43 protein-coding genes (1 of these 43 running past the window's edge) are annotated in these 57,671 nt (G+C 65.4%); 29 read left to right on the top strand and 14 right to left on the bottom strand.

The features are described 5' to 3' along the window. Positions 1–400, bottom strand: the 5' portion of a protein-coding gene (locus tag LGN10_RS01880; RefSeq protein ID WP_059580281.1) for a LysE family translocator. Its footprint begins 227 nt before the window's first position; the window shows 400 of its 627 coding nt (coding positions 1–400); its start codon is at positions 398–400; its stop codon lies beyond the left edge, outside the window. Positions 401–564: 164 nt separating this feature from the next. Between LGN10_RS01880 and LGN10_RS01875 the strand changes: the two genes are divergently transcribed. From LGN10_RS01875 to LGN10_RS01865, 3 genes are all read left to right on the top strand, one after another. Beyond that, positions 565–1,365 (top strand): AraC family transcriptional regulator, encoded by an 801-nt coding sequence (locus LGN10_RS01875; protein WP_060311554.1) that lies wholly within the window; start codon positions 565–567, stop codon positions 1,363–1,365. Between the two features lie 116 nt (positions 1,366–1,481). Next, positions 1,482–1,901, top strand: coding sequence for an ATP--cob(I)alamin adenosyltransferase (locus LGN10_RS01870; protein WP_226221434.1), 420 nt, complete (start codon positions 1,482–1,484; stop codon positions 1,899–1,901). A gap of 101 nt (positions 1,902–2,002) precedes the next feature. Beyond that, positions 2,003–3,004 carry a LysR family transcriptional regulator gene (locus LGN10_RS01865; protein ID WP_226221432.1) on the top strand — a complete coding sequence of 334 codons (1,002 nt, stop codon included), beginning with the start codon at positions 2,003–2,005 and terminating at the stop codon, positions 3,002–3,004. 24 nt (positions 3,005–3,028) lie between these two features. Here the strand turns inward: LGN10_RS01865 and LGN10_RS01860 are convergent, their stop codons facing one another. The 3 genes from LGN10_RS01860 to LGN10_RS01850 form a co-directional block, all read right to left on the bottom strand. After that, complete coding sequence (locus LGN10_RS01860; protein WP_226221430.1) at positions 3,029–4,300, bottom strand: type II toxin-antitoxin system HipA family toxin; 1,272 nt, start codon at positions 4,298–4,300, stop codon at positions 3,029–3,031. Then, positions 4,297–4,818 (bottom strand): helix-turn-helix domain-containing protein, encoded by a 522-nt coding sequence (locus LGN10_RS01855; protein WP_059580292.1) that lies wholly within the window; start codon positions 4,816–4,818, stop codon positions 4,297–4,299. Before LGN10_RS01855 ends, LGN10_RS01860 begins: the two co-directional genes overlap by 4 nt. A gap of 257 nt (positions 4,819–5,075) precedes the next feature. After that, positions 5,076–5,996 (bottom strand): LysR substrate-binding domain-containing protein, encoded by a 921-nt coding sequence (locus tag LGN10_RS01850; RefSeq protein ID WP_104012975.1) that lies wholly within the window; start codon positions 5,994–5,996, stop codon positions 5,076–5,078. A 108-nt stretch (positions 5,997–6,104) separates the two neighbouring features. Here LGN10_RS01850 and LGN10_RS01845 point away from each other — a divergent pair, with 108 nt between their 5' ends. Both LGN10_RS01845 and LGN10_RS01840 read left to right on the top strand, forming a co-directional pair. Further along, positions 6,105–7,187: a tartrate dehydrogenase gene (locus LGN10_RS01845; protein ID WP_226221428.1), complete on the top strand. Its 1,083-nt coding sequence runs from the start codon at positions 6,105–6,107 to the stop codon at positions 7,185–7,187. Between the two features lie 176 nt (positions 7,188–7,363). Next, positions 7,364–8,674: an MFS transporter gene (locus LGN10_RS01840; RefSeq protein ID WP_089465431.1), complete on the top strand. Its 1,311-nt coding sequence runs from the start codon at positions 7,364–7,366 to the stop codon at positions 8,672–8,674. On the opposite strand, the gene LGN10_RS01835 is transcribed toward LGN10_RS01840, so the two are convergent. After that, a complete protein-coding gene (locus tag LGN10_RS01835; protein ID WP_089465432.1) occupies positions 8,668–9,171 on the bottom strand; it encodes a shikimate kinase in 504 nt (167 codons plus the stop codon). The genes LGN10_RS01840 and LGN10_RS01835 overlap by 7 nt on opposite strands. A gap of 244 nt (positions 9,172–9,415) precedes the next feature. On the opposite strand from LGN10_RS01835, the gene LGN10_RS01830 reads away from it, so the two are divergent. The 9 genes from LGN10_RS01830 (at position 9,416) to LGN10_RS01790 (ending at position 31,057) form a co-directional block, all read left to right on the top strand. Next, entirely contained in the window at positions 9,416–11,554 is a 2,139-nt protein-coding gene (locus LGN10_RS01830; RefSeq protein ID WP_226221425.1) for a filamentous hemagglutinin N-terminal domain-containing protein, read from the top strand. Next, on the top strand, positions 11,554–13,380 hold the full coding sequence (locus tag LGN10_RS01825) for a ShlB/FhaC/HecB family hemolysin secretion/activation protein (protein ID WP_226221424.1): 1,827 nt from the start codon (positions 11,554–11,556) through the stop codon (positions 13,378–13,380). Before LGN10_RS01830 ends, LGN10_RS01825 begins: the two co-directional genes overlap by 1 nt. A gap of 11 nt (positions 13,381–13,391) precedes the next feature. After that, positions 13,392–14,312: a peptidyl-prolyl cis-trans isomerase gene (locus LGN10_RS01820; RefSeq protein WP_124860827.1), complete on the top strand. Its 921-nt coding sequence runs from the start codon at positions 13,392–13,394 to the stop codon at positions 14,310–14,312. 163 nt (positions 14,313–14,475) lie between these two features. Beyond that, complete coding sequence (locus tag LGN10_RS01815) at positions 14,476–26,145, top strand: filamentous hemagglutinin N-terminal domain-containing protein (protein ID WP_226221423.1); 11,670 nt, start codon at positions 14,476–14,478, stop codon at positions 26,143–26,145. A 12-nt stretch (positions 26,146–26,157) separates the two neighbouring features. Further along, the gene (locus LGN10_RS01810; protein WP_226221422.1) at positions 26,158–26,667 is read left to right on the top strand and encodes a hypothetical protein; all 510 of its coding nucleotides are present in this window, start codon (positions 26,158–26,160) and stop codon (positions 26,665–26,667) included. Between the two features lie 640 nt (positions 26,668–27,307). Then, the gene (locus LGN10_RS01805) at positions 27,308–27,697 is read left to right on the top strand and encodes a hypothetical protein (RefSeq protein ID WP_226221421.1); all 390 of its coding nucleotides are present in this window, start codon (positions 27,308–27,310) and stop codon (positions 27,695–27,697) included. A 328-nt stretch (positions 27,698–28,025) separates the two neighbouring features. Further along, a complete protein-coding gene (locus LGN10_RS01800) occupies positions 28,026–28,646 on the top strand; it encodes an Imm5 family immunity protein (protein ID WP_226221420.1) in 621 nt (206 codons plus the stop codon). Between the two features lie 575 nt (positions 28,647–29,221). After that, entirely contained in the window at positions 29,222–30,154 is a 933-nt protein-coding gene (locus tag LGN10_RS01795; protein WP_226221419.1) for a hypothetical protein, read from the top strand. Positions 30,155–30,244: 90 nt separating this feature from the next. Further along, on the top strand, positions 30,245–31,057 hold the full coding sequence (locus LGN10_RS01790; RefSeq protein WP_226221417.1) for a hypothetical protein: 813 nt from the start codon (positions 30,245–30,247) through the stop codon (positions 31,055–31,057). A gap of 127 nt (positions 31,058–31,184) precedes the next feature. Here the strand turns inward: LGN10_RS01790 and argG are convergent, their stop codons facing one another. The 3 genes from argG to LGN10_RS01775 all read right to left on the bottom strand — a co-directional run bounded on the left by argG (position 31,185) and on the right by LGN10_RS01775 (position 35,630). Continuing rightward, entirely contained in the window at positions 31,185–32,522 is a 1,338-nt protein-coding gene (argG, locus tag LGN10_RS01785) for an argininosuccinate synthase (protein WP_050018060.1), read from the bottom strand. A gap of 329 nt (positions 32,523–32,851) precedes the next feature. Further along, entirely contained in the window at positions 32,852–33,922 is a 1,071-nt protein-coding gene (locus LGN10_RS01780; protein ID WP_226221415.1) for an FUSC family protein, read from the bottom strand. Positions 33,923–34,097: 175 nt separating this feature from the next. Next, positions 34,098–35,630, bottom strand: a complete 1,533-nt coding sequence (locus LGN10_RS01775) for a sensor domain-containing diguanylate cyclase (RefSeq protein WP_104012965.1) — start codon at positions 35,628–35,630, stop codon at positions 34,098–34,100. 585 nt (positions 35,631–36,215) lie between these two features. Between LGN10_RS01775 and LGN10_RS01770 the strand changes: the two genes are divergently transcribed. From LGN10_RS01770 to LGN10_RS01755, 4 genes are all read left to right on the top strand, one after another. After that, positions 36,216–37,751, top strand: a complete 1,536-nt coding sequence (locus tag LGN10_RS01770; RefSeq protein ID WP_124860813.1) for an amino acid permease — start codon at positions 36,216–36,218, stop codon at positions 37,749–37,751. Positions 37,752–38,013: 262 nt separating this feature from the next. Then, the gene (locus LGN10_RS01765) at positions 38,014–38,259 is read left to right on the top strand and encodes a DUF3717 domain-containing protein (RefSeq protein WP_059575255.1); all 246 of its coding nucleotides are present in this window, start codon (positions 38,014–38,016) and stop codon (positions 38,257–38,259) included. 265 nt (positions 38,260–38,524) lie between these two features. Continuing rightward, positions 38,525–39,442 (top strand): LysR family transcriptional regulator, encoded by a 918-nt coding sequence (locus tag LGN10_RS01760; RefSeq protein WP_059237452.1) that lies wholly within the window; start codon positions 38,525–38,527, stop codon positions 39,440–39,442. Between the two features lie 115 nt (positions 39,443–39,557). After that, positions 39,558–40,400 (top strand): alpha/beta fold hydrolase, encoded by an 843-nt coding sequence (locus LGN10_RS01755; RefSeq protein WP_226221413.1) that lies wholly within the window; start codon positions 39,558–39,560, stop codon positions 40,398–40,400. Positions 40,401–40,440: 40 nt separating this feature from the next. Here the strand turns inward: LGN10_RS01755 and LGN10_RS01750 are convergent, their stop codons facing one another. Next, a complete protein-coding gene (locus tag LGN10_RS01750) occupies positions 40,441–40,794 on the bottom strand; it encodes a hypothetical protein (RefSeq protein WP_060311510.1) in 354 nt (117 codons plus the stop codon). Positions 40,795–41,001: 207 nt separating this feature from the next. Continuing rightward, positions 41,002–41,622, bottom strand: a complete 621-nt coding sequence (locus tag LGN10_RS01745) for a TetR/AcrR family transcriptional regulator (protein WP_060967847.1) — start codon at positions 41,620–41,622, stop codon at positions 41,002–41,004. A gap of 102 nt (positions 41,623–41,724) precedes the next feature. Between LGN10_RS01745 and LGN10_RS01740 the strand changes: the two genes are divergently transcribed. Continuing rightward, a complete protein-coding gene (locus LGN10_RS01740; RefSeq protein WP_226221411.1) occupies positions 41,725–42,966 on the top strand; it encodes a glycosyltransferase in 1,242 nt (413 codons plus the stop codon). Positions 42,967–42,981: 15 nt separating this feature from the next. On the opposite strand, the gene hutC is transcribed toward LGN10_RS01740, so the two are convergent. From hutC to LGN10_RS01725, 3 genes are all read right to left on the bottom strand, one after another. Beyond that, positions 42,982–43,677: a histidine utilization repressor gene (gene hutC / locus LGN10_RS01735; protein ID WP_059575266.1), complete on the bottom strand. Its 696-nt coding sequence runs from the start codon at positions 43,675–43,677 to the stop codon at positions 42,982–42,984. A 181-nt stretch (positions 43,678–43,858) separates the two neighbouring features. Then, positions 43,859–44,986, bottom strand: coding sequence for a porin (locus tag LGN10_RS01730; RefSeq protein WP_226221409.1), 1,128 nt, complete (start codon positions 44,984–44,986; stop codon positions 43,859–43,861). A gap of 132 nt (positions 44,987–45,118) precedes the next feature. Next, entirely contained in the window at positions 45,119–45,349 is a 231-nt protein-coding gene (locus LGN10_RS01725; protein WP_226221407.1) for a hypothetical protein, read from the bottom strand. Between the two features lie 742 nt (positions 45,350–46,091). Between LGN10_RS01725 and LGN10_RS01720 the strand changes: the two genes are divergently transcribed. From LGN10_RS01720 to LGN10_RS01690, 7 genes are all read left to right on the top strand, one after another. Next, a complete protein-coding gene (locus LGN10_RS01720; protein ID WP_226094222.1) occupies positions 46,092–46,238 on the top strand; it encodes a hypothetical protein in 147 nt (48 codons plus the stop codon). A 91-nt stretch (positions 46,239–46,329) separates the two neighbouring features. After that, a complete protein-coding gene (locus tag LGN10_RS01715) occupies positions 46,330–47,019 on the top strand; it encodes an ABC transporter permease (protein ID WP_059575273.1) in 690 nt (229 codons plus the stop codon). Continuing rightward, on the top strand, positions 47,016–47,729 hold the full coding sequence (locus LGN10_RS01710; RefSeq protein ID WP_059575275.1) for an ABC transporter permease: 714 nt from the start codon (positions 47,016–47,018) through the stop codon (positions 47,727–47,729). Before LGN10_RS01715 ends, LGN10_RS01710 begins: the two co-directional genes overlap by 4 nt. A 33-nt stretch (positions 47,730–47,762) precedes the next feature. Next, the gene (locus LGN10_RS01705; RefSeq protein ID WP_226221405.1) at positions 47,763–48,530 is read left to right on the top strand and encodes an ABC transporter ATP-binding protein; all 768 of its coding nucleotides are present in this window, start codon (positions 47,763–47,765) and stop codon (positions 48,528–48,530) included. Between the two features lie 67 nt (positions 48,531–48,597). Then, positions 48,598–49,032 carry a cupin domain-containing protein gene (locus LGN10_RS01700; protein WP_027813051.1) on the top strand — a complete coding sequence of 145 codons (435 nt, stop codon included), beginning with the start codon at positions 48,598–48,600 and terminating at the stop codon, positions 49,030–49,032. 290 nt (positions 49,033–49,322) lie between these two features. Further along, positions 49,323–49,460 carry an HHHH-motif protein gene (locus LGN10_RS01695; protein ID WP_164728222.1) on the top strand — a complete coding sequence of 46 codons (138 nt, stop codon included), beginning with the start codon at positions 49,323–49,325 and terminating at the stop codon, positions 49,458–49,460. Positions 49,461–49,522: 62 nt separating this feature from the next. Continuing rightward, on the top strand, positions 49,523–49,990 hold the full coding sequence (locus LGN10_RS01690; RefSeq protein WP_060311496.1) for a DUF3761 domain-containing protein: 468 nt from the start codon (positions 49,523–49,525) through the stop codon (positions 49,988–49,990). 106 nt (positions 49,991–50,096) lie between these two features. On the opposite strand, the gene LGN10_RS01685 is transcribed toward LGN10_RS01690, so the two are convergent. Continuing rightward, entirely contained in the window at positions 50,097–51,452 is a 1,356-nt protein-coding gene (locus LGN10_RS01685; protein WP_124860799.1) for a polyhydroxyalkanoate depolymerase, read from the bottom strand. Between the two features lie 288 nt (positions 51,453–51,740). Between LGN10_RS01685 and LGN10_RS01680 the strand changes: the two genes are divergently transcribed. From LGN10_RS01680 to LGN10_RS01670, 3 genes are all read left to right on the top strand, one after another. Further along, a complete protein-coding gene (locus LGN10_RS01680) occupies positions 51,741–52,403 on the top strand; it encodes a glutathione S-transferase family protein (protein ID WP_226221404.1) in 663 nt (220 codons plus the stop codon). 272 nt (positions 52,404–52,675) lie between these two features. Further along, a complete protein-coding gene (locus tag LGN10_RS01675) occupies positions 52,676–54,538 on the top strand; it encodes a methyl-accepting chemotaxis protein (RefSeq protein WP_226221403.1) in 1,863 nt (620 codons plus the stop codon). Positions 54,539–55,017: 479 nt separating this feature from the next. Beyond that, positions 55,018–57,525: a type VI secretion system Vgr family protein gene (locus tag LGN10_RS01670; RefSeq protein WP_226221402.1), complete on the top strand. Its 2,508-nt coding sequence runs from the start codon at positions 55,018–55,020 to the stop codon at positions 57,523–57,525. Positions 57,526–57,671 lie beyond the last annotated feature (146 nt).

Below are 57,671 nucleotides of genomic sequence, written 5' to 3'. Positions count from 1 at the left end.
TGAACGCGAGAAAGAACAGCGCGGTTTTCGGATTCAGCACTTCGGCGGGAATCGCCTGCAAGTACGCGTTGAGCGGCGTGACGGCCGCCACCCGCGGCAGCGACGGATCGGACGGCTTCTCCAGCAGCGCGCGCACGCCGAGATAGATCAGGTACGCGGCGCCGATCAGCTTCACGATGTTGAACGCGAGCGCCGACGTCATCAGCAGCGCGGACAGCCCGACGGCCGCGAACAGCGTATGCACGAAGTCGCCGCTCGCGACGCCGAGGCCGGTCAGGATGCCGGTCGTGCGCCCGCCCTGCACGGTGCGGCTCAGCACGAGCAGCACGGCGGGGCCGGGGATCAGGAACAGGCCCAGAACGACGGCCGTGAAGGTGGTCAGCGTGGTCAGGTCGAACATGGCGGCTCCGGCGGGTTGGCGCGGCGGCAAGGGGATCGGCGCATTGTATTCGGTTCGGCGCGCGGCCGCTGACGCCCCCGAACGGCGCGGCTGCGCCGGCGCCTTTCTGGTATAAGCACGACAGGACGCACCGGCGTCCGGCCTTTTTCACAGCCTATCGTTTCATGCGCGACCTTCCATCGATCACCGATCCCGCCGCGGACACCGACGTCGATCACGTGCCGCGTCCGCTCGTCGTGTTCGGCGGCTCCGTCGTCGAGCCCGAATGGCGGCTGGAGCGGCACAGCCATCGCCAGGCGCAACTGCTCTACACGCTGACCGGCGTCGTCTATTGCGAGATCGACGGCGGCGTGTGGACCGCGCCGCCGCAATGCACGGTCTGGATTCCCGGCGATGTCGCGCATGCGGCGCGCGGCTCGGCCGGCGCGACCTTCTACGCGGTGCTGGTCGAACCCGACGCGGCGCTCGACTTGCCCAAGCGCTGCTGCACGCTGGGCATGTCGCCGCTGTTGCGCGAGCTGCTGCTGAAGGCGGCCAGTTTTCCGAACCTGTACGACGTCGACGGGCCGCAAGGGCGGCTGGTCGCGACGCTGCTCGACGAGCTCGTCGCGGCGCCGGTCGAGGACCTGTACCTGCCGATGCCGGCCGACCGCCGGCTGCGCAAGCTGATCGACCATCTGCTCGACGATCCGGCCGACAAGTCGCCGCTGCCCGAGCTCGCGCGGCGTGCGGGCATCAGCGAGCGCAGCCTGACGCGGCTCGCGACGAAGGAGCTCGGAATGAGCCTCGGCGACTGGCGCCGTCGGCTGCACGTCGCGCTGTCGCTGCGGATGCTGACGACCGGCCGCCGCGTGCACCAGATCGCGATCGATCTCGGCTACGAGAGCGCAAGCAGCTTCGTCACGATGTTCCGCAAGGCGACCGGCAAGCCGCCGACGCAATTCCTCACCGATCGGCAGCGCTGAACCGCCGGGCCGCACCCGCCCGTTTGGCCGGATTGAAAAAGCAGTTGGCCGGGACGAGAAATGACGCACGCGGTCTCGATCCATAAAATGAGAATCGTTCTCATCTGGAGGTCGACATGCAAATCGTCACGACTGAATTCCCGTTTGTCTGGCTGCGTTACAGCGGCTCGACCCACACCGATCCCGCCCGCCTGATTGCCGAACTCGACGCACTGCTCGCGCGCCGCGAACGCTTCGTTCTTCTGACCGACGATGCGCCGTCCGGCGACGATCGCGCCGATAACGATCACGAGATGCGCAAGCAGCTCGCGAAGTGGAGCAAGGCCAACCGTGCGCTGTCGCGCGAACGGATCCCCGGGATGATCGCGATCGAGCCCGATGCGGCGCGGCGCGTGGCGCTCAATGCCTTTTCGGGCGCCTTCGAGAAGGTCTGGGGTTATCCGCTGAACGCGGCGGCGAGCCGCGACGACGCGCTGGCGCTCGCGCAACGGCTGCTCGCCGAACCGGCGCCCGGCGTCGAGGCGGCGAACGCCTGACCCGGCGGCCGCGCCGCTCGCGCGGCTTGCGTCGACATCGACACGTGCGCGCGGTGCGCGAACGCGCGCCGCGGCCTGTCGCAACCCCGTAGAGGTGTCCGGTGGACAATCCGATCCGCGCGATGCGCATCTTCACGCGCATCGTCGAAATGAACAGCTTTACCCGCGCCGCGCAGGCGCTCGGCATCTCGCGCGCCACCGCGACGCGCACCGTGCAGGAGCTCGAAGCGGCGCTCGGCATGCCGCTGCTGGTGCGCACGACGCGCGCGTTGCGGGCCACGCCCGAAGGCGACGCGTATTACCGGCGCTGCGTCAGCATCACCGCGGACGTCGACGAGCTCGAAGCCAGCATTCGCGGCGCCGCGGTGCATCCGAGCGGGCCGCTGCGCGTGGAATTGCCGGCGTCGGTGGCGGGCGCGATCGTGCTGCCGGCGCTCGGCGAATTCCATGTGCGGCATCCCGATCTCGAACTGATGCTCGCCGTGGCCGGGCGTGCGGGCGATCGCATCGGCGACGCGATCGACTGCAGTATCCGGCTCGGAGCGCTGCCCGATTCGTCGCTCGTCGCGCGCCGGCTCGGCTCGCTCGAGCGCGTGACGTGCGCGAGCCCCGCGTATCTCGACCGCTTCGGCGTGCCGCGCACGCCCGACGATCTGGGCGGGCATCGCGCGGTAGGCGGGTCGCACGTCTTCGGCCAGCGTCCGGCCGAGCTCGAGTTCGCGGTGGACGACGCGGTGCGCAAGGTGCGGCTCGACGGTATCGTCGGCGTGGATGACGAGCAGGCGTATCTCGCCTGCGGCGTGCACGGCCTCGGGCTGATCCAGCCGACGCGCGTCGCCGCGCAGGCGCTGATCGACGCGGGGCGGTTGCGGGAAGTGCTGGCGCGCTGGCAGCCCGATGCGCTGGCCGTGTCGGTCGTCTACGTGAAGCGCCCGCATGTGTCGCCCGGCGTGCGCGCGTTCGTCGACTGGATCGCCGAGCGTTTCGTGCAGGCCGGACACGAGCAGGCAGGGCTGGCGGCGGCGGGGGTGGTGGGGTGGCGGCCGGCGCCGGGTGCAGTCGTTACCCCCGATCGCTACGGCGGGCTGGTGGCGGTGGCGTGACGGCGGGATGCGGACGGAAAATCCTCAAGCGGTTGCGAGGCGGAACGCGCTGGCCATCCGATCCTGTTCCCGAGCCGGCAGCGCGAGTCGCGTCGCGAGCGTTCTCCATTGACTGACGACACCACGGAAGTCGTCGATGATCTCGTCGGCATCGCTCAGACCGAGCCGAAAGAATTCGCAGACTTCACGGGCAAGCTCGAGGTTCAGCGCGTTGTCGGCTTCCGTGATATTGAGCTTGAGGCCGTCGGCGATCGCGACCGGATTCATGTCATAAGCCGCGGAGAGCCGCCAGCCCTTACCCGGTGCCAGAATGAATCCGTGATTGCGAAGATGGTCGTCGGTATTCGATACGAGAAGATTGAAGACGATCCGCGCCCAAAGTTCTCGCAGGTCGACATTCGGTTGCGCACCATGTTGTATGACGACTTCCGCCAGTTCGAGATAGCTGACGTCGGTGGAGGCATCGTCGCCGTCGACGTGACCGGTCATGGTCATCGCCGAGGCAAAATGCAGGCGCCGTCCATCGGCCGTCCGGTCGAAGCGACGGACAAGGAAGCAATGATGGTCGCTGGCGAACTTTCGTGCCTCGGCTTGGGCGACATTCAGGCCGCAGCCGACCGCGAGCGCATTGACGACCATTTCCCAACCGCCTACGTCGTAATCGTCTCTTGCGCTGGGGAACTTCGCGATATACAGACGCCCCTGATCGTCGGCCACGCTTGCTTTCGGTCGTGCACCGCCGAGCGAGCCGCCAGGTGCGATGAGCATCGAGAGCCAGTCGCGGCCGTCCGGGGCAATGTTGTCGACATCCTCTTCCAGCGCCCGACTGACGCGTTCCAGTTCACGGATTTCCGCGAATGGCGGCGCGGCGAGATCAACGCGGTCGTCGAGAAACTCTCCTTCGTCGTCGAGCTTGTAACGCAGGGCGCCGACGCGGTAGAGATCGTGGACGCCCAGCAGGTAATCCGATTCACGGAGCCGAGTGCCCTTCGGTCGAAGGCCTGCACGAATGTCTCGCTCCAGCCGACGGTCCATCAGCATGCGCCCCCACCGATCGGGGCTGGAATCGGCGAACGCACCGAACGAGTCTCGCGGCGGAGGTGGATATTGCGGTCCTGCGAAGAGGCCGATGCCGGGATCGAGCTGAACCCGGGCGAGTTCGGGAGCGCTCAAGGCGGTTGCGTCGTACTGGAATTCGAAACGTTCGCTTGCCCGCGTCTGTCGGCTGTGCAGAAGGCCGAGTTTCCGGGGAGCGGGCAGGCTGCTCCAGTCTGCGTAAACAGAGATGGTCGTCATTTCTCGCGAGATTTCCCCAGGTGTTTGCTCGCTGGCTTCAACAGCGCGGCCAGTTCCGCGGCCGTCGTACCGCGATGGTGGTCGGGCGCCGGGATGCTGGACGCCGATCCCGGTGCTTTCCTGGCGGGGGCCGGGGCCGGGGGCGTGGTCGTGGTGGCACGATCGCGCCGATCAGGTATGCGTGGCGACTCGGCGGACGACCGCAGGGCAACTCGTTTCACGGATCGCGGTTTGACGAGGCGAGCGTCTTGAAGCTGGCGGCCGAACGAGTCCGCTGCGGCCAGCTTCTCCAGATCGCCCTGGAGGCCCAGTACTTGCATGACGGCAAGATAGGCGCCGATCGTGACCCCCGAACCGCCTCCCTCCAGCGAGCGAAGTGTCATCGGCGACATTCCCGCGCGTTCAGCGACCTGCTTGGCCGTCAGTTTCCGGCGCAGACGCGCGAGCTTGAGCCGCTCGCCGAATTCGACGAGCAACCGACTGGATGCGGGCAAGAGAGGGGCGGTTTTCTTTGCCATGATGGCGCTAATATTTCAGTTTTTTCGGTGCAATAGAGCTAAAATAATAGCACTTTAGCGCAGCGTGTCAGTGACTTTCGTCGAGGCGCTGCGCTGGTTTATGTAAATATTTTGGCTCTACGATGCGAGATTTGCCAGAATATTGACTCCATCGCTTGGCGGCCATACGCTCGGACGCGTGTCGTGAGCCGAAAAGCCGTGTACTCGCCCCGGCATCGCTTACCGATGCCTGGCCCGCAGCGGGCGTAACCGACGCCCTACGTCGCCTTCGGCCGCCCCAATTCTTCCGCCAGGAAATCGACGAACGCGCGAATCCGCGTGGACATCTGGTGACGCTGCGCATACACCGCGTAGATGTCGGCACCCGGCGTTTCATGGTCGGGCAGCACGACGACCAGCCGCCCGTCGGCGAGATAGTCGCGCAGGTCCCATTCCGCGCGCATCAGGATCCCGTGCCCGTCGAGCGCCCACTTCACCGCGATCTCGCCGTCGTTCGTCGTCAGGTTGCCGTTGATCCGCACGGCCTCCGTGTGGCGGGCCGCGCCGCGCCCGGTCGTCAGGCGCCACACGCCGTAACCTTCGTCGCCCTGCCGGATGCCGATGCAGTTGTGTCTCGTCAGGTCGTGCGGCGTGCCGGGTGTCCCATGCCGCGCCAGATAGGCGGGCGCCGCGCACAGCAGCCGACGGTTCGGTGCGAGCCGCCGCGCGACGACGCGCGTGTCGGGCGGCTCGCCGAAGCGGATGCACACGTCGAACGTGTCGTCGGTGAGCGGCGGCGGCATCACCGACAACTGCAACTGCACCGACACCTCCGGATAGCGCGCGACGAAGCGCGAGATCGCCGGGCCGACGTGGCTGCGCCCGAACCCGAGCGTCGCGTTCACGCGCAGCAGGCCTTTCGGCCGCTGCTTCGCGCTGCCGAGCAGTTCGCCGAGTTCATCCATCTGGTCGAGGATTCGCCGTGCGTATTCGAGATACACGTCGCCTTCGGGCGTCAGCATCATCCGCCGCGTCGTGCGATTGACGAGCGTCACGCCCGCGCGCCGCTCCATCTGCGTGAGCCGCTTGCTGACGGCCGCCGCGGTCAGCCCGAGCTCGCGCGCGGCCGCGCTCAGGCTGCCCGACGCGGCCAGCGTCGAGAAGAAGCCGAGATCGGCCGGCTGAACGGTATCCGCCATGACGAGATTCGTGAATTGAAGTTAAAGATGCTTTGAGTATAGCCACGGTTTCTGCACTGCCGGTTCGGTAAAGTGCGTTCACGCTCACGACCAATCGAGGATGTCCGCATGAAGACCTACCGTATCGCAACGATTCCCGGCGACGGCATCGGCAAGGAGGTGGTGCCTGCGGCCAAGCAGGTGCTGGAAGCGCTGGCCCGCGGCAGCGACCGCTTTGCGTTCGAGTTCGAGGATTTCGACTGGGGCGCCGATTACTACCGTCGGCACGGCGCGATGATGCCGGCCGACGGCCTCGACGCGCTGCGCGGCAAGGACGCGATCCTGTTCGGTTCCGCGGGCGACCCGGACGTGCCCGATCACGTGACGCTGTGGGGCCTGCGCCTGAAGATCTGCCAGGGCTTAGACCAGTACGCGAACGTGCGCCCGACGCGCATCCTGCCGGGCATCGATGCACCGCTGAAGCGCTGCGGGCCGGACGACCTGAACTGGGTGATCGTGCGCGAGAACTCGGAAGGCGAATACGCGGGCGTCGGCGGTCGCGTGCACCAGGGCCATCCGATCGAGGCCGCGACCGACGTGTCGATCCTCACGCGCGCCGGCGTCGAACGCATCATGCGCTTCGCGTTCCGGCTCGCGCAGTCGCGGCCGCGCAAGCTGCTGACCGTGATCACGAAGAGCAACGCGCAGCGGCACGCGATGGTGATGTGGGACGAGATTGCGAAACAGATTGCGCAGGAATTTCCCGACGTGGCGTGGGACAAGGAACTCGTCGATGCGGCGACCGCGCGCATGGTCAACCGCCCGGCGTCGCTCGACACGATCGTCGCGACCAACCTGCACGCGGACATCCTCAGCGATCTCGCCGCCGCGCTCGCGGGCAGCCTCGGCATCGCGCCGACCGGCAACATCGATCCGGAGCGCCGCTATCCGTCGATGTTCGAGCCGATCCACGGCTCCGCGTTCGACATCATGGGCAAGGGGCTCGCGAATCCGGTCGGCGCGTTCTGGTCGGTCGTGATGCTGCTCGAGCATCTCGGCGAGACGGCAGCCGCCGCGCGCGTGATGCACGCGATCGAGGCCGTGACGGCCAACCCGTCGCTGCATACGCGCGACCTCGGCGGCAGCGCGACGACCGCGCAGGTGACGTTGGCCGTCTGCGAGCGCGTCGCGCACGCGGCCGCCGCGGCCTGACGGCGGCGAGGCGGTGTGGCGCTGACGGCCGCGCCTGCGCGCAGCCGAGCGTCGCGCGTTCGCTTCACTCAGGCATTTTCTGCCCGCGACTCGCGCATCCGACGCGAGCCGGGCGCCGGCCGGCGCCGCGGTCCACCGACCGACGGCGCACGGCCCGACCTCGAAGGAGGAGACACATGCAAGCAGATCTGGAAACCCGCGTCGCGCGGAAGCTGATGTGGCGCATCATTCCGTTCGTGATGCTGCTTTACTTCGTCAGCTTTCTCGATCGCGTCAACGTGGGCTTTGCCGCGATGACGATGAACAAGGCGATCGGCCTGTCGCCCACCGCGTTCGGATTCGGCGGCGGCCTGTTCTTCATCGGCTATTTTCTGTTCGAAGTGCCAAGCAACCTGATTCTCCATCGCGTCGGCGCGCGCATCTGGATCGCGCGCGTGATGATCACGTGGGGGATCGTGTCGGCCGTATCCGCGTTCGTGACCGGGCCGACGAGCTTCTACGTGCTGCGCTTTCTGCTGGGCATGGCCGAAGCCGGCTTTTTCCCCGGCATCATCCTGTACCTGAGCCTGTGGTTTCCCGCGAAGCAGCGCGCGGTGGCCGCCGCGTGGTTCATGGCGGCCGCGCCGATCTCGACCGCGATCGGTTCGCCGCTGTCGGGCGCGATCATGCAGATGCCGCCGATGTTCGGGCTTGCCGACTGGCAGATGCTGTACATCGTCGAAGCGCTGCCGGCGGTCGCGCTCGGCTTCGTCGTGCTGAAGTACCTGACCGATGCGCCGTCGCAGGCCGCGTGGCTGCGGTCCGACGAGCGCGACTGGCTGATCGCGAAGCTGAAGGCGGAGGCGGACGCGCGCCACACGCACGCCGGGCATACGGCCGGCGCGTGGCAGGCGCTGCGCGATCCGCGCGTGCTGGCGCTCGCGCTGATCTACTTCGGCACGTCGGCCGGACTGTACACGCTCGGGTTGTGGGCGCCGCTGATGATCAGGCAGTTCGGCTTCAGCGCGGTGCAAACGGGCCTGCTGACCGGCATTCCGAGCATGGCCGCCGTGGTCGCGATGATCGTGTGGGCGCGGCATTCGGATCGCACCGGCGAGCGCACATGGCACGTCGCGATTCCGTGCGTGCTCGCGTGCATCGGCTTCGTGTTCGCGGGGCAGGCGAGCACCGCGCTGCCGACCGTGCTCGCGCTGGTCGTCGTCAACGTCGGGATCAGCGCCGCGAAGGCGCCGCTGTGGGCGATGCCGAGCGCGTTCCTGTCGGGGGCCGGCGCGGCGGCGGGCATCGCGATGATCAACTCGATCGGCAATCTCGGCGGCTTCGTCGGGCCGTTCGCGATCGGCTGGCTCAAGCATGCGACGGGCGGGTATGCGGCGGGGCTGTATGTGGTTGCGGGGACGCTCGCGGTATCGGCGGTGGTCACGCTGATGCTGAGCCGCAAGGGGGCGCGCGAGCAGATCGTGTCCGGCATACAGCGGCATCACTGAGCGCGGCGAGCGATCTCCGTCGCGCACACGTCGGGCGATGCGTTCGACGTATCGATCACGCAATCGCTGAACCTGCGCGACGCATACCCTTCCCGATACATCTCGGCGATCCGTTGCCGCTCCCAGTCCGTCAGCGCACGCGTGCCGCGATTCGATGCCGCGACCGCTTCGGGCGGCGCGAGCGTGACGACGAACAATCGCGCATCGCGCGCAGCGCACGCCGTGCGCAGCCGCTCGAATTCCGCTTCGCCGATCGGATAGGCGATCACGAGGTGGCGTTCGCGCGCTTGCGCGATCTGCGCGACGAGCCGCTCCAGCGCGATGGCCCATTGCACGTCGAACGGCGCGGATTCGGGCGCGTCGTGATCGTCGCCGTCGATGAAGCGCGCATCGGGCAGCACGCGTGCGAGTGCGCGACCGATCGTCGTCTTGCCGCTGTTGATCGGGCCGTTCAGATGGATGACGGTGAGCGGCGTGTTCGTCGATGTAGAGAGCATGAGGCGCGAGATTGACTGAATGCTTTCATTGTGCCTCGATGCGAAATGAATTTGTAATATCCAGTCCGAACGAATTAGAAAAATTATTCGATAAAGCGCCCTAAAGAAAGTCGTGGCCCCGCCGTTACTCTTCCTCGGTATCTCAAAAAAGTATGACGAAAGCAGTACGACCACACGACCAAAAAACCGAGGGCGCACGGCCGGCGAAGCCGTGCGCGGGATCAGAATGGGATGCACCGATTCAATGGGGCGCGCAGGCACCGGGGGCTGGCGCGCGCTGTGCCTTTGCCTTGCCGTAACCGGACTGCTGCCGCATTGCGCCGCCGCCGCGGGGATCGTCCCGGACGGCGGCACGCCCACGAGCGTGTCGGTCGGGCCGAATGGCCGGCAGTTCGTCAATCTTGCGCCGGCGGTCGCCGGCGTATCGAGCAACACGTATTCGTCGTTCAACGTGACGACCGCCGGCGCGACGCTGAACAACGCCGGCATCAACGCGCGCACGATCGTCAACCAGGTGACGAGCACCAACCGCAGCCTGATCGAAGGCGAGATCGCGGTGGCGGGGCCGCGCGCGAACGTCGTGCTCGCGAACCCGAACGGCATCACGGTCAACGGCGGATCGTTCGTCAATACAGGGCACGTCGCGCTGTCCACCGGCAACGTGAGCTTCAACGACCTGCAGATCGCCCCCGGCGTGATCCAGCGCAACATCGTGCTCGATACGTCGACCGGCACGATCGTCGTCGGTCCGGGCGGCCTGGCCGGCGCGCTGATCGGGCTCGATCTGATCGCGAAGAACATCGTCGTCGACGGCGCGATCGACAACACGTTTTCGTCGGCGACGGCCGGTGTGCGCCTGCTGGCCGGCCGCAGCCGTGTCGAGCTGAACACGGGGCTGTCGCCGAACGACAACGCGAACGACTGGCTCTCGCGTACCGCGACGACCCAGCCGGACACCGCGTCGTCCTACGCGATCGACATCACTGCCGCAGGCAGCGTGACGAGCGGGCGCGTGCAGTTGATCGTCACGGACCGTGGCCCCGGCGTGCGCAGCGCCGGCGCGATGAATGCGTCGCTCGGGGATTTCACGCTGGCGTCGAACGGCAACGTCGAGATGTCCCATGCGAAGGTCGACGTCGCGCGAGATCTCGACGTTGCCGTGCAGGGCGGCATCACGCTGACCGGTACCGACATGAAGGCGAAGGGCGGCCACGCGAACGTGTCGGCAGCCGATGCGATCGCGTTGACGGGCAGCAGCCTGATGGCGTCGGGCAGCGTGAAGCTGAACGGCGCGGGCATCGCGCTGAATCCCGACGATGCGATGAAGGGCGCGACCGTGGCATCGTCGCAAAGCGGCGTGGTGCTCAAGAGCGCGGCGGACATCGTGAATGTCGGGTCGCTCGTGCAAGGGCAGACCGCGATCGACGCTGACCCGGATTCGATGGGCGCGGTGACGCTGAACGCGGCGGGCCGCATCCGGAACGAGTCGTTGCCGCAGACGCGGCTCGGCATCCTGTTCGGCGTTCAGGGCGACGTGTCGCTGACCGCGGGCGCCGATGTCGTCAACCGGAATGCACGGATCCTGTCGAACCAGAGCATTTCGATCGCTGCGGGCGGAGACCTGCAGAACATCGTCGACCACAGCACCGGCGTGCAGAACGGCGCGGTGGTCGGCTTCTCCGAGCAGGGCGGCCGCTTCCTGTTCTTCAAGCATCGTAGCGACGGCTTCACCGTCGACTATGGCGCGCTGGCCGATGCATCGAAACTCGCGTACATCACGGCCGACGCGGGCAACGTGACCGTGCGCGCCGCGAACGTGACGAATATCGGCGGATCGATCCTGTCGAATGGCGGCGCGATCGATATCGCCGCGCGCGAAAACATTCTCACGCAAGCCGTTTTCACCGGGCAGGCAGCGTACCGGCGCTCGTGCTTCGTGTTCTGCCGCGCGAGCGCATCGTCGAACGTGCAGGCGTTCGGCGGCGTGATCGAGGCCAAGGCCGACATCCAGCTGAAAGCCGGTACGCAGATCACGAACACGGGCGGAACCGTGCTCGCGCTCGGCGCATTGACGCTCGACGCACCGAAAACGCTCGCGCAGGGCGTACCGGGCTACACGGTGGTCAATCGCGACCACGACCTGAAAGCGTGGTTCGGCAATCGCTGGGCGGCAATCTATGCAGCCGACACGGGCGGCGTGTTCACCGGAGGAACCGGCAAGGTGCGCCTGACCGGCGAGGCCGACATCGACGGCGGCGCGTACAGCGCGCCCGAAGGTGTGCTCGCGGCGCGCGGCATCGTGACGATCCGGCCGCCTCATCGCGATCTCGTGACGATCGGCAACCGCAATCACATGGGCCTCGTGTCGTGGTTCGGCCTGTGATGTCGCAGACGGACCACCGCATCGCCGCCGCGCTCGCGTTGACGCTCGGCGCGATGTCGCCGTGCGCGCACGCACAGCTCGCGGGCGCACCGCCGGCCGGCGCACCGCCGGGCCTCGGCGCGCTTCCGGCCGGGTTCGCGGTGCCGCGTGCGGAGCAGGATCCCGCGCAGCGCCTGCTGCAGGAGCAGCGCGACCGGCAGCGCCGCGACGAGCTCGCGCAACCGCCGGCGCAGATCGCGGTGCCCGAGCAGCCGGCGATGCCCGACCTGCCGCCGGGCGCCGACGTCGACACGTTGCCGGACGTCGCGCCGACGTTCCCGATCGAGCGGATCGAATTCACCGGCGACGCGATCCTCGGGCAGCCCGAACTGGACCGTATCGCGGCGCCGTTCATCGGCAAGCAACTCGGGCGCAACCGGATCAATCTGCTGCTGCGCCGGCTGACCGAAGCGTTCATTTCGCGGGGCTACATCACGACGCGTGCGTACCTCGGGCCGCAGAATCTTGCGTCCGGCACGCTGAAGATCAACCTCGTCCCCGGTCGCGTGGCCGCGTTGACGTTGAACGGCAAGCCGCTGAGGCCGCGCGATCCCGACGAGAAGTGGTACGACGTGCGCGGCGGCGGGCTGCTGACCGAAGCCGGCACCGCCTGGGCGTTCGCGAGCACGCCGGGCGACGTGCTGCGCCTGCCCGATCTGGAGCAGGGCGTCGATCAGATCAACCGGTTGCGGCGCAATCAAGCCGAAATCCGGATTCTCCCCGGCGAAGCGCCGGGCGATTCGATCGTTGCGATCTCGAACCGCTATGGCGATCGTCTTCATTACGATTTCGGCATCGACAACTACGGCAGCTCGCAGACCGGCAGGACGCGCTATCGCGCCGGTGTCGAAGCCGACAACGTGATCGGACTGCAGGAATCGCTGTCGTTCAGCTACGTCGGGACGACCGACACGAACGCGGTCGTGTTGTCGGCGGCGGTGCCGTACGGGTATCAAACTTTTAGCTACACGGCGTCGATGTCCGAGTACCAGCAGGCGATCGGCGACGTCGCGCTGCTCGCGGGGCGCACGTTCAGCCAGATGCTCGGCTGGAACGACGTGCTGGTGCGGTCGCCGCGCGGGCGCATGAGCGTCGACGTCACGCTCAACAAGCTGCGCACCGAGCGCGACCTCAACGGCATTCCGTTGTCGCCGCAGAACCTGACGGTGCTGCGGGTCGCGCTGAACGGGCTGTCCCGCTTCGTCATGCGCGATCAGGGCGCGGCCGCGACCTGGGATGTCGGCGTGTCGCGGGGGCTGCCCTGGCTGGCGGCCAACCACGATGCGTCGGACATCGGCATCGACGACGCGCACAGCCAGTTCACCAAGCTCGATGCCACCGGCACGCTGCAGTTCACGCTCGGCAATCTCGCCGGTTCCCTGTGGGCGTATCGCGGCACGCTGCGCGCGCAGTACAGCCGCGTCGCGCTGTTCGGCAACGAGCAGATCTTTCTGGGCGGCATGGGTTCGGTCCGCGGGTTTACCGAAGGCGGGATCGCGGGCGACAGCGGCGCATTCGTGCGCAACGAGCTGGCCTGGCAGAACGTGCCGGCGTGGCACGACGCGCGCATCGAACCCTACGTGTTTCTGGACGGCGGCAAGACGCACCTGAACGCACAGGGCGGCTGGCCGTCGCTCGTCGGCACGGGTGTCGGCACGCGCGCGCAATGGCGTTTGAAAGGCGGAACCCTGTCGGCCGAAGTGCTGGTCGGGCAGGCGCTCGCGCAACCGGCCGCACTCGGCAAGAAGGCCAGCGTGTTGCTGGCCACACTCAACTGGACGGACTGATGGAGAACTTCATGAATCGCCTGTCGAACGGTCGCGAGATCGCGATGCAATCCAACCTGTCGGCGCGTATTCGCAAGATCGGCGTCACGCTCGTCGCGGCGACGCTGTGCGCCGCTGTCGCTTCGCCCGCGTATGCGGTTCCCAAGGCGTCGAAGAAACCCGCCGATGCAGCCGCCGCGATGCCGGCCGATGCGATCGCGAGCGTGAACGGCGTGCCGATTCCGCAAGCGCAGGTCGACGAAGCCGTGCGCGCGTCGAAGGCGCCCGATACGCCGGCGCTTCGCGCGGCGCTGAAGAACCAGCTGATCGCGCGCGAGTTGTTTCGACAGGCGGCGCTCAAGCAGCACTACGACACGAAGCCGCAGGTCGTGGCCGCCGTCGAGCAGGCGAAGGCGCTCGCGATGACGCAGGCGTACCTGCGCGATCAGATCAAGCCGGCACCCGTCACGGACGCGGACGTCAAGGCGCGCTACGACGCGGTCGTCGCGACGCTCGGCGAGAACGAATACAAGCCGAGCGTGATTGCCGTCAACGACGCGGACACCGCCAGGCAGATCCTCGCGCGGCTCAAGAAAGGCGAGGACTTCGGCGGCCTCGCGCGACAGTTCAGCAAGGGGCCGGCCGCGGCGCAGGGTGGCGCGCTGAACTGGATCTCGTTCAAGACGCCGATCGAGGCAGGCCACACGCAGAACTGGCCGCAGCCGCTTGCCGAAGCGCTCGTGAAACTGCCGCAGGGCGGCATGACGCGCGAGCCCGTGCAGGTCGGCGATGCGTACTGGATCGTGCGGGCCGACGACAAGCGGCCGACGCAGGTGCCGCCGTTCGACCAGGCGAAGGACACGCTGCGCCAGCAACTCGAGCAGGTCGCGATGGAGAAGGCGACCGCGCAGGTCGTTGCGGATCTGATCCGCAACGCGCGGATCCAGCAGTAGGCGGCAAGCAGCAGGTAGCAAGCAGCACGTAGCAGCGTCGGGCAGCCACCCGGCGAACACGCAAGCGATGCCGGGCGGGGAAACCCGGCATCGCGCGGCGCCACGGTCGGAGATCGGCTGACGGCGTCGTCGCGGGGCCATCGAACGAAGCGAACAACAGAAGATGAACACGTCCAAGCGTAAGACCTTGCAGCAGCTTGCCGCCGCCGGCGCGGCGCGAATCGGCGCACGTGCGCAGTCGGCGGCAGGTGCGCCGCGATGCTTCGCGGTCGAGCCGGCCGCGCGATCGTACCGCTGGTGGCAGCGTGCGACGAGCGCGCTCGTCGCATTGACGATGTTCATCGGGCCGATCACGGTCACCGTCGAGCAGTGCCGCGATGCGGCCGGCGTGCTCGGCGCGGGCAATCGCCGTGTCGACGACGACGCATGGCAGCGGTTGCTCGATCTCGCGTCGCTGCGCGTGCGATTCTCGATGCAGCTCGCGGCTGCCGCGCCGATCACGGACCCCACGGCGCCGATCTCGTTTCAGCCGGCCATCACGCAGTCGACCGGCGCGGGCGGCGGCGTGCCCGTCGTCAATATCACCGCGCCGAACGCGGCCGGCATTTCGCTGAACCAGTATCAGCAATTCAACATCGATCCGGTCGGGCTGATCCTGAACAACAGCCTGATGTCGGGCACGTCGCTGACGGGCGGCAACGTACAGGCCAACCCGAACCTGAACGGCCGCACGGCGAGCGTGATCGTCAACCAGGTCACGTCGACCGGCAATGCCTACGCGAGCTTGCTGAACGGTCCGCTCGAAGTGTTCGGTGCACCCGCGGCCGTCGTGATCGCGAACCCGAACGGAATCACGACGCGCGGCACCGGCTTTACCAACACGATCGGCGTGACGTTGTCGACCGGCGCGCCGCAGTTCCTCAGTGGCGTCGGCGGCAGCGCGACCGACTTCGCGAACGCGAAGGCGCTCGGCTACAACGTGACCGGCGGTCACCTGCAGATCGAAGGCAATGCCGGCGTCAACGGGCCCGGCGCGGGGATCGAGGGGACCGTGGGCACGATCGACCTGATCGGCGAGACGATCGGTATCAACGCGCCGCTCTATGCGGGCACGCGCATCAACGTGATCGCCGGGCGTCAGTTCGTGACGCCGGCCGCCGTCGATGCGTACGGCACCACGTACGGCACGGCGTCGAACGGCTCGGACAACTCCGCCGCGGCGATCAATGCCGCGAACGGCGGCGCGAATCGTTCGCTCGCGATCGACGCGACCGCGTTCGGCGCGATGACGGCGGGGCAGATCCAGGTCGTCAGCACCGCGGCGGGGATGGGCGTAAGGGCCGACGCGCAGCTCGCCGCGAATGCGGGCGACTTGCTGCTATCGGCGAACGGCGACGTGTCGGTCGCGGGTTCGGCCGCGCAGCAGCAGGCGACGGTTCATAGCGCCGGCAACGTGTCGATGACCGGTGCGCACATCGGGGTCGGCGGTTACGCGATCGATGCGAACGGCGACGTGACGTCGACCGGATCGATCCAGTCCGGCGGCAAGCTGGCGGTGGCGGCAGGCGGCAACGTGAACGTCGCGAATGCACAGGCGCACGGCGACATGACGGTCGCCGGCGGCACGAACGTAACGCTCGGCGACGTACAGGGCGGCGGTGCGTTGGCCGTTACCGCACGCGGCACCGACGGCACGGGCGACGTGAACCTGAACGGCACGTCGGTCGTGACCGGCGCAACGACCGTGCTGGCGGCCCGCGACGTCAACGTGAACGGGCAGACGAACAGCGGCACGCTGCGCGCGACCGCGCAACGTGATGCGACGGTCAACGCGGCGCTGCAGACGTCCGGTGCGCTGGCGTTGACGGCGACGCAGGGCAACGTCGCCACGCATGCGACGGTGAAGAGCGGTGGCGATCTGGCGCTGACGTCCGGACAGGACACCGTCGTCGCGTCGCAGGCGACCGCGCAGAACGCCGTCAGCGTGCAGGCGGGGCGCGACCTGAGCGTAAGCGGTTCACTCGCGAGCGGAACGACGTTTGCCGCCGATATCGCGCGCGACGCGTCGGTCGGCGGCTCGCTGATGGTCGGGACCGACGCGCGCGTGGATGCAGGGCGCAACGTCGATACGTCCGGCGTCGTGATCGTCCAGCGCAATGGATCACTGAGCGCACGCAACGACATCACGGGAAGCGGCTCGATCGCGTTCGGCCAGAACGGCGCGCTGAATGCCGCGCACGACGTCGCGCTGACCGGCAAGCTGCTCGCCAATGGCCTGCAGGTCGACGCAGGCAACAGCGCGAGCCTCGCGACGGTCCAGGCGGGCGGCGCATTCGGTGTGACGGCGAACGGCAGCGCCGGCGGCGGCGACGTCGTATTCAACGGCAACGCGGCCGCGCTCGGCGCCGCCGACGTGCACGCGTCGCGCGACGTCGTCGTGAACGGCACGCTCGCCGGCGGCGCGCAGGTCGCGCTTGCCGCGCAGCGCAACGTGATCGTCGGCGGCAGCGGCACCGTGCAGGCGGTCGGCGATCTGGCGATGACGGCGGCCAGCGGCAGCGTCGCGTCGGCCGGCACGTTGAACGGCGCGGGCGCGCTGACGGTGCAGGGCGCGCAGGATGTGTCGCTGACCGGCGCGACCACTGTAACCGGCGACGTGACCGCGACGGCCGGCCGGGATCTCACGATCGGCGGCGCGTTGGCGGGGCAGGGCGTCGCGACGCTCACGGCCGCGCGCGACATCGTCGCCGGCGGCACCAGCGGCTTCGCGCAGGACGCGACGTTGAGCGCCGGGCGCGATATCGGCGTGACCGGTGCGTTCCAGGGGCGCGCCGTCTCGATGACGGCAGCCGGTTCGATCGCGCTGAACGACGTGCAGGCCAACGCGGGGCTTCAGCTCGCGACCCGCACGGGCGACGTTTCGATCGGCGGCAACGTGAATTCGCTGACGAACGGGGTGATCGACGCGGCGCGCGACGTGATCGTCAACGGCACGCTGCGCACGGCGAGCGGCCTCGTCATCGGCGGCGGCCGCAATACGTCGATCGGCGGGACGGTCCAGTCGAACGGCGACGTCGCGCTGACGAATGCGGTCGGCTCGCTGACCAGCACCGGCAATATCCAGTCGGGCGGCAACCTGTCGGTGACGGCCGCGCAGTCCGTGGATCTGGGTGCGCAATCGACGTCGTCGCTCGGCAACCTGACCGTGGACGCGGGCCGCGACCTGACGATGAACGGCTCCGTCGTCGCACAGGGCAACGGCACGCTGAACGCCGGCGGCGCGATAGGCGGCGCGGCCGCCATTGCGTTCGGGCTCGCGGCGAACGTCGGTTCCGGCGGCGATACGACTCTCACCGGTTCGCTGCGCGGCGGCAACGTGCGGACGACGGCGGGCGGTTCGGCCACGCTGCACGACGTGCAGGCGGCGTCGACGCTCGCGCTCGATGCGGCGACCGACCTGAGCGTGACCGGTGCGGTGACGGGCGGCGCGGACGTGGCGCTGGCCGCGGCGCGCAATATCGACATCGGCGGTTCGTTGCAGTCGGCCGGCAACACGTCGCTGCTCGCGACCGGCGGCAGCATCGGATCGACGGGGGCGATCGCGAGCAATGGCGCGTTCGATGCGCAGGCAGGCAGTGACATCAACCTCGGCGGCAAGACGACCGTGTCGCGCGACACGACGCTCGCGGCCGGACGCGACGTCAACGTCAGCGGGTTGCTGGCCGGGCAGGGACAAGGCGTCGTCAATGCGGCGCGCGACATCGTCGGCGCAGGCACGTTGACGTTCGGTCAGCAGGCGACGCTCGACGCCGGGCGCGACGTCGCGCAGCGCGGCCTGATCCAGGGACAGTCGGTCAGCGTGACGGCGGCCGGCAACGCGGCCGTGAACAACGTCGAGTCGACCGGCACGATCGCGCTGCGCGCGAACGGTACGAACACCGCAACGGGCGCAGGCGATCTGCGCATCGACGGTTCGGTCGCCGCCGCGGGCGCGATCACGGCGTTCGCGCAGAACGATGTCGCGATCGGCGGCAAGGCCGCGAGCGGTTCGACGGTTGGCGTGACCGCGCAGCGGGACATCGCCGTGAGCGGCGCGATCGAGTCGGTCGGCGATACGGCGCTGGCCGCGCGGCAAGGCAGCCTCAACGCAACCGGCGGCATCAACAGCGGCGGCAAGCTCGCCATCGCGACCGGCCTCGACCTGTCGCTCGGCGCGAGCACCAGCGCGATCGGCGACGCGACGCTGACGGCCGGCCGCGACGCCACGCTGAACGGCACGATGGTCGGACAGGCCAACGGCACGGTGACGGCCGCGCGCGACATCGACGGCGGCGGCAAGCAGGCGTTTGCCGCGACCGCGAACTATGCGGCGCAGCATGACGTCGCGCTGACCGGCGGCATGCAGGCGGCGGCGATCACGGTGACGGGCGGGAACAACGCGACGTTGCACGATGTGTCGTCGTCGACCACGTTGACGCTGACGGCGAACGGCAACGCCGGCGAAGGCGATGCGGGCGTCACGGGGGCGGCGTCCGCGCAGGGAGCGGCGAACGTGACGGGCGCGCGGGATGTGTCGATCAGCGGCACGCTCGGCAGCGGCGGAGCGCTTGCATTGGCAGCGCAACGCAACGTGGCGGCGAGCGGCGGCGTGGAGTCGAACGGCGATCTGACGGCAACCGCCGCGAACGGCAGCGTCGTGCTCACTGGGGCGACCACGGCCGCGGGCGCGTTCAACGTCATGTCCGCGCTCGATACGCAGCTCGGCGGCCAGATCGCGGTGGCGAAGTCGACGAACGTGCAGGCCGGTCGCGATATCGCGTTGACGGGGGCACTCGCGGGTCAACGCGACGGCACGCTGAGCGCGGGGCACGACATCAACGGTGCAGGCTCCGCGGCATTCGCCCAGGCGACGACGCTCGATGCCGCGCACGACGTCGCGCTGACGGGCGCGCTGCAAGCGGCGGCCATCAACGTGACGGGCGGCAACAATGCGGGACTCGGCACGATCCAGGCCGTCAGCGGCAATCTCGACGTCATCGCCAAGGGCGCTGCCGGCGGCGGCGATGTGACGATCGGCGGGGCGGCCACCGCGTTCGGCGCGATGCAGTTGCAAGCCGCACGGGACACTTCCGTTGCGGGCGCAATCAACACCGGCGGCACGACGACGATCAATGCGGCGCGCAGTGTCGCGCTTTCGGCCGTCAATTCGGCCGGCGATCTCGCCGTAACCGCTTCGGGCGGCAACGCGAGCGCGACGAGCCTGACGACGCAGGGCAACCTGAACGTCGTTGCGGCACAGGACATCGCGGTGACCGGGCAGAGTGTCGCGGGCGGCAATGCTTCGCTGAACGCGGGCCGCGACATGACGCTCGCAGGCGTTGGCGCGCAGCAAAGCGGCACGTTGACGGCGGGCGGCTCGGTGAATGCCGGCGCGATCGCGTTCGCGCACCAGGCGAACGTCAACGCGGGCGGCAATATTGCGGTAACGGGCAACGTCGCGACCAACGGCGATCTCGCGATGACCGCCGGCAACGACTTGTCGGTCGGCTCGGTCCAGGCGGGCGGCGCAATCGGATTGCAGGCGCAGGGCCGCAACGGCGCCGGCGACGTGATGGTGAACGGCGCGGTGACGTCGGGCACCGCGACGACGATTACGGCCGCGCGCGATGCGGGTATCGGTGCGGCATCCAGCGGCGGTGCGCTGAACGTGACGGCCGGGCGCACCCTCGGTGTCGCGGGCGGGATCAATTCGACCGGCGACGCGACGCTGACCGCGACGGCGGGCAATCTCGGCGTCGGCGGCGCGGTCGTGTCGACCGGCAATCTCCGGGCCAATGCGGGCGGCGGCCTCGCGCTGCTTTCCGGCGGGCTCGTGAACGGCGATACGGCGTTGACGTCGGGCGGCGCGATGACGCTCGGCGGCGCGCTGTTCGGTCTCGGGGCCGCGACTATCGACGCGGGCGGTGCGCTCGGCGGCGGCGCGGCACTGACGTACGGCAAGGACATCACCGTCAATGCCAGAAACAGCATCACGCTCGGCGCGATTCAGGGCGCCGGCAAGTTGACGGCGGTGTCCGGCGGCGATATGTCGCTCGGTGCGACCACCGCGGTCGGCGACGTGTCGGCAAAGTCGACCGCCGGCAGCGTGTCCTTCGGCGGGTTGTTGCAGTCGGGCGGCAACGTCGTGGTACAGGCCGCGAACAACGTGTCGCTCGCGGGCGGCGTGGGTTCGATGGGCACGGTCGACATCAACGGCATCGGCGGCAACGTGTCGGTCGCGGGCGTGTCGGCGAACGGCGACGCGACGCTGCATGCGGGGCAAACCGTCGCGTTGACCGGCAACAGCATCGTGGCCGGGCAACTGGGTGTGTCGGGCGGCAACGTCACGCTGAGCGGTTCGGCCGTCGGATCGAAGAACGTGACCGTTTCCGCGCAGGGAACGGTCGATGCCGGCAATGCATCGCTCGTGGCATCGCAGAACCTGCAAGTGAACGGCTCGAACGTGACGCTCGGCAACGCGACGGTCGGCGGCGCGCTTACCGCGCAGGCGTCGAACCAGCTCACGCTGGCGGGCGGCAAGGCGGTGAACGTCGTCGGCAACGCGACGCTGACTTCGCAGAACGGGCTGTACAACGCCGCGAACGTGCTGGCCGGATCGCTCAACGTGTCGGCGCCGAGCCTGACGAACGCGGCCGGTGCGTCGCTCGCGTCGATCGGCACGACGACGATCAATGCATCGAGCTTCGCGAACGCCGGACTGGTGAACGGGACGACGACGAACGTCACCGTCGGGGGCGCGCTGACGAACGTGGGCGGCTCGCTGATGGCGGTGAACGCGCTCAACGTCAATACCGGTACGCTGAACAACCAGAACGGGATCGTTTTTGCCGGCAACCCGAAGGCCGCGACCGGTGCGACCGGCGACGTGTCGCTGACGATCAATGGCGGCAATGGCGCGTTCTACAACGCGGGCGGACAGTTGCTCGCGCAACGGAACATGGGGATCAGCGCGGTCAACATGGCGTTCGATCCGTCGCAGGGGACGATCAGCCAGGGCGGCAATCTGTCCATCACGGCCGGGTACGTGAGTGTCGGCGGCACGTGGAATTACGGCGGGCAGAGCGTTTCGCTGACGGGGCTGAACGGGATCACGAACGACGGCACGATCACCGGGACGTCGCCGTTGACGCTGACGGCCGGTGGCAGCTTCGAGAATCACGGGCAGGTTACCGGGTCGGATGTGACGTTCAACGGCACGCTGAATAATGCGGCCGGGGCGGTGATGCATGCAGATAACGCGTTGACGCTGAACGGCGATACGACGAACCGCGGGACGGTTGAGGCGGGGAACGTTCTCAACGTCAATGGTGGCAACTACGACAACCAGGGCGCGACGACGCAGTCGAAGGGGGATGCGGTGTTTCGCTTGGGTGGGACGCTGCAGAACACGGGTGGATCGATCTTTGCGCAGCGGAATGTCGATATTTCGGCGGCATCGGTCGTGAACGATCAGACGGCCCCGGGTGTCGCTACTACGACGACGCGGGACGTTGTCGATCCCGAGTTGCTATGGTCGGGGGCGGTAGGGACGAAGACCGAGTGGCAGTTGCAGCGTGTTCCGGCGCCGGGCGACAGCGGTGGATATTATGTGCCCAGCCCGCATACCGTCAGCGCGACCCTGGGAGATCTTCTTTCGCCATCCGGGTTGTCGACGGACTCTGCCAATCGGCAGTGTGCCGGTTTGGACCGGTGCTTTATCGTGGGTACACAGCCCGCGGCTGGTTCTGGAGCTATCACGTTTGGCCAGTACAACGCGTACCTGGGAACAGGGAACGCCATTGATAGCGCTGCTCCCAGATGGGCGATCGAAACGGGCGCGACGGCGCCTTCTTCCACTACGCAGACCTTCACGCTGCCGACTGTTCACGAAACGGTCACAAGCCAGCAGGCTGGTACTTCGGGCGTCATTTCCGCAGGAAATTCGATTTCGCTCACGGCATCGTCTCTCTCGAACCGAGGCGGTCAGATTGCGGCGCAGGGCGATATACGGCTGAATGTCCAATGGCTGGACAACAGTGCAGTAGCGCCTACACTCGTCAATCAAACGGTTCGGCAAGTCGATCAAGCACAGTACACGGCGTTCCTGACGCAGCTCAATGACACACTGGCGAAAACGGGATCGCAGAGTGCATGGCTCGGCGGGATGTACAGCACTTTTGGCCCGGTATTCGTGAAGGGGTCGGGCAGCCCGTCGGATGGTTTGCCGGTAACGACTTTTAAAATTGCGGTCAACAGTATTGCCCCAACGTCCACTGGGACCCTGAGCTCGTCTACACCGACCGGCATGATTGCGGCCGGAAATGACCTGTCAGTGGGCGGCGGAAATCTCGTCAACTCGGGCCTGCTTTACGCAGGCAACAATGTCGCGATTACATCGGGTACCCTGACCAACCAGGGGGGCAACCAGCAGAACTATTCGAGCCAGGTCGGCTGCGCCTCCGGCGTGCCGAACTCCGCCTGCGGCAACGCAGGCCAACCGCGCGGCAACAACCCGACCACGACGACGTTCGGCTACAGCCAGAACGATGCTACGATCTATGCCGGCCACGATCTCGTGATCGCGGCCGGCCAGATCAACAATACGTACGGCAACCTGCTCGCGGGCCACGACATCGTCATCGGCGGTGTCGGCACGACCGCGAGCTCGACCACGCCCGCACAGAGCCTGAACAACACCTCCGGCAACATCGTCGCGGGCAACGACATCAAGCTCAACGTATCGGGCGCGATCACCAACAATCTGCCGCCGCCCGTGCCGGTACACGAGAACTACGGCAAGCACGAGCAATACTCGGGCTGCATGACAGCCGGCGGCTACAAGGAAAGCTACTGCGAGGGTTATGTCGACCAGCAGTCGGGCAGCTCGTCGGTGATCAGCGCGGGCAACAACCTGCAGATCAACGCGGGCAGCCTGACGAACATCGGCAGCCTGATCGCCGCGGGTAACAACGCGACGATCGCCGTCGCAGGCCCCGTCGTGAACGAGGCGCAGGTGCTGAACGCCTACTGGCACTCGCATTGGGTGCAGGAAACCGGCATGTTCAGCAGCGACAAGCGTCACGACATCTGGGCGTGCGGCACGCCTGAGCAGTGCAAGGCGCTGTACGGGAGCGCATACACGAGCACGGGCGGCACCATCGATCCGCCGACGCCGGTCGGCAACATCGCGGCGACCATTCAGGCGCCGAACCTGTCGATCTCGTCGAACGGACAGATTCAGAACGTCGGCAACGTGATCGGCACGTACGTGTCGCTGACGGGCCAGAAGCTGATCAACGGGATCACGACCGCCAATACCTACACGCCGCGTGTCAATGCGCCGTCGCAGGTCATTTCGCTGAGCCCGGTGGACTTGCCGGGGCTGAATCTGTCGGTGCCGCGCGCGGTCGGTACTGGCAAGCTGCCGACACCGGTCGCGGGCGCTGCGTCTTACGTCGACGCGTCGCTCGGCGGTTCCGTGCTCGGCTCGCTCGGGCCGCAGGACTTGCTGAACAACTTGCCGTCGGCGCTGCAGCCATCGTCGACGCTGTTCTATTACAACCCGCAGGAAGAGGACCTGCTGTTGCAGCAGGCGGCGCTGAAGCAGACCGGCAAGTCGAGCTTCGTCGATGGCCTGACGTACGACAACAAGAAAAACCTGTCGGTGACGGCGCAGGAAAAGATGTACCTGTACCAGAACGCGGTCGATTACTCGAAGGCGCACGACCTGCAACTGGGCGCGGCGCTGACGCAGGAGCAGATCAACACGCTCGACAAGCCGATGCTGTGGTACGTCGAGCAGACGGTGCCGGACCCGTCGTGTCATGCGACGGGAGTGGCAACGTGCCCGACGATTACTGCGCTGATGCCGCAGGTGTATCTGCCGCAGGACACGCAGGCGCTGTCGGCGGGCGGCAACATCTCCGGACAGGATGTCACGCTCAAGTTCGATCAGGACGGTAACGGCAGCATTCTCAATACGGGGAGCATCACCGCGTCGGGGACGCTGAGCGTCGACACGCACACGCTGACGAACCAGGCGAATCAGGTCAACGTCGGCGAGATCTGGCAGAAGGTCGATGGCGGGTATCTGAACACGACCGGGACGGTGGTGCAGCCGGGCGGGTTCATGAGCGCGGCGAACATGGAGTTGAATGTTCAGGCGCTCAATCAGATCGGTGGAGCGCTGCAGAAGCTCAACGCGGATGGCACGGTGGACGCGGCGGCGACACAGGCCATGCTCGCGTCGCTGCAACAGCAGCTCGGCGGGGACTTCGCGCAGCAGACGCTGAGCGACCATCTGCATTCGGAGTTCGTGAAGCAGGGCGGATTTGGCCCGGATCAGCTTTTCTCGATGGCGGCGGCGGTGGCGCTGTCCGCGATGGGGATGCCTGTCGTGGCAGCCATGGTGTCGTCCGCTATGAACCAGGCGTTCAGCGACCAAGGTTTCAGCCTCGGGGAGGTTCTCAAGGCCGGTGCGGTTGCTTATGTGACGCAGGGATTGATGGAAGGATTGGACCTCAACAAGTTGCCGATGCAGGCGATCGGAAACAAAATCGCCGCGAATACGATCACCTCGCAGGAGTTTCTTCAGGGAGCGTTTGAAATCGCAGGACGGGGGTTGGTATCGGCCACCGTTGATACCGTCGCGTATGGGGGCAGCTTCGGGGCCGCGGTGAAAGGAAGCGTCATTAGCGATCTGGCAGCGATTGCGGCGAGTACTGTCGGCCAATTGGATTTTGACAAATTCTTTGGCGAAGGTGGGCTGGGCAAGATCGGATATGTGACTGCGCATGCTGCACTCGGATGTGCTGCGAGTGCAGCTAGCGGCACCGGCTGCGCGGGTGGGGCGATTGGTGGGGCCACGAGTGCGTTGATTGCGCCTTTGGTGCGGGACGGCCTGTACGACGGTTCGGAAACGGTCACGACGACGGATAACGGCAATGGCACGTTCACGCAGACGACGAGCTACAACAACAAGGCGTTTAATGCGATCACTGACGGGATTTCGGCTGTCAGTGGCGGCCTGACGGCAGCACTAGCAGGCGCGAATGCTGGCGCGGGTGCGACATGGGCTGCGAATGAAGCCGTGAACAACGCGACTTCGCAAAAATCTGTCGTTCAGACGTTCCTCCAGACCAGTGCGATTACTCTGTACGGACTGATGCCGTGGCTGCCGGGAAATCCAGTCACCGAGGCAGCAGGGAACGGCATTCTCTCGAGAGCGAAAGATCTGGTCAATCAGGGGTCATCGTCCAATGGACCTAATACTCCACCAACGGGAGCCGTGGCAGTATGTGAGTTTCCGATCTGCACCATGTCGCCAGCACCTGGTGGACCTAGCGGTCCTCCGAACGTGTCATTGTCGAAAGGCAGTGATAATGGGGAAAGCGAGTTGCAGGGCGGTACCAGTGGTTCCGGATCAGGATCCGCTAGCAATGGTAGTTCAACAAGCAATGCGTTTGGACGATCTGCTGCAAGTGAGCAAATCGTGAGCGAAATAGGTGCGCAAAATGTCGATGTGTCATACCCCGCTCCGCTTACTAAGCGCAGTGCGATTCAGATAGAGGTGAATATGCCCCAGAGTGAAGCGATTGCAAATCTCCAGGCAAGCGGATATACCTTATCTACTAGTAAGGATGGCACGGTAAGTATGCTTTCAAAAGGGAATGTAAAGTACACCTTTTATCCTGCCAGTACTGGAAACGGTATTGTTGGTGCCAATAGTGGTGTCCCGTCGGCGTCTGTTACAGTGGGCGGCCAAGCAACAAAGATCAGATTTAGCGCAAAATGATTGGGGATGTCAATGAAGAAAATTACTGAAATCATTGTCGCGCCTCCAATTCTTCCGGCGCGATTTGTATCGAATGAGTATGATAGGTTCCTGTTTTTCGATTTTTCCCTGAGAACTGAGTTTTCTATTTTCGATGAGATTAAGGATATTGCAGGAGGGTTGGGTGGAATTAACGTGTTCTATGCTCGATCATTGAGTTTTTTGTGCTTTTGTGGCGATAATGAAAATTGGTCGGAGCGAATAGCCTGCGTTGACCAGGAGTTGAATCGGCAAAGTGAGCCATATGGTCTGGTTGTTACAGATTTTAATGCAAATTGGGTGTTGGCGCAGCACTCCCCGGTTGAGTGGGGGCTTTTTGCATTCAAATCAATATCGCCATTGTCTCTACTTATTTTCAACTCATTGAGTGGTGATGATTTTCTGTCGGTCAATGACTTCCGGTCTGCGATTGTTGATGGAGGGGCAAGATTACATGGAAATTTTGATAGAAAATTTATAGAATGCTTGATAAGTAATTATTGACAAAAAATTAATTTTTCTTTGATATTCATGGTGGGCCAAGAAAAATATAATGATAAAGGTCGGGCACGGAGATGGTAGGCCAGTAGTGGTCAATTAGAGGGCGATTGGTGCGGTTCGGCGATAACCGCGAACAGCATCGCGACTGCCGTGACAAGTGGGCAGGACATCACTGATCAGGGACAACTCGCGACGATTGTAGCGGCAACGTTACTCGGTGGCGCAGCAGCGGGTACGCTGCTCGCGTACCAGGCGCACTGCGCGCTCTCGCACTTTCGGGGAAAACTTGCTTGGCTTCTTGTTCATGGCTCCATTCTCCCAAGAGTTGGAGCCTCCACAAAACTCGGGGCGGTTCACTCTGCCTAATGGATAGAGCGTTTGGGTCCATGGGAACGCGACAGAGCATATGGCCGAGTATGCTCAGATGGTCGCGAACCAGAGTCCTCCTAGTGTAGTTCAGCTAGCGACGCAGCAACAGTTGTCAAGCCTGCAGAGCGCAGTGAATGCTGCGACTCAAGGTGGCGCGCCCTACAATCAGTTGATTAATGTTGGCGGCTGGGAACTGAAATTTTCACCGCCGCGGCAGCCTGGGCAGCTTCCTGCTCTGATCCAGGCTTTACACACCGGAAAGTAATATCGGAACATGGAAATCAAGATCGAAAAGCCGTTCCGTTTGCACCTCGATGTTGTTGAGGCAGACGAACATGTACCGTCGATGCGAATGCAGGTGGTGATCGACGTGCAGCAGTTTGGGCACAGACTGGAATATCGAGGAAGCGCGTGGTTTGATTGCTCTGTTTGGGACACGTTTGTCTCTGATGTCGGGGGCGGGGAGGCTGAACTTGTAGATATGGGTGGCCACTTTACTTTGCGGCTTGGAGAGGTTTCTGAAAAGCCGGAGATTTCGTGGGAAATGAAGAAAGCGGACGTAACGGGGGCAATTGCCACAGCCGCCTTTCGAGCACCAATCGACGAAGATGCCTTGGCGCATGTTAAAGACCAGTTCATGCAGTTTGATCGTTGGTGTAAATGACACGAGCCCGGCCATGTGCCGGATTCGTGCTTGATTTCGTCGGCGCGCGCGATGGCACTGTTGTTGAATTGCTCGATTCGTCGTCGCCGCGTGCCGGTGCCGGGCCACTAGAAAACCCTCGCCGCGACTTCGAGGCATGCCCCTCGTTGGGATGCATTTGCCGATTTTCGTTGATCGCGCACCGCAGCCAGATGTCTGCAATGACGCGATGATCGTCACGAATCCGGTATGCCAGCGAGGCGATAGCGATCGAATAGATCGCTCATCGCGCCGCCACGGTGCTCGAATCATCATGTCCATCGGACATTACGGAGAATCAGCATAAGCGATGCGCATTCCACAACGTTTGTCGAACGCATTATCGACAGCTGCGACGTCGATTACGACAGAGGGTGAACTCCCGGCTGCCGTCCGAAAGGACCTTCTTCAGTTGATCGAAGCCCTGTCGGCGGCCGAGCACGCCGATGCGGGGTATTTGCGCCGTGCGCGATTGGCGGTGATCTGTGCAAGAGAGGTGCTTGGCCGGCTGAGTCCGTATGCGAACGTGTTGACGGCAGCCGAAGCGATCCTGGCGAGCGGCATCGACACGTTATCGGGAAAATGCGATCTGGCCACACTCGAAAGGACCAACGGCGAGTACCACTCGAAGGTTATCGATCTCTTCCAACATGGCGAACCGGCCTTTGTCTCCGTTTATGCGGGCATGGCCGTTTTCTCGGCGATGAATACGATTTTGTACGACACGAACTTCGATTTGCTCGGCGAAAGCGAACAGCGTGTACCTCCGGACGATTGGGATGCCGGCTATTACGCAGCGCTCGCGGTGTCGGGCAGTGCGATCTGGGAGGCCAAGGGAGGTGCCGAACGCCGTCGATCATACTGGCTCTGGTACTTGCAAAACGCTGTTCCCGTAGCCTGGGATGTTCTTGTGCCGCTGCGTCGCGACTGAAGTGTTTTCCCGATCGACAGATTGAATTCAAACGTGGGTTCGACTTCATCGCTCGAGCCAACGGCCGAGCAAGGGGTCTTACGGAGCCCCGGAACAAATCCCCTAGAAAATTCCCTCGATAAAACCCCTAAAGAAATCCCCACCACCGCCGTTACCCTTCCTCGGTATCTCAAAAAAGTACTACCAGAGCCGTAGAACCAAACCACACGACCAGATAACCGAGGGGGCGCCCGGCCGGCGAGGCCGTGCGCATGACCAGAAGATGGAATGCACCGATTCGATAGGGCGCGCAGGCACCGGGGGCTGGCGCGCGCTGTGCCTTTGCCTTGCCGCGACATGCCTGCTGCTGCATGCGGTTCTCACCGCTGCGTGCGCGTTCCCGCACGACCACACCTCCACGCTCGTATCCGTCGTGCCGAATATCCGGCAACCGACGCCCCCCGCATCGTCCTTCCCCAACACATCACACCACGCACCCAACGTCACTCGAGGAGGCCCACACACCACACCCGAAAAGTAACCCGATTCGAATCTGAACCACTAAAAAAAACGCATCAAAAAAATCGAGGATTGAATTGAACAAGCATTCCCTTTGTCTGCTGGCCGCAGCCGCAATCTCGGTATTCGTCGTCGCTGGTTGCGGCGGCGGCGACGGCTCGTCGAACGCAAGCAGCGGCACGCCCGCCAACACCGGCGGCGCCAACAACGCAGCCAGCGCACCGTCCGTCGCGTCCACGCCGCTCGCGGCTCCCCCCGCAAGCGCGCCCGTCGCATCGTCGCAGCCGGTGACGGTTGGCGAGGCACTGCCCAGCCTGACGACCCCGCAAGACGGTTCGACGGCCGCAACGGCAACCGGCCCGGTCGGGATCTGGTCGGCATCCGGCAACCTCGGCTACTCGACCATCGCCCTGGTCGACCCGCACAACAACCTGAGCACGCTCAATCTGCTCGGATCGTTCGTGATGTCCGACGATTTCACGAATCTGACCGTCAACGGTTCGACGTGGTCGCTTGCCCCGGGTATCAACTTCGCAGGAACGAGCGGCATCGTCACGAAGATCGATTCGGGCTCGGGCGCATACAGCCCGAAGCAGACGTTGTCCGGCACGATCACCCGCAACGGTACGGCCTCGAATTTCACGTGGACCTACAACGCCGCGAACGCACTTGCCGTCACGCAGGACAGCGTGGTGGGCAACTGGGCGACGACCAACGCATCGTTCGCGATTGCATCGGGCGGTACGCTGACCGGCACGCTGAGCGGTTGCAACCTGAGCGGCACGCTGCTGCTTTCCACGCCCGGCTCGAGCCAGAACATGTACGACATGACGGTGACGGCCTCCGCATCGACGGGCTGCAAGCTGCCGGCCGGCGTTCCGCTGTCGGGCAATGCCGCGATCATGTTCGTGCCGATCACGGGAACCAACGGTTTCAAGCGCTCGATCCTCTATGTGCTGCGCGCGGCTGATTACAGCTTCATCGCGTACGGTCAGGTGATCAAACAGTAAACGCACGGTCGCACCGCACACGGCGCGTCGACGCGCCGCGTGCGGCGGCCCGATGAACACGTTCCGTCAACAACGAAAGCCACCCATCCAATGAAGAACTCTTCCAAAGCTACCCTGGTCGGTTGCGGCCTGCTCGTGACGCTGCTGTCCGCCTGCACCACGGTGCCGAACACGGACATGAAGCCCGAGGCGCGTCAGAAGCTGCATTCGATCGCGATGCTCGACGTCACCGAGCCGAAGCGTGTCTCGGTCGTCAATTTCGGCGGCGCGGCGGCCGGGTTCGGGTTGATCGGCGCGCTCGCGCAAGGCGCCGTCAACGCAAGCCATACGAGCACCTACACGGACCACGTGGCCGCCGGCAAGATCCTCTTCGCACCGGACATCGCGGACGGCGTGGCGGGCCGCCTCACCGGCAACGGCTATCAGGTCGTGAAGCTGGACGGGCAGAAGGTGAAGCTCGCCGATGACGGCAAGTCGGACGACTACTCGGCGATCCAGACCGACGCGGATGCGATCATGAACGTGTGGTTCACGTCGTTCGGCTATATCTCGCCGCCTCAGCAGCTCGACTACATCCCGTGGGTCGTCATCCGCGCGCGCATTCTCGACGCGAAGACGAAGCAGGACCTCTATTACAAGACGTTCGCGTGCGGCTACGACATCAAGGCGAACAGCGTCCACATCGACAGCGATTTCGCGTACACGTACGGCAGCTTCAGCGATCTCGAGAAGAATTTCGACAAGTCGGTGGAAGGGATCAAGTCGTGCGAGAAGTCGGTCGCGGACATGATCGGTCAGGATCTGGCGCGCACGCCCGCGTCGGCGCCGGCCAATGCCACCGCTTCCACGACGATGACGAGGCCCGCAGCCACTGCGACGGCCACGGTGTCGAAAAAACTTTGACGCGCCTGCAGGATCGTCGCGATACGCGTTCCGAATCGGGCAGTGCTTGAAGAAAAAGCAGGAAGGGAAGGACTGCACGCAGCCGGGCGGTTGTCACGCCGCCCGGCCGCTCGCGAAAGCGACTGACTTACTTGTCGCTGTCGCCCTTGATCTGCGGCAGCGCCGACGCTTCACCCGGCGTCAGCAGCCCGACTTGCGAATACACGCGCAGCTTGTCGCGCGTATCGGTGATGTCGAGGTTGCGCATCGTCAGTTGGCCGATCCGGTCGCGCGGCGAGAACGTCGACGCCACCTTCTCCATCGACAGGCGTTCCGGCTGATACGTGAGGTTCGGCGACTTCGTGCTCAGGATCGAGTAGTCGTTGCCGCGGCGCAGTTCGATCTTCACTTCGCCGGTGATCGCGCGCGCGACCCAGCGCTGGGCGGTTTCGCGCAGCATGATCGCCTGCGGGTCGAACCAGCGGCCCTGGTACAGCAGGCGGCCGAGGCGGCGGCCGTTCTCGCGGTACTGCTCGATCGTGTCTTCGTTGTGGATGCCGGTGACGAGACGCTCGTACGCGATGTACAGCAGCGCGAGGCCCGGGGCTTCGTAGATGCCGCGGCTCTTCGCCTCGATGATGCGGTTCTCGATCTGGTCGCTCATGCCGAGGCCGTGGCGGCCGCCGATGCGGTTCGCTTCCAGCAGCAGCTCGACCTGATCCTTGAACTCGACGCCGTTCAGCGCGACCGGCTGGCCGGCTTCGAAGCGCACCGTCACTTCCTCGGCGGCGATCTTCACGTCGTCGCGCCAGAACGCGACGCCCATGATCGGGTTCACGATCTTGATGCCGCTTTCGAGGCTTTCCAGATCCTTCGCTTCGTGCGTCGCGCCGAGCAGGTTCGAGTCGGTCGAATACGCCTTCTCGGCCGACATCTTGTACGCGAAGCCGGCCTGGTTCATGAATTCGGACATTTCGGCGCGGCCGCCGAGCTCGTCGATGAACGTCTGGTCGAGCCACGGCTTGTAGATCTTCAGATCCGGGTTCACGAGCAGGCCGTAGCGGTAGAAGCGCTCGATGTCGTTGCCCTTGTACGTGCTGCCGTCGCCCCAGATGTTGACGCCGTCTTCCTTCATCGCGGCGACGAGCATCGTGCCCGTCACGGCGCGGCCGATCGGCGTCGTGTTGAAGTACGTGACGCCGGCGGTCGTGATGTGGAACGCGCCGCTTTGCAGCGCCGCGATGCCTTCGGCGACGAGCTGCGCGCGGCAGTCGATCAGGCGGGCGCCGGCTGCACCGTATTCGATCGCGCGTTTCGGGATCGCGTCGTAATCGTCTTCGTCGGGCTGGCCGAGGTTCGCCGTGTATGCGTACGGGACGGCGCCCTTCAGTTTCATCCAGTGCAGCGCGGCGCTGGTGTCCAGGCCGCCGGAGAAGGCGATACCGACCTTCTGGCCGGTCGGGAGGCTTTCGAGAATCGTGCTCATAGGAATTACCGTGGATTGAAGCCGGTGGGATCGTATTTCGCGGAATATGCGAGTATCGGCTGTCCGGGAAGTTGGAGCAAGGGTTGATTTTGGTGCGGAACCGGCGTCGAGCCTGTCGCGGCGGGCCTGACGGGTGGTTAACCGGGTGGAGAACGCCGTGCTGGATGGCGTTGCATCGCCGCCGAAACACGCACGCCCGAGCCGACGCCCCGGCCGGATTTCCGGGGCCGGATCGGGCGAGAGCCCCCGATCATCGCCGCCGGCGTGTCGTCGTGTCGCATAGAAAGGAAAATGAAAGGCCGACGCGTGAACCCCGGATTCCCGGAACGTCAGATATTCCACGACCGCGCGGTATCGAGCAGCCGCTCGCGCAGCTGGTCCACTTCGCCGGCCAGCTTGGCGGTGATCGACACGTAGCCGGACAACTGCGGCGGCGGCGCGTCGTGCAGCGGGTCGACCGGCCGGCGGCGCGGGGCGAGCCGGCTCGGCGTGCCGAACTTGAGCGCGCGGCTCGCGCCGACCAGCGTGTCGCGAATGCGCCGGTTCAACGGCTTCATCTCGACGCGCACGTATTCGCGGGCCGCCGCGTCGTCGCGGGCCGGCAGCGCGCTCGACAGGATCTCCAGATAACCGATGCACAGGCGCAGGCTGCGCTGGATCGCCTCGAGCTGCGTCATCGACGTCTCGCATTCCTTCGACACCGACGGCATCAGCGAGCGCAACTGCACGAGCAGCGCGCTCAGCGCGGCCATTTCCTTCAGGTGCGCGTCGTCGCCGACCTGGCGGTCGCCCGCGAGCCGCGCATGCACGGCCGCGCACGCGCGCAGCGCGTCGGCGAGCTTGTAGCGCCACGAGTAGGTCGCATAGAGCGGCAGCGCGAACGAGAACGCCAGCGCGATCGCGATGCCGACCAGCACGTTCACCGCGCGCCACAGGCCGTCGACGATCTCGTTGTCGCCGTGCCCGGCGACGATCACCATCGTGATCGCCGACAGCAGCGCGATGTAGCCGGCCTTGCCGATCGCGTGATACGCGCAGACGCCGCACCCGACGGCCATCAGCAGGTAGATGACGAACGGCGCATGCAAAGCGGAATAGAGAAGGATCAGCGCGAGGCCCGCGAGCGCGCCGATCGACGTGCCGAGCGCGCGTTCGGCCGCCTTCTTGCGGATGTTGCCGTGGTGCTGCAGCCCGCCGACGACGATCAGCACGGTGATCGTCGACCATTCGCCGTGCGGTACGTTCAGCCCCGTGGACAGCGCGATCGACACCAGAATCGCGAGCGCGACGCGCGCCGCATGGATCAGCTTCGCGTGGCGGTAGCGGCGGTACGGGTCGAGCAGCGGGCGAAGCGCGTGGCGCACGAGCGGCGGCAATCGGGTCGGGAGCGGGGCATTCATGACGGAGCAGGAGTGGCCGGAACGCCGCGCACGGCGGCCCGCGCGGGCCGGCGCCGCGCCGCATGCGCAGCAGACGTAACGCTAGCCGAACGCGCGCGGGCTGTCCACGGCGCGGCCGCGGGGCCGGGCGGCAGGCGGCCGCATCAGATCACGCGCCACGTTGCATCATCGCGCGTCAAGCATCGGCCGCGCTCGACTGCGCGTCCAGCACGCGGTTGCGGCCGCCGGACTTCGCGCGGTACAGCGCTTCGTCGGCGCGCCGCAGCAGCGTCGCGGCGTTCATCCGGCCGTCGGCGGCGGTGGCCGTGCCGATGCTGGCCGTGACGCGCCCGTACGGGCTCTTCACGTGTTCGATCTCGAGCCCCGCGATCGTACGCCGGATGCTTTCGGCGACGGTCGCCGCGCCTTGCGCGTCGGTGTCGGGGAGCGTGACGACGAATTCCTCGCCGCCGTAGCGCGCGACGTGATCGCTGTCGCGGCGCAGGCAGCGCGACAGCGATTGCGCGACCTGGCGTAGCACGTCGTCGCCGGCCGGGTGGCCGTAGTAGTCGTTGAACGCCTTGAAGTGATCGACGTCGACGAACAGCACGGACAACGGGCGCCCGCTGCGCGACGCGCGCTGGGCCTCCTTCGCGAGCACCGCGTCGAACGTGCCGCGGTTGTCGAGGCCCGTCAGCGAATCGGTGTGCGCGAGCCGGTACAGCTTGGATTCGGCGACCTGCCGGCGCTTCAGCTCGCGCGACAGCGCGAGCGAGCCCCACGCGATGAACGCCGTGAAAAGGCTCATCAGCACGACGGTCCAGACCGCGCGGTGGCGCCATGACGCGTAGATGTCGATTTCGGCGGGCGCGACGTCGACGATCAGCGGCAGCCCGGCGAGATGCTTGTAAACATAGACGCGCCGCACGCCGTCGATGGCGCCGACGCCCGTCAGCTCGCCGGCGCGTCCGCGCTGCGCGTCGATGAACAGCGGCGAGTCGTGCAGGTCGAGGCCGACCACCCGCGTGTCGTACGGCAGGCGCGACACGAGCGTGCCGTTGTCCTCGACGATCGCCGCGCTGCCGTGCCGGCCGACCGCGATGCCGTCGAGCAGCGCGCGGAAGTAGTCGATGCTGAGCGTGCCGACGACGATTCCGCCGAACGTGCCGTCGGGCCGGTTGATCCGGCGGCTCAGCGCGATCGTCAGCGCGCCGCCGCGCAGCCGCGACGCGTACGGCCGGCTGATGTAGAGGCCGGGGGCAAGCCGGTCGCGGTGCACGGCGAAATAGTCGCGGTCGGCGAAATTGCCTTGCCGCGCGGGCGACGCGCTGGAGTCGATCGCGATATTGCCGTGCGCATCCATCACGAAAATCGAGCCGAGATAGGCGCCGGTCGCCGCGCGGTCGAACAGCAGCCGGTGGCGCTGGCGCGGCGGCAATGTCATCAGTTCCGGATCGGCCACGCCGTCGACGACGTTTTGCAGCGACAAATCGTAGAGTTCGATATTGCGCGCGATGTCGCGTTCGATCAGCAGCATCAGGTTGCGCGCATTTTCGACCGCATGGTCATACGCGTCGCGTCGCGCCTCGATTAATAGCGACGTGGAAAGTCCCCAACTGAACATCAGCAGGACGATGCCCGCCACGAGTACGCCGCGGGGCGACAGAATGCGTGCCACGATCGACGCGGTTTGGCGGCGCAGCGTGGCGGGCAGCGGGAATGACTTCATCCTCGGGGGCTGGGGCGGTGGCGGCTCGCATCGTTGGCGGTTCCGCGCGCGGATTATTTCGAATTAAACGTCATTATCCCGCGAATTCCCGAATTTCGCGCGTACATGCAAAACATGCATGTAGACAGCGTGACGCGCGACGGTTACGCATCATTACCGCATGGCGTACGGGCAACTTGATTTGAATCAATTAACAGTGTCGGTCTTTTTGTCTGATTAATCGCATAATCATCAGTCGATTTTGCCTATTGCCGCGGTATTTGGCGGATCGGGACAGGAGTACCTGCCGACCGCGACAAACGAAAATCGAATGACCCGGTCGCAATCGTGGTTTTTACAACGTATGAGGAAATCGCGGCGGCCGACGCGGCCAACCCGTTGATTCCGCGAAATCTCCGGCGCGGCAGCGGGCGCGCCGACCTCGGCTGTCCCCCTGTCGAATCAGGTAGAATCCGCGCTTCGCCGCAGGCGCCCGCCGCGCAACGCGTATCGGGGCCGCATCGAATGCATCGCAGGACGCGCGCCGCGCTCCGATTCCGCATGCGCCGGCTACGGATGCCGGCTCGCTCAACGTTCGTCTCGTTTATGTCCGCAATTCCGAATTCCGACCCACCCGGTTCGCCCGCGAACCCACCCAAGCTTCATCGCGCGCTGAAGGCGCGCCACCTGACGATGATCGCCATCGGCGGCTCGATCGGCACGGGCCTGTTCGTCGCGTCCGGCGCGTCGATCTCGCAGGCCGGCCCCGGCGGCGCGATGGTCGCGTACATGCTGATCGGCCTGATGGTCTACTTCCTGATGACGAGCCTCGGCGAGATGGCCGCGTTCATGCCGGTGTCGGGCTCGTTCGCGACCTACGGCGCGAAATACGTCGACGAAGGCTTCGGCTTCGCGCTCGGCTGGAACTACTGGTACAACTGGGCGGTGACGATCGCGGTGGAGCTCGTCGCCGCGCAGCTCGTGATGCACTACTGGTTTCCGGACGTGCCGGGCGTGTGGTGGAGCGCGGCGTTCCTCGCCGTGATGTTCCTGCTCAACGCGCTCACCGTGCGCGGTTTCGGCGAGGCCGAATACTGGTTCGCGCTGATCAAGGTCGTCACCGTGGTCGCGTTCATCGGCGTCGGCCTGTTGATGATCTTCGGCATTCTGAAGGGCGCACCGGCCAACGGCTGGGGCAACCTGACGATCGGCGACGCACCGTTCGCGGGCGGCCTGCCGGCGCTGATGGGCGTCGCGATGATCGCGGGCTTCTCTTTCCAGGGAACCGAGCTGATCGGCGTCGCGGCCGGCGAATCGGAGCACCCGCGCACGACGATTCCGCGTGCGGTGCGCCAGGTGTTCTGGCGCATCCTGCTGTTCTACGTGTTCGCGATCTTCGTGATCGGCGTGCTGATTCCGTATACCGACCCGAACCTGCTGAAGACGGACGTGACCGACATCGGCGTGAGCCCGTTCACGCTCGTGTTCCGCCACGCGGGCCTGGCCTTCGCGGCCGGCGTGATGAACGCGGTGATCCTGACGGCCGTGCTGTCGGCCGGCAATTCGGGCATGTATGCATCCACGCGGATGCTGTACAACCTCGCCACCGAAGGCCGCGCGCCGAAGGTATTCGCGAAGCTGTCGCCGGGCGGCGTGCCGCGCAACGCGCTGTACGCGACCACCGCCGTCGGCGCGCTGTGCTTCTTCACGTCGCTGTACGGCGACAAGACCGTGTACCTGTGGCTGCTGAACACGTCGGGGATGACGGGCTTCATCGCGTGGCTCGGCATCGCCATCAGCCATTACCGGTTCCGCAAGGGTTACGTGAAGCAGGGTTACGCGCTCGATCAACTGCCGTACCAGTCGAAGTGGTTCCCGTTCGGCCCGCTGTTCGCGTTCGTGCTGTGCCTCGTGATCGCGCTCGGCCAGGACTATCAGGCGTTCCTCGCGAACCGGATCGACTGGGCCGGCGTGGCCGCCACCTATGTCGGCATTCCGCTGTTCATCGTCGTGTGGCTCGGCTTCCGGTTCCTGAAGAAGAGCCGGTTCGTGCGCTACGAGGACATGGAGATCGCGCCGTGGGTCGCCGCCAATCGCGGCACGCAGCGGCCGCCGGTGGCGAACCGCGAAACCGCTGGCTGACGCTGGCACGGCAGGCGGCCGCGCGACGGGACGAAACGGGAAGCCGCGCGCTTCCCGTTTTTTTTGCCCGGCTTTTGCCTGCACGGGGTCAAAGCCGGTTATATTGCCCGACCCTACCGGGCCACGGCCCGGCCGGCGCGACAGGCGCGGCGCGGATCGGCATCCGGCGCGCGCCGCGTGCGGCGGCCGGCGAGCGGCCTGGCGTTTTCATCGTTCCGTCCGGGCCGGCACGGCCCGCGGAGCGCGCAACTTAGAGGAATCCATGAGCGCATCACCCGCCGAGCGGAAGGCCGGACCCGTTTCCATCGTGCGAATCGAAGCCGCGATCAACGCGTGGCGCGAAGTCTACCCGCCGGCGCCGAACGGCGAAGACGGCTACGCGCTCGACGCGGGCAGCAACTGCCTCGCCGAGCTGTACGGCAAGATGATCTGCTACCAGTTGCCGGACGTGCCGCTCGACTCGTTGAGCCACGAGCAGCGCGACGCGCTGTACGCGACCGAGGTGTGATGCGCGGTCGCGCCGCCGCGGCCGCCGCGGCGATGAAACGACGGGAAGCTTGCGGGCTTCCCGTTTTGCTTGGGGCGGCCCCCGGACGTCGCCGCGAGCACGACGCTGCTTGCGGCGGGATCGGCGCCGGCTGAGGTATCGTGACGGGATCGGGAAGCAGGCGATCGAGGACGCCGGTACGGATGGCCGGCGACGGTGACCGGTGCGGGCGCTGTCCGCGCGGTGCCGAAGGAGCGTCCGGCGCCTGTCCCGGGAGGATTCGAACATGGAGTTGAGACACCTCCGCTACTTCGTCGCGGTGGCCGAAGAGCGGAATTTCACACGGGCGGCGGAACGGCTGCATATCGCGCAGCCGCCGCTGAGCCGGCAAATTCAGCAGCTCGAGGAAGCGCTCGGCGTGCCGCTGTTCGAGCGCAACGCGCGGCCGCTGAAGCTGACCGACGCGGGGCGCTTCTTCTATTCGCACGCGGTGCAGTTGCTCGCGCAGACGACCGAGCTCGAATCGATGACGAAGCGGGTCGGCAAGATCGAGCGCAGCATGTCGGTCGGTTTCGTCGGCTCGACGCTGTACGGGATGCTGCCGAAGATCATCCGGCGCTTTCGCAGCGAATATCCGGCCGTCGAGCTGAGCCTGCACGAGATGTCGACGATGGATCAGATCAAGGCGCTGAAGGAAGGGCGTATCGACGTCGGGTTCGGCCGCATCCGCCACGAGGACCCGAGCGTGCGGCGCGTCGTGCTGCGCGAGGAGCGGATGATCGTCGCGCTGCCGGTCGGTCACGTGCTCGACAGCGCGAAGCCCGTGCTGTCGCTGCACGATCTCGTGAACGACACGCTGATCATCTTTCCGAAGGCGCCGCGTCCGAGCTACGCGGACCAGGTGCTCGCGGCCTTCCACGATCGCGCGCTGCAACCGCGCCGGATCTACGAGACGCGCGAATTGCAGATCGCGCTCGGCCTCGTCGCGATGGGCGAGGGCGTGTCGGTCGTGCCGCATAGCGTGTACGGGCTGAAGCGCGACGACATCAGCTACAAGCCGCTCGACGATCCGAACCTCGTATCGCCGATCATCATGAGCATGCGCATGCTCGACGAATCGGAGGACATCCGCGCGATGCAGGCGCTGATCTACCGGCTGTACGACGAAGCCCAGATGGAGTATTTGCCGCCGCAGCCCGAATGAGTGCGTAGGCAAAAGAGGCTTGGGCTTGCTTGACGCCGCGCGCGCCGGCAGGCCACCATGTTCCGATTCGATGCGGCCGCCGACCGGCGGCCGCTTTCATGCGGACGACCGACACATGACCGATATCGTGACCGAGGAGATGACAGTCGAGACGCCGCAAGGGCGTCTCTTTGCGAAACGCTGGCGTGCGGAGCCGGCGCACCACGCGGCCGCGCCTGGGCCGGCCGCGCCTGAGCCGGCCGCGCCTAAGCCGGCCGCGCCGATCGTGCTGCTGCACGATTCGCTCGGCTGCGTCGACCTGTGGCGCGACTTTCCCGCGCAGCTTGCACGCGCCACGCAACGCGACGTGATCGCATACGACCGCCTCGGTTTCGGCCGTTCGGATCGTCATCCGGGCCAGCTCGGCACGACATTCGTGCGCGACGAGGCCGATCATGCGTTCGTCGCGGTACTGGAACAGCTCGGCGTCGATGCGTTCGTCGCGTTCGGGCACAGCGTCGGCGGCGGGATGGCGGTCGGCTGTGCGGCCGCGCATCCGGCGCGTTGCCGCGCCCTCGTGACGGTCGCCGCGCAGGCGTTCGTCGAGGATCGCACGCTGGCCGGCATTCGCGACGCGGGGCGGCAGTTCGACGAGCCGGGGCAGCTTGACCGGCTCGCGCGCTATCACGGCGACAAGGCCGAATGGGTGCTGCGCGCGTGGGTCGACACGTGGCTGTCGCCGGCGTTCCGCGACTGGAATCTCGACGGCGACCTGCCGCACGTGCAGTGCGCGACGCTCGCGATTCACGGCGAGGACGACGAATACGGGTCCGACGTGCATCCGAAGCGGATCGCCGCGCGCGTCGCGGGGCCGTCGTCGTTTCTGTTGCTCGCCCGCTGCGGGCACATGCCGCACCGCGAGCGAACGGACGACGTGCTGGCCGCCGTCGCGACGTTGCTGCGCGACGCGGGCGCCTGAGCGCGTTCGCCATCGCGGGCGGGCAGTCGCCCGCCGGTCGTCAGAACGAAAGCTGGATCGCGAGATCGATCGCCAGCAACGCGATCGACAGACCGATGCCGAGAACCACGTTCGGCAACCGGTGCTCGAAATCGCGATGATCCTTGCGCATCGCGGCGCCGAGCAGGAAGATCGCCTCGACGACGATCTGCAGCCCGACGAACAGCAGCATCAGCAGATACTCGTAGCCCATCTGCTTGAACGCGACGAATTGCATCCCGTGATCGCGGATCCACTGGCCGACGCGCAGCAGTTCGTACACGAACAGCAACGCGGGGAACAGGTAACTGATGAAGTAGGTCGGCGCGGTGGCGTGCCGTAGTTCGAGGTGGAAGTGCTGATGCGTGGTAGCCATCACAACCCTCCTTGCAACGCATGATTGCGGTCGCGACGGCGGCGCGATTGCGTGCGAACCAGGGGATTGCCCGATGCACAGTGCGCAGCCGTACGTCATCAGCATACTGCCGCGCGCGGAATTTGGCATGCAATGCGTGTGTTCGTTGTAACAGTGTGTATGCGCCGCGCGACGCGTTGGCCGCGTCCCGCTGCCGGTCGCGCTGCGTCACCGTTTCGCTTCCGCGCCTTCGATGAACAACTTCGCGACCGCCTGAAACTCCCGTTTCAGCGACAGTCCCGGCACGGTCAGCCAGCGCAGCATCGCCGCGAGATACAGGTGATGGAACCACGTTGCGAGCTGGTCGGCCCGCAGCGTGCGGTTCAGTTCGCCGGCCTGCTGACCGGCTGCGATCAGTTGCCGCCACACCGGCGCGATATCGCCGCCGTTCTCTCCCGCACGCTCCGGTTCGGCCGCGCCGATGCCGAGGAAGCGATGCCGCAGGTACGCGAGCAGGTACGCCGGATGTTGCTCGCACCAGGCGGCCGACGCGTCGAGCACGCAGCCGATGCGCGACGCAAAGGTCTTGCGCCGCGCGACGTCGTGCTGCAGATGCGCGAGATCGCGCGCGAGTTCGCCTTCGAGCCAGTGCGCGAGCACGGCTTCCTTCGTCGGAAAGTGGTTGTACAGCGTGCGCTTCGCGACGTCTGCCTCGGCGGCGATCTGCTCCATCGTGACGGCCTCGTAGCCGTGCGCGTCGAACAGGCGCGCGGCGGTGGCGGCAAGATGCGCGAGCATCTGAATGCGTTTGCGTGCGCGGCGGCCCGGATCGTCGGTCGGAATCGTCATGGCAGGGGTTGACTGAAAGTGTACGGATTGCATTAGTATACGACGTGCACTTTTTTTGAATCCAACCTTTTCGGCTTTTCCGCCGTGTACGAGGCGCCCCGCATGAAACTCGTCATCGCCACCTACGGCACCGAAGGCGACACGCGTCCGCTCGCGGCGCTCGGCCGCGCGCTGATGGATGCCGGTCACGACGTCCGCCTGCTGGCCGATGCCGCGACGCTCGGGTCCGCCGCCGCGCTCGGCGTGCCGTCGGCGCCGCTGTCCGGCGACATCCGTCGCGCGATTGCGCCGGAAGGCGTGTTGGCCGATGCGGTGCGCGGGCGCGGCGGCTTCCACGATACGTCGAAGGCGCTTGCCGCGATCGCGAATGCGAACACGGCCGCGTGGATGCGCGAAGTGGCGGACGCGTCGGCCGGCTGCGACGCGCTTCTCGTGTCGGGGCTTGCATCGTTCGTCGGGTTGTCGGTCGCCGAGTATCACCGCATACCGGCGATCGGCACGGGCATGATCCCGATCACGCCGACCGCCGAATTCGCGTCTCCGTTCCTGCCGCCGGGGAAGTTGCCGCGCGGGCTGAATCGCCCGAGCCATCGGCTCGTGAACGGGTTGCTGTGGCAGGCGTTCAGGAAGTCGACGAATGCCGCGCGCGCCAGCGTGTGCGGATTGCCGCCGCGCAAGCACGTGTGGGCCGACCATCCGATGCTGTACGGCGTGTCGCCGGCGCTGTTGTCCGGCCCGGCCGACTGGCCGGCGAACGTGCACGCATGCGGCCAGTGGCGAATCGATGCGCATGCGTGGGCGCCGCCGCCCGACCTGTCGGCGTTTCTCGACGCGGGCGAGCCGCCCGTGTACGTCGGTTTCGGCAGCATGGCCGGCTTCGATCGTGCGGCGCTGGCCGCCGCGCTGACGCATGCACTGGCGGGCCGGCGCGCGCTGTTCTATCCGGGCTGGAGCGGCATCGATGCGTCGCTGCTGCCGGCGCACATTCGCGTGATCGATGACACGCCGCACGACTGGCTGTTCCCGCGCGTCGCGATCGCGGTGCATCACGGCGGGTCGGGCACCACGCATTCGGCGGCGCGGGCCGGCATTCCGTCGGTGGTCGTGCCGTTCGCGGGCGATCAGTTCTTCTGGGCGAACCGGCTGCAGCGGCTCGGTGTCGCCGATGCGCCGATCGTCGGCAGGCGCATGGACGCTGCCGCGCTGGCGCGGGCGATCGCGTTTGCCGAGCGCGGCGACACGAAGGCGCGTGCGACGGAACTCGGTGCGCGCCTCGCGCGGGAGGATGGCTTGAAGCTGGCCGTCAGCGCGATCGAACGATGCGCGCAACCGCGCGCGAGGTGAGCGCGCGCATCGGCATCAGAAATGCCCGGTGAACCGGTAACGGCTGCCCGGGTGCCACAGATTGGCGACCGACGCGACCATCCCTTGCGACCACGTGCGCCGGTGCAGCAGCAGGCACGGCTCGCGATCGTCCATCGTCAGGTGGTGGCGCGTTTCGGCGTCGGGCATCGCGGCCTCGATCCGGTATTCGACACGCTGCAGCGGTGCGACGCGCGTCAGGTACTGGTTCGGCGTCGTCGTCGTGAAGTCCTGCAGCGCGTATTCGGGTGCGCAGGCCGGATTGACCCAGCGTTCCTCGAGTTGTACGGGCGTGTCGTTCTCGAAATGCAGCACGCGCGAATGGAAGATCGGGCTGCCGGCGTCGAGCCGCAGTTCGTCGGCGAGCTTCGCGTCGGCGACGGCCGCGCCGACCTGCAGCACCTGCGCGCGATAGCCGTGGCCGCGCGCGGCGACTTCGTCGGAGATGCTGCGGATCGCGACGAGCGTGGATTCGTATTTCGGCGACGCCACGTAAGTGCCCGAGCCGCGCGTGCGCGTGAGCACCTGTTCGGCGGTCAGTTCGCGCAGCGCGCGGTTGACGGTCATCCGCGCGACGTTGAATTCGCGCGCGAGCTCGTTCTCCGACGGCACCTGGTCGCCTTCCGCCCATTCGCCGGCATGAATGCGCGCGAGGATGAAGTCCTTGATTTCCTGATAGATCGGTGTGGTCATGGGATCACGATTCAGAGTCGGCGGCGGGCCGCCGCCGAATGCCGATCCGGCGCGCGCCCGGCGCCGAGTGTACCGGTTTCGCGGGCGCGCCGGCCCGGATTCCCCGAATGATCCCTGTTCGGCCGGCGCGCGTCCATGCGGGATTGCACAGAGCGGCCGGCCTTCGACAGCCCGCGCGCGGTCAGAACCGATGCCGGATGCCGACCGTTGCGACCACCTGCGTGCGCGTCGACGAAGCCGCGAGCCCCGTGACGTTCGCGAACCCGAGCGTCGCGCCCGACGGCACGCCGAACGCGTGCTGGTACACGGTTTCCGCGTACACGTCGGTGCGCTTGCTCAGCGCGTAGTCGGCCATCAGCGTCGCCTGGTGCCACTTCGGCCGGTGGCTGCCGGTTGCGTCGTCGTAGCGGCCGTCGGTGAACGTATAGGCGAGCGCGAACGAGACCGCCGGCGTCAGCGCGTAGCGCGCGTTGACCTCGTAGTTGTCGAAGCGCAGCGTGTTCAGCGCGCCGGGCAGCGACGACGCGGCCGTCTCGTCGAACATCGAGTGCGTCCACAACGCACCGATCGTCAGCCGGTCGAACGCATAGCTGCCGCCGGCGCCCATCACGCGCTGCCGGACGGCCGGGAAGTTCGGCGCGTCGTTCGTCGACAGTGCGCCGCCGGCCGTCAGGCCGCCGCGATTGAGTTGCAGGTACGCGGCGCCGAGGCTGACCGGCCCGTTCGCATACGACACGCCCGCGCTGTATGCGCGGTTGCTCGCGAAGCCGCCGGCCGCGTTGCTGAACCCGTACAGGCCGCCGAACTGCCAGCCGGCGAGCGTCGGGCTCGTGTATTTCACCGCGTTGTCGATGTAGAACGAATCGTCGATGTTGTCGTTGTCGAACGGATGCGACGCGAGGTTGTTGTCGTCGCCGTTGTTCGCCATCGCGAGCGGGCCGAGATAGTCGACCACGGCGTCGTATTGACGGCCGAGCGTCAGCGCGCCGTACCGGTCGCTCTGCAGCCCGACGTACGCGCGGCGGCCGAACGTCGTATTTCGATAGGACTGCGTGCCGTTGTTCAGATTGAAGCCGCTTTCGAGGCGGAACAGCGCGTGCAGGCTGCCGCCGAGATCCTCGTTGCCGCTCAGCCCGAAGATCGTATTGGACAGCAGCCCGCTGCCTTGCTGCCACGTGCTTTTGCCAGACTGGTTGTTCGTATAGGCGATACCGGCATCCAGCATCCCGTAGAGCGTGACGCTGCTTTGCGCGTGCGCGGCGGCGCTGAAGAGTGCAAGCGAGAGGGTTCCGACAACTGCTTTTTTCATTGCATGTATTTCCTGGAAAGGCCCGTTTCGACGGGAACGGCGATCCGTCACGCGTGCCCGCGCGGGCACACGTGTGCGAATCGATGAAAGCGGGAGCGCGTGACACGTGTCACGCGCGGCGGCGAATGCCGGCTAGTGCTGCAACAGGCGGATCGTGCCGAACTCGGCGGCCGGCAGCACGCGCATGATCGACAGGATCGCGGGCGACGCCTGCGAGCGCGCGACTTCGAGCTCGATGCACGCGCGCCCGGTGCGGCTGTCGAGCGCGGCCGTGTAGCAATTGAGCGCGGCGCCGACGGCCTGATGCAACTGGCGCCGCACGAGCGCAAGGTCGTCCGATTCGACGCGGATCGACAGCAGCACGAGTGCGTCCGCAGCACAACGACGCCGCGAACGGGCGAGCGGCAGACCGCGTGAAGCAGCACATTCGGTTCTGGTCGATTGCATGTGTTCATCCCCGGGTCGCATCGTGCTCCGCACCGCGGAGATCGCGTATCGGACATGGCGCTCATTCTAGGAAGCGCGGTGACGATGCGGTGTATAGACTCGCGCCCACCCTGAAAAGAACCCGTAAAAACGCCGTACGCCTGGTTTTGCCCCGACGTGTTCGGTGTTCTCGTAAAGGCATTCGCTTGCGGGGCGTGCGCGGGTACACGGCGAACTTGCGCCGCACATGCCAATCGCGGCCGATTCGGCCCGGGCATCCACCAGCGGAATCGCCATTCGCCCGCCCGCTGGTCGGGCCGGGAACGGTCAGCTCGGCGAACGGGAAACCTGGCGATGGCTGGATAAGTATAGACAAGTGAAGGCGCGTCCCTGGTCTGGAGCGATCGTTGGGAGAAGTCCCGTGTTTAGCTTGATGTGATGCGCAATTGGTTGAAAAACAAAGGAAAAATTTCATCGGTGAAAGAATCCACCGACGACTAGAGATAAACCCGGATTGCCGGGCATTCCTCGGAAAAGGCAAAGTTGTATGTACAACTTTGAGCGTCGCCGGAAGGGGCGATCGCCGGGTTGGCAGGGTTCGCGGCGGGGGCGCGGTGCCGGCGGCGCCGGCGCGGGCTGCCCGACAGGGCCCGCCCAGTTCGCCTCTGACAGGAACGCCATGAAGAAACTCGCGCTCAGTATTGCCCCCGCTTGCATCGCGGTCGGTGCCCATGCCAACGATGGGTCGACGATCCGCTTCGGTACTTCGCATTCGACGTCTACGGCGGTTGATCGGCCCGCGCGCCGCGCGCTGCGCCCGGGCTGATGAGCAGGCTGCATCACTCAGTGCGCAGAACTCGTTTGATGCGCGGTTAATGGCTATTGACGATCCAGCCACATCGTTCCGGATTCTTCATATGATCTTCCAAGGATTTGGCCCGCTGCTGTGGGCCGGCACGGTCGAGACCGTGAAGCTCGCGGTGCTGTCGCTCGCCGCGTCGCTCGTGCTGGGCCTCATCGGTGCGAGCGCGAAACTGTCGACCCACCGCATGCTCAAGTCGATCGGCACCTTCTATACGACGCTGATCCGCGCGGTGCCCGATCTCGTCCTGATGCTGCTGCTGTTCTACGGGATGCAGATCCTGCTGAACAACGTCACCGACGCGCTCGGCTGGCGCCAGATCGACATCGATCCGTTCGTCGCCGGCGTCATCACGCTCGGCTTCATCTACGGCGCGTACTTCACCGAAACGTTCCGCGGCGCGTTCCTCGCGGTGCCGCGCGGCCAGCTCGAAGCCGGCTTCGCGTACGGCATGAGCGGCTGGCGCGTGTTTCGCCGCATCCTGTTTCCGCAGATGATGCGCTTCGCGTTGCCGGGCATCGGCAACAACTGGCAGGTGCTCGTGAAGGCCACCGCGCTCGTGTCGATCATCGGCCTCGCCGATGTCGTGAAGGCGTCGCAGGACGCCGGCAAGAGCACGCTCGATTTCTTTTTCTTCACGCTGGCCGCGGGCGCGATCTACCTCGCGATCACGACGGTGTCCAACGTCGTGTTGCATCACCTCGAGAAGCGTTATTCCGTCGGCGTCCGGAGGCTTGCACTGTGATCGAACTCGTCAGCCAGTACTGGCAAAACTTTCTCTATACCGACGGCTACCGCTTCAGCGGCCTCGCGATCACGCTGTGGCTGCTGGTCGTGTCGATCGCGCTCGGTTTCGCGCTTGCCGTGCCGCTCGCGATTGCGCGCGCGTCGTCGAACCGCTGGATCTCGGGCCCCGTGTGGCTCTACACGTACGTTTTCCGCGGCACGCCGCTCTACGTGCAACTGCTCATGTGCTACACGGGCATCTACAGCCTGCAGGTCGTGCACGACCACGTGCTCCTCGACACATTCTTTCGCAACGCGATGAACTGCACGCTGCTCGCGTTCGTGCTGAACGAATGCGCGTATGCGACCGAGATCTTCGCGGGCGCGATCAAGGCGACGTCGGCCGGCGAGATCGAGGCCGGGATGGCCTACGGGATGTCGCGCTTCAAGCTCTATACGCGCATCATCCTGCCGTCCGCGCTGCGCCGCTCGCTGCCGAGCTACAGCAACGAAGTGATCCTGATGCTGCACGCGACGACGCTCGCGTTCACGGCGACCGTGCCCGACATCCTGAAGGTCACGCGCGACGTCAATTCGGCGACGTACATGTCGTTCCAGGCCTACGGCATCGCGGCCGTGCTGTACGCCGTCGTCGTGTTCGCGCTCATCTGGGCGTTCCGCAAGCTCGAGACGCGCTGGCTCGCGTACCTCGCGCCGCGCAGCCATTAACGCATTCGCAAGATCCGCAACGAAGGACCCAGCATGTACAAGCTTACCGTTGAGAACCTGCACAAGAAATTCGGCGACAACGAGGTGTTGAAGGGCGTGTCGATGAAGGCGAAGGCCGGCGACGTGATCAGCATCATCGGCTCGAGCGGCTCCGGCAAGAGCACGTTCCTGCGCTGCATCAACTTCCTCGAACAGCCGTGCTCGGGGCAGATCACGATCGGCAGCGAGCCGATCCAGACCACGCGCGACCGCAACGGCTCGCTGCGCGTGGCCGACCAGAAACAGTTGCAGCGCATGCGCACGAAGCTGTCGATGGTGTTCCAGCACTTCAACCTGTGGGCGCACATGACGGTGCTCGAGAACGTGATCGAGGCACCGATGGCCGTGCTCGGCGTCGGCAAGGACGAGGCGATCGCGCGGGCGCGCACGTATCTGGAGAAGGTCGGGCTCGCGCCGCGCGTCGAGGGCATGTACCCGTCGCACCTGTCGGGCGGCCAGCAGCAGCGCGTCGCGATCGCGCGCGCCCTCGCGATGGAGCCGGAAGTGATGCTGTTCGACGAACCGACGTCGGCGCTCGATCCGGAGCTGGTGGGCGAAGTGCTGAAGGTGATGCAGCAGCTCGCCGAGGAAGGCCGCACGATGGTCGTCGTCACGCACGAGATGGGCTTCGCGCGTAACGTGTCGAACCACGTGATCTTCCTGCATCAGGGAAAGATCGAGGAAGAGGGCGATCCGCAGCAGATTCTCGTGAATCCGAAAAGCGAGCGGCTCGGGCAGTTTCTGTCGGGGCGGTTGAAGTAACGCCCCGTTGCAAACTGGAACGCTTAATGCTTGTCTCGCGTGATCCTTTCGATGAAGGAGCACCGCGATGAGCACGCCGACCACCACTGCTTTTTCCCACGTGAAGCCGCAGGACACCGCCTTTCAAGGCGAGGGCCTGCGCGACTTCTTCCTGTACCGCGATCTCGGTATCGCCGCCGCGACGAACGGCAAGGTCGTCGCGCAACTCGTCAGGGCCAATCATGCACCGGAGGCGGGCACCGGCTGGCACCGTCACGAAGCCGAATTCCATATCGTGATCATGCTGAAGGGCTGGGCGCGCTTCATGTACGGCGAACAGGAAACGCTGGTGGCGGCCGGAGACTGCGTGCATCAGGCGCCGGGGATCGTTCACTACCTGTTCGACTACTCGCCGGACATGGAGTACCTGGAGATCGTCGGGCCCGCCGACTTCAAATCGATCGACGTCGACGGGCCGTGCGCGGTGCCGGAGCCGACGCCGTGGGGCGAGGCCGGTGCGTAGCGTGCCGGTTGGGTGTGCGTTTTCGACGAACCGCCTTCGGGCGGTTCTTTATTGCTCCGCCGGCATCCGCGACTTACCTTCCGCTTCGGCCTATTGATTCGAATTCCAAACGGCCCCGAAGCTGAAGAGTCGGAAAGAAGGGAAAGACATTCGTCAGCTTCGGCCGTCGATTGGCGACGCGATGTCAAAGATCGTCAATTGCATGCAGGTGCGGTGCACGGCCGGTCGACGACCGGCGTTAAGGAGGTACCAGCCGGATCACCGGCTGACCTATCCGGGAGAGTTTCACCATGAACCGCATCGCGAAGATCCTGACGGCAACCGCACTGGCTTGCGCCGTGCTCGTGCCGGCACTGGCCGAGGCGCATTCGCACCGCGTGTGCCACGTCGACCATCACCACCACCGCGTGTGCCGCTGGGTGCGGTAACCGTGGCTGTTCCCGGGGAGGTCCCGGACGCTTTCATCATTCAGGCAAATCAGGAGAGGACCATGAAAAAAACGATGTTGATTGCCGCGCTGGTCGCCGGCATGGGTGTGTCGATCGGTGCGTTCGCGCAGGTTCCGGCCAGCGCTCCGGCCGGCACGACCGGGCTGTGCAAGGACGGCTCGTTCTACTCGGGCGCGTCGAAGAAGGGCGCATGTGCAGGCCACAAGGGCGTGAAGACGTGGTACGGCGCATCGGCCGCTGCCGCGGCGAGCGCACCGGCCGCCGCGCCGGCAACGGCGGCTTCCGCCGCGCCGGCATCGGGCACCGCACCCGCGAAGAGCGCCGCCGCGACGACCGCGGCCGCAGCGCCGGGCGGCGGCGCGGGCAAGGTGTGGGCGAACGATACCTCGAAGGTCTATCACTGCTCGACCGACAAGTACTACGGCAAGACCAAGCACGGCAGCTACATGTCGGAAGCCGACGCGAAGGCGAAGGGCTACCACGCGTCGCACGGCAAGGCTTGCTCGTAACGAGCCGGCCCGGCGCGCGAGTGGTCCGCTCGCGCGTCGTCCGGATGCTGATGCAAACATCGCCCCGCCTTTCCGGTGGGGCGATTCACTGTGTCACTACCCGCGTTCAGTGCGCGTGATCCGATTGCGCTTCAATCGCCGTATCGATCCGGGCCGTGCGCGCATCGAGCAGCGCGCGCAGCGTGACGTAATAGGTGCCGCTTGTGTCGCCTTCCGCATCCGCGGTGCGATCGTACGGCTCGTTGTCGTGAATCGTCGCCCGCACGATCGGATAAATCTGCGTTTCCCACCGGCTGCCGTTGAACACGCCGTAGTGCCCCACACCCGTCTGTACATGGTGCGTCTTCAGGTACGACGGTAACCCCGAACACAGTTCCTGCGCGGCCACCGTCTGGCCCACTGCGCAGATATCGTCTTTCTCGCCTTCGACCGTCAACAGCGCGGTGCGATGAATCGCCGCCGGTTCGACGAGCGTGCCGTCGACGGTCAGCTCGCCGCGTGCGAGCGCGTACTGCTGGAACACCTTCTCGACCGTTTCCAGATAGAACTCCGCGGTGAGGTCGGCCGTCGCGAAATATTCGTCGTAGAAATGCCGCAACGTGTCGGCTTTCGCCGGGTCGCCTTTCGCGCGTTCGTAGTACAGATCGGCGAACGACGACGCATGCCGGTCCGGGTTCATCGACATGAACGCGCCGACCTGCACGAAGCCCGGATACACGCACCGCTGGGCGCCGACGAAACCCGCCGGCACCACGCTGATCAGGTTGCGCTCGAACCATTCGATCGGCTGGCTCGTCGCGAGTGCGTTGACCTTCGTCGGATTCACGCGGCAGTCGATCGGGCCGGCCATCAGCGTGAGGCTCGCGGGCTGCGCCGGATCGCCGCCGGCCGCCATCAGCGAGACCGCCGCGAGCGACGCGACGGTCGGCTGGCAGATGGCGAGCACGTGGGCGTCCGGGCCGATGTGACGGATGAAGTCGATCACGTGTGTGACGTATTCGTCGAAACCGAAACGCCCGGCCGCCAGCGGGATGTCGCGCGGGTTGTGCCAGTCGGTGATGTACACGTCGTGATCGGCCAGCATCGTGCGCACCGTGCCGCGCAGCAGCGTCGCGAAGTGCCCGGACATCGGCGCGACGATCAGCACGCGCGGCTGGCGCGCGACCGGCCGCGCCTTGCGGAAATGCAGCAGCGTCGCGAACGGCGTGGCCGCGGCCGCTTCCTCGACGATCGGCACCGTTTCGCCGTCGACGACGACCGACGCGATCCCGAACGGCGGCCGCCGATGCGAGAACGCGCAGCATTCGAGCAGTTCGCACAGCGCGTCGACCATGCGGCCCGTTGGCGTCGACGTCGCCGGCGGCCACAGCGACATCGTCGCGCGCGTGGCGGCTGCCCATGCACGCGCCGGGCGCAGGCATTCCGCAGACCATTGATAAAACGGATAGGCAAGCAGATTCATCAGACCGCCGCTCGTGACGCCGCATTGCAGGGAACGAGGCAAGCCGTATGCCAGCATGCGGCTGGCACGCGCGTTGCAGCGGTTCGGGAGCGCGGCGACGCGCGCGGTAGGTGATGAGCGGGCGAAGGCGATGCATTGCCTTGCTGGTCGGGCGCGCGACACCTGTCGCGATGCCGTGTGACGGTGCGCCACTTCGGCGAGCGGATTGCACGGGCGTGGTGCGCGCGGTCATGCGGCGCGTCCGTTTACGGTGCAGGGGCACGAACGACATTCAGCAGGGTGAGCGACATGGAATCCAACGCACGGACGACGCTGACCATCAGCAGCCGCAATTACTCTTCGTGGTCGATGCGCGGCTGGTTGCTCGCGAAGCTGAGCGGGCTCGCGTTCGAGACGATCAGCGTGCCGATCGATGCCGCTTCGCGCGCGGAGCTGCTGCTGCTGTCGCCGTCGATCCTCGTGCCGTGCCTCACGCACGACGGCAACGCGGTGTGGGACACGCTCGCGATCGCCGAATACCTGAACGAGATCCGCCCACAGGCGCGGCTGCTGCCCGACGACCGGCATGCACGCGCGCATTGCCGGTCGATCTGCGGCGAGATGCATTCCGGCTTCAGCGCATTGCGATCCGCGCTGCCGATGAACCTGCGCGGGCATTTCCCCGGCTTCCGGATCTGGTCGCGCGCGCAGCACGACATCGAGCGGATCGTGACCATCTGGCGCGAGTGCCTGGCCGAGTACGGCGGCCCATGGTTGTTCGGGGACGAGATCGGCATCGCCGACGCGATGTATGCGCCGGTCGTCACGCGCTTTTTGACCTATGACGTGAAGCTCGAACCGGACGTCGCCGAGTACTGCATGCAGGTGCTCGCGCACCCGTTCGTCGCCGAGTGGATCGACGCGGCGAAGGCCGAGCACGAAGACATCGACGAACTCGATATGGAGTTCTGACCTGACGCGGGCGATCGTGGCAGGCATTTCAATGCTCGTCGCGGGGGACGATGCGGCATCAAGAGCGCGAAACCGGCGCGTGACGATTTCCGTCGCGTATTGATTGGCGTTCAGGTTGCGCCGTTTCTGCCTATATAGGCGGCTGCATATGCCCGCCCATCAACGACATAACGAATCTCGAATGATCGCTATCTGAAATCAGCGATGCGTTTCTGCGCCCGCCTGCCGATAACCCAATCTGGCTCAGACCGAGCGGTTATCGAGGGTTCCCCATGCATTTCTGGCGCAAGCTTTCCATTCAGAACAAGCTGATTCTCAGCATGACGAGTTGCCTGCTCGTGTTCGTCGCGATTTCGAGCGGGCTCAGCGTTCGTCTGATCGGCAACGCGGTGCGCGATCGCGTCGTCCGCGAAGAACTGCCGACTGCCGTCAACGGCATCCGCGCCGACGTGCAGCGCCAGATGGCCGGCCCGATCGCCGCGTCGCGCATTCTCGCGCGCGATGCGTTCCTGCTGCAATGGGAAGCCGACGGCGAACCCGATGCCGGCACGCGTAACTGGATCCAGTTCGCGAAGAACGTGAAGGACGAGCAGAAAGCCGCGTCCGTGCAGTGGGTGTCGGTGAAGAGCGGCAACTACTACAACGAAGCCGGCCTGCAGCGGAAGGTGACCGACAAGGATCAGTGGCTCACCAGCTTCCTGTCGTCCGGCAAGGCGTTCGACGTGAACATGGATCGCGAAGTGACCGTCGGCGGATACATGATGTTCATCAACAGCCGCGTGGAACTCGACGGCGTGCCGGTTGGCGCGGCAAGCATGAGCCTGTCCGTCGATGCGCTCGCGAAGGGCATCTCCGCTTACCGGATCGGCGAGACCGGGTTTGCGTATCTCGTGCGTCCCGACGGCGCGATCATGATGCATCGCGTTACGTCGCTGATCGACGGCAAGCATTTTCTGAAGGATGAGCCGGGCCTGCCGGGCGATGCGTCGGCGACGCTGCTCGCCGGCAAGGCGTATGCATACCTGAGCTACGAGGGCGACGGCGGCGCGCGCTTCATCGCGACGTCGTTCATTCCGGAGCTGAATGCGTATGTGGTCGTCCAGGTGCCGCAGGCCGAACTGCTCGGGCCGGTGACGCGTGCTATCCGCAGCGCGGCGCTGGTCGCGGCGGTAGTGGGGCTTGGGGTTGCGTTGCTCGTGATCTGGCTGGTGGGGCGTGCGATTGCCGCGCCGATTCGCCGCGCGGCGACGCTGTTGTCGGAGATTGCCAGCGGTCAGGGCGATTTGACGCGCCGGATGGCGGTGGAGAGTGAGGACGAGATCGGGCAGTTGTCGGATGCGTTCAACCGGTTCGTGTCGTCGCTGTCGACGCTGGTTCATCGGATTCGCACAGCTTCGGCTTCGATTGCGACCGGGTCGGCGCAGATTGCTTCGGGGAATGCGGATCTCAGCGAGCGCACCGAAGGGCAGTCGAGCAACCTGGAGCGGACGGCTTCGTCGATGGAAGAGATCACGGCCGTGGTGCGCAACAACACCGAGACGGCGACGACGGCCGCGAAGATGATCAACGGCGCGGCGGATACGGCGGCGCGTGGCGGGCAGGTGGTGGGCGAGGTCGTGACGACGATGGAGCAGATCAGCAACGCTTCGCAGCGGATCTCAGAAATCATCGTGATGATCGACAGTATCTCGTTTCAGACGAATATCCTGGCGTTGAATGCTGCGGTGGAGGCGGCGCGGGCGGGGGAGCAGGGGCGCGGGTTTGCTGTCGTCGCTTCGGAGGTGCGGAATCTGGCGCAGCGTAGTGCGCAGGCGGCGAAGGAGATCAAATCGCTGATCGAGCATAGCGCGGGGACGGTGGGTGCCGGGTCGCGGCTCGTGAGTGAGGCGGGGAAGGTGATGAGCGATGTGGTGTCGCAGGTTCAGGGCGTTAGCGCGATGATGAGCGAGATTGCTGAGGCTAGTCTGGAGCAAAGTGCCGGGATCGATCAGATCGGGGATGCGGTGCAGTCGCTCGATCAGATGACGCAGCAGAATGCGGCTTTGGTCGAGGAAAGCGCGGCGGCCGCGGAGAGTTTGAAGCAGCAGGCGGCGGAATTGACGAAGCTGGTTTCGGCTTTTAAGGTGGATGAGTAGGGGCGATTTGGGGTTAGGAGTTGGGTGTTTCTGAGGGCGGCTGCCGTGGGGTCACGGTGGCCGTTTTTGCTTGTTGGCGCCGGATTCTGTGACGTTCTTTAACGATGAGCTTCGTTTCCAACTCGAAGATCGGGGAGGGGCGGTGGTACTTCTCGCGACTGCTGCGACAGAGCGGTTAAAGGTGGAGCGGTACTAGAGAAATGCGGTCACAGGTGAGTGGGATTTAACAATCGCTGATATTCCGTCTGATGGGGCACTCTACGATGAATCCACGTATTATCATATGATTATAGTGTAGCTTCGTCGAAAGAGGATTTGAAATAGCGAATCATCCGAGACGAATTTAATTAGCGCCTGATTCGTAGGGTAATTGAAGGAATAGAAAGTTACATTACAAGGGCGTCGAATTTAATATTTGCAAGTGCGGGTCTGAGAGGGTAGTGACAGCCGGACTTGTCGACACGTGACGGGGTATCCTCATGAGCGGGGGAGTATTACTGAAGGCCCTGCGTGGTGGGCACGCGCAGTTCGATCGCATCATCAAGCTTGACACGCCGCTTGGCGAGGATTGGCTCGTTCCGTTGTACGTTAAGCTCCATGCTCGCCTAGGACGCAATTTCGAGGTGGTTGTCGACGCCTCGTCGATCATGGGTGACAAGATCAAGCTCAATGCGCTGATCCTGAAGCCCGTCACGCTCTGGATTCGACAGACGGACGGCAGTTACTTGCCAATTCATGGCTATGTGCAACGGGCTCGTCGGTTGGGATACGACGGAACCGTGTCCTACTTTCAGCTTCAGTTCTCTTCTTGGCTGAGCTTTTTGAAGCTCAGCAGCGATCGGCGCGACTGGCAGGAAGCCGGTGGCTGGCAGATCCTGACAGATGTATTGAACAAGCACCCGCAGGCCTCCGGTAATTATGGGCAGGAGTTGCGCGGGGTGATGCGCTCGTATTCCCATCGCGTGCAGTGGGAGACCGACTGGAATTTCGTGCACCGGAGTCTGGAGGAAGTCGGGGTATTTATGCGCTTCGACTTCGCAAGCGATGGTCAATCACACAAGGTCGTCATGATGGACGATCTTTATTTTGGTCCTCCCTTGCCGAATTCCGAGATGAAGTTCAGTCATGCCGGTACGGACGAGGATTTCGACGGACTCACTCAGTTGAGTGAGCAGCAAGACGCGCAAAGCGAAACCCTCACCATTGGTACAGCCGACTACAAGCGGCCCGATCTCGACAAACAGGTCAGCATGCCGGCGGCGAATCTGGAGGAATTGCCAGGTCAAGGCGAAGACTACCTCTATACCGGTTCACAGACTTGGGCTGCTTCCGACGTTGGCGAACAACAGGCCCGAATTCGCACCGAGGAGTGGGCGTCCCGATCGAAGCGCTATTTCGCGATCGGCAGTCCGCGCTATGCGCTGCCCGGTTATTGGTTCAAGGTGGCGGGGCATCCCATCTTGGACATGCAGCCGGAGGAAGAGCGCGAGTTGTCGATCATCGCGAGCGACTGGCTGATTCAGAACAATCTTCCGGGCATGGACGCGCTGACGCGGTTTCCGCGCAGCTTGCGCAGCGAAATAGAGCAGGTCCAGGCGACCGGGGCCGGTGCGACCGTGAGCCACCGCGATGGAGGTGTCGGATTCTTCCATGTAGAGATCGAAGCGCAACGCCGTAAGACGCCGTTCCGCAGTCCGTTCGAGCACAAGAAGCCGGAAATGCACATGCAGACGGCGATCGTAGTGACGGACAGCGATGAGGAAATCCTGACCGACGATGGTAACCGTGTGCGGGTCCGCACATCGAACAGCCGGAACGATCGCAATACGAAGTCGACGTCGTGGATTCGCGCAGCGATGCCGGACGCGGGTGCAAAGCGTGGCGGCTATTTCCCATTGCGCAAGGGTGATCAGGTACTCCTAGGGTTCGTGAACGGTGATTGTGACCGGCCGGTAATCATGTCGAGGCTGCACGGGGGCGCAACAATGCCGGTCTGGCATACGCACGGCCTCCTGTCTGGATTTCGGTCCCGTGAATACGGCGGCGACGGCTTCAATCAACTGGTCTTGGACGACGCGAGCGGTCAGAATCGAGTTCATCTTTACTCGTCAAGCTACAGCTCTCATCTGCATTTGGGTTACCTGATTGAGCAGTCCGACAACACGCGCGGGTCGTTCGTCGGTAGCGGCTTCGATCTCAAGTCGGAGGCGCATGGAGCGATTCGGGCAGTGCAAGGCTTGTCAATCTCGACCCACGCGGCTGCTGTGCAACCGATGAACGTGTCGGCAGCAACTGACCAGCTTGCGGCTGCGGAAGCTGTGTTCGAGACAGTCTCGCAGGCGAGTGAGACGAACCGGGCCGAGAGCCTGCGGGACGGCAGTGATGCGCTGAAGGCCTTTACCGAGATGACGCAGGGTAGCGTTCCGGGCGTCACCAAAGGGGGGCGAACGGCCGGCGGTGGCACGGGAAATGCCAGCGGCTTTGCGAAGCCGGCCATGCTGCTGTCGAGTCCGGTCGGTGTCGGGATTTCAAGCCAGCAATCCCTTCACGCTTCGGCGAATCAGCAGGTCAATCTGGTATCGGGAAAGAATGTCAACCTCGCGGCCGGGAAGTCGCTTCTCACGAGCGTCATGGACAAGATCAGTCTGTATGCTCAAAACCTCGGAATCAAGATCTTCGCGACCAAAGGCCCTGTCGAAATCCAAGCTCAGAACGATGCGCTGACGATGCTTGCGCAACAGGACATCATGATCGAGAGCGCGTCCGGACGGGTGGTTCTGCGCGCGGAAAAGGAGCTGATTCTCAACGTCGGTGGGTCGTATATCAAGATCACGCCGAGCCTGATCGAGAACGGGACGTCTGGCCAGATTCTCGAAAAATGCGCGTCATGGGACAAGCCGAGTGCGTCGACCATGACGTTACGCGACCCGCTGAACGGCACGCCGGTGTCGAAGCACGGTGGTTATGCGGACGATTTTTCAGGCTGACCGGGATTCAACCTGTTCCGAGCCTATCCGAACCTTTGTGTGTGAGGCATAAACTGATGGCCAAGGAGCCACGTTATGCCACGCAAACGTAAGGAAGAAGCGACCGTAGAACCGGGCAAGGGCTTGAACCTGGACCCGGAACTGAT

This window comes from Burkholderia sp. AU32262 (assembly GCF_020419985.1).
GTDB lineage: Bacteria > Pseudomonadota > Gammaproteobacteria > Burkholderiales > Burkholderiaceae > Burkholderia > Burkholderia semiarida.
Note: the sequence above shows the minus strand (reverse complement) of the source record. Positions and strands in the feature narration are given on the sequence as shown.

Coding starts and splice junctions, on each gene's coding strand:
- LGN10_RS01875 (WP_060311554.1), top strand. CDS start 565: ATGCGCGACCTTCCATCGATCACCGATCCCGCCGCGGACACCGACGTC.
- LGN10_RS01870 (WP_226221434.1), top strand. CDS start 1,482: ATGCAAATCGTCACGACTGAATTCCCGTTTGTCTGGCTGCGTTACAGC.
- LGN10_RS01860 (WP_226221430.1), bottom strand. CDS start 4,300: ATGACGACCATCTCTGTTTACGCAGACTGGAGCAGCCTGCCCGCTCCC.
- LGN10_RS01855 (WP_059580292.1), bottom strand. CDS start 4,818: ATGGCAAAGAAAACCGCCCCTCTCTTGCCCGCATCCAGTCGGTTGCTC.
- LGN10_RS01850 (WP_104012975.1), bottom strand. CDS start 5,996: ATGGCGGATACCGTTCAGCCGGCCGATCTCGGCTTCTTCTCGACGCTG.
- LGN10_RS01845 (WP_226221428.1), top strand. CDS start 6,105: ATGAAGACCTACCGTATCGCAACGATTCCCGGCGACGGCATCGGCAAG.
- LGN10_RS01840 (WP_089465431.1), top strand. CDS start 7,364: ATGCAAGCAGATCTGGAAACCCGCGTCGCGCGGAAGCTGATGTGGCGC.
- LGN10_RS01835 (WP_089465432.1), bottom strand. CDS start 9,171: ATGCTCTCTACATCGACGAACACGCCGCTCACCGTCATCCATCTGAAC.
- LGN10_RS01830 (WP_226221425.1), top strand. CDS start 9,416: ATGGGGCGCGCAGGCACCGGGGGCTGGCGCGCGCTGTGCCTTTGCCTT.
- LGN10_RS01825 (WP_226221424.1), top strand. CDS start 11,554: ATGTCGCAGACGGACCACCGCATCGCCGCCGCGCTCGCGTTGACGCTC.
- LGN10_RS01820 (WP_124860827.1), top strand. CDS start 13,392: ATGAATCGCCTGTCGAACGGTCGCGAGATCGCGATGCAATCCAACCTG.
- LGN10_RS01815 (WP_226221423.1), top strand. CDS start 14,476: ATGAACACGTCCAAGCGTAAGACCTTGCAGCAGCTTGCCGCCGCCGGC.
- LGN10_RS01810 (WP_226221422.1), top strand. CDS start 26,158: ATGAAGAAAATTACTGAAATCATTGTCGCGCCTCCAATTCTTCCGGCG.
- LGN10_RS01805 (WP_226221421.1), top strand. CDS start 27,308: ATGGAAATCAAGATCGAAAAGCCGTTCCGTTTGCACCTCGATGTTGTT.
- LGN10_RS01800 (WP_226221420.1), top strand. CDS start 28,026: ATGCGCATTCCACAACGTTTGTCGAACGCATTATCGACAGCTGCGACG.
- LGN10_RS01790 (WP_226221417.1), top strand. CDS start 30,245: ATGAAGAACTCTTCCAAAGCTACCCTGGTCGGTTGCGGCCTGCTCGTG.
- argG (WP_050018060.1), bottom strand. CDS start 32,522: ATGAGCACGATTCTCGAAAGCCTCCCGACCGGCCAGAAGGTCGGTATC.
- LGN10_RS01780 (WP_226221415.1), bottom strand. CDS start 33,922: ATGAATGCCCCGCTCCCGACCCGATTGCCGCCGCTCGTGCGCCACGCG.
- LGN10_RS01775 (WP_104012965.1), bottom strand. CDS start 35,630: ATGAAGTCATTCCCGCTGCCCGCCACGCTGCGCCGCCAAACCGCGTCG.
- LGN10_RS01770 (WP_124860813.1), top strand. CDS start 36,216: ATGTCCGCAATTCCGAATTCCGACCCACCCGGTTCGCCCGCGAACCCA.
- LGN10_RS01765 (WP_059575255.1), top strand. CDS start 38,014: ATGAGCGCATCACCCGCCGAGCGGAAGGCCGGACCCGTTTCCATCGTG.
- LGN10_RS01760 (WP_059237452.1), top strand. CDS start 38,525: ATGGAGTTGAGACACCTCCGCTACTTCGTCGCGGTGGCCGAAGAGCGG.
- LGN10_RS01755 (WP_226221413.1), top strand. CDS start 39,558: ATGACCGATATCGTGACCGAGGAGATGACAGTCGAGACGCCGCAAGGG.
- LGN10_RS01750 (WP_060311510.1), bottom strand. CDS start 40,794: ATGGCTACCACGCATCAGCACTTCCACCTCGAACTACGGCACGCCACC.
- LGN10_RS01745 (WP_060967847.1), bottom strand. CDS start 41,622: ATGACGATTCCGACCGACGATCCGGGCCGCCGCGCACGCAAACGCATT.
- LGN10_RS01740 (WP_226221411.1), top strand. CDS start 41,725: ATGAAACTCGTCATCGCCACCTACGGCACCGAAGGCGACACGCGTCCG.
- hutC (WP_059575266.1), bottom strand. CDS start 43,677: ATGACCACACCGATCTATCAGGAAATCAAGGACTTCATCCTCGCGCGC.
- LGN10_RS01730 (WP_226221409.1), bottom strand. CDS start 44,986: ATGAAAAAAGCAGTTGTCGGAACCCTCTCGCTTGCACTCTTCAGCGCC.
- LGN10_RS01720 (WP_226094222.1), top strand. CDS start 46,092: ATGAAGAAACTCGCGCTCAGTATTGCCCCCGCTTGCATCGCGGTCGGT.
- LGN10_RS01715 (WP_059575273.1), top strand. CDS start 46,330: ATGATCTTCCAAGGATTTGGCCCGCTGCTGTGGGCCGGCACGGTCGAG.
- LGN10_RS01705 (WP_226221405.1), top strand. CDS start 47,763: ATGTACAAGCTTACCGTTGAGAACCTGCACAAGAAATTCGGCGACAAC.
- LGN10_RS01700 (WP_027813051.1), top strand. CDS start 48,598: ATGAGCACGCCGACCACCACTGCTTTTTCCCACGTGAAGCCGCAGGAC.
- LGN10_RS01695 (WP_164728222.1), top strand. CDS start 49,323: ATGAACCGCATCGCGAAGATCCTGACGGCAACCGCACTGGCTTGCGCC.
- LGN10_RS01690 (WP_060311496.1), top strand. CDS start 49,523: ATGAAAAAAACGATGTTGATTGCCGCGCTGGTCGCCGGCATGGGTGTG.
- LGN10_RS01685 (WP_124860799.1), bottom strand. CDS start 51,452: ATGAATCTGCTTGCCTATCCGTTTTATCAATGGTCTGCGGAATGCCTG.
- LGN10_RS01680 (WP_226221404.1), top strand. CDS start 51,741: ATGGAATCCAACGCACGGACGACGCTGACCATCAGCAGCCGCAATTAC.
- LGN10_RS01675 (WP_226221403.1), top strand. CDS start 52,676: ATGCATTTCTGGCGCAAGCTTTCCATTCAGAACAAGCTGATTCTCAGC.
- LGN10_RS01670 (WP_226221402.1), top strand. CDS start 55,018: ATGAGCGGGGGAGTATTACTGAAGGCCCTGCGTGGTGGGCACGCGCAG.